The following is a 47,155-nucleotide window of genomic DNA, read 5'->3' as shown; positions in this document are numbered from 1 at the left end:
TACGCAGAGAATCGTAACGGGATACCAAATCAAGTGCCTGTCCAATGAGCATAAAAAAATCCGGAAACGAGTGAGCGTTTCCGGATTCTTACACAGCCACTGGATCGGTCAACTGATCCTTAACTGATCGGCATTACTCATGACGAGAGGTTTTGAGGACCAGTCTTACGCGTCAGCATCCAGCCTGCGGGCTGTTTCGTAGTGAGCCAGCCAGTATTCATTATCAAGGCTGGAGACGGTGACGCCTTTCTTCTTCGAAGCGTGAATGAACTCATTATTTCCCACGTAGACGCCGACATGGCGAGTCGTGCGGGACGTTTTAAAGAACACCAAATCGCCAGGAATTAACTCCCCTTTGCTGATGCGATGGCCGTTGTGCATCTGCTCGCCCGTGGTACGAGGCAGGTCCATGCTCATTGAGCCTTGAAAGATTTCCTGCATCAGCGCGGAGCAGTCGATACCGCGATGTGAATGCCCCCCGAAATGGTAGCGGGTGCCTTTCCATTGCGAATATTCAGCGAGAATTTTTGCTTTTACGGTTTCGTTCTGAGGATGAGAAACCTGGCGGGTCAGACTGCGGTCATTAAGCGACGTAAAATTCGAAGGCAGATTAAAAGCGCAAGCGTGGCCGGCAATGAGCGTGGAGGCGCACAGCACCATTGCAGGAAAAAGTTTCTTTAAGAGCATAAATGAGAAGTTCTACAAAAAAGAGCGAAAACATCCTTACGAGAAAGTGACCGGACTCCTCCCGGAAAGTGCGCAAATAATAACCATTGTTCATTTTTCAGCCAACATAAAACTCGTCTCTTTTTGGACTCTGACTCCGCGGATGGTGCCGGATAGCGTTAAGGAGTATTATTGATGCAACTTATTGGTTGAAGGTTTGGGATCATGGGAAGCCGCATTCGCAGAGAAAAATTGACGATTAACAGGATGATCGCGTTATACCAACAACGCTGCCCGCAAGCGAATCAGCAACCCGGACATTATGCCGCGTTGAATGCGTATGCTGACAAAAGGCTGGATAAATGCGTCTTTGGCGAAGAGAAGCCTGCCTGTAAGCAGTGCCCCGTGCACTGTTATCAGCCAGCGAAACGCGAAGAGATGAAGCAAATTATGCGCTGGGCAGGGCCGAGAATGCTGTGGCGACACCCGATTTTAACGGTATTGCATCTGATTGACGATCGTCGTGCCGTTCCGGAACTGCCGGAAAAGTATCGCCCTAAGAAATAAGCAAAACGCCGCGAGAGCACGGCGTTTTTAAAGAGGCCGTTCGGGCTGCAGGTGAGTGCTTATACCAGCGTCTCTTTCTCGATCCCCAGCCGTTTCATTCGTGAAAGCAACGTGGTGCGCTTTAAGCCCAGACGCTGTGCGGCACCTTTTGGCCCGGCAACAACGCCATTGGTTTCCCGCAATACACGGACGATTTGCTGATAGTCATCCTCGCCTTCGAGCGGCGGCTCAACAGGGTTTATGGTTGTTGTCACTTGAGTCAAAAAAGGGTCCTGTAGCGAAAGCTGCAACATGTTTCCCGGGCTCAGCAGCACTGCACGCTCAATGACATTTTCCAGCTCGCGCACGTTGCCCGGCCACGGCATCTGGCTCAGCACACGCAAAGTTTCCGCTGGAATGCTGTCTATTTTGCGGCCAAGGCGTCGGGCAATTTTGCTGGTGAACGCTTTTGCCAGCAGGGGAATATCTTCTGCTCTTTCACGCAGTGGCGGGAGCTCGATGGGGAAGACGTTCAGGCGGTAGAACAGGTCACTGCGAAACTCACGATCCTCCACCATCTGGCGCAGATCGCGGTTGGTGGCGGCGATCAGTCTGACATCCGTCTGGATCAGCTTATGGCTGCCCAGCCGTTCAAATTCCTGCTCCTGGAGTACGCGCAACAGTTTAGGCTGCAGTTCCAGCGGCATATCGCCCACTTCATCCAGAAACAGCGAGCTCTTATCGGCCAGTTCGAAGCGCCCGGTTCGGGGTGCACTGGCCCCCGTAAAGGCGCCTTTGGCGTGTCCAAACAGATCGCTTTCCAGCAGCCCGGAAGGCATTGCGGCACAGTTCATCTTGATCATTCGCCGCTCGCGACGGTGGCTAAGATGATGAATGGCCCGCGCAATCAGCTCTTTTCCTGTGCCGGTTTCACCCAGAATCAGCACGGTGCTGTCGCTTTGCGCGACCATCTCGACCTGTTTAAGCACGCTGAGCATGGCATCGCTGCGACCAATAATTTCGCCAAAGTCGTTATCGAGACTGTTCAGCTGTTCCGTCAGGACTTTGTTTTCATCTGTCAGCCGCTCCTTCAGCCTGCGGATTTCCTGATAGGCCAGCGCGTTATCGACGGCGATGGCGACACGCCCGGCAACCTGCCGCAATAAGCGAAGAGTGCTGGCGCTGAACACTTCTTCACTGCACTGCGCCAGTTTCAGCACGCCCAGCAGCGTCGAGCCTGACATCAGCGGCAGCAAGCACAGGCTTTTCAGTTCGTTGCCCCACATCGCGAACAGATTGCGGTCGCCCTGTGCCAGCAGGCTTAACGTGGGGTTTGGCAAAAGCAGCATCTCTCTGCTTTTGAAAACCTGCTCACTGAGCGTGCCGTTCTCATCCACTTCACTCAGGCTGTGAAGCGGGGTTTCGCCATCAAGATAGTGGCTGGTGAAGACGTTAAGCTTGCCTTCCTCATTGCCGCGCAGCACCACGCTGATGGCATCAATGCGAAAGTAGTGGTGGATCTCTTTTGCGACTTCGCTCACCAGTTCGTCGATATCCAGCCGCGAGAGGACAGCGTTGGTGATATCCACCAGAATGCGGAAGTTATCGCGTTCCTGACACAGCTGCTGGTAATCGCTGCTGGAACGTTGCCGCGTCTGGAATTGTTCCGTAACGACGGCGAGCAGCTGAGCCAGCGTTTGCAAACGCTGAAGCTCTTTACTGCTCCAGGGGCGATTTTCGCCACGCAGCACCTCGAAGCCGCCAAAAATACGCCCCTCGGTTGCCAGTGGCAGTAATCCGTAGCGGGCAAATTTCGCGTAATGAGGATGCTGACGAAGCTCGGGCCAGGTTTCACAAAATGCCGCGTAATCGCAATTCAGCGTATCCGGCCGGGAGAGCAGACGCCGCATCGGCCCTTGTTCCAGCGGAAGCTTATCGCCGCTCGCGAGCGTGCTGCTGTAGACATTCAGCGTCTGGAAGCCTTGCTGCCAAAACAGTAAGGCGACGCGGTCGGCAAGCCCTGCCTGCCTGATCAGGTGCGTGATTGTCTCGCTGACGGCGGTTAAATCTGTCTGTTGCAGCAAAGTACGGGTCAGTTCAAACAGGCCCTGCTGGCTGAGATCGCTTATCGGTGTCGTTGGCATGATGTTGTCCTGGCACGAAGTCAGTGCTTAGCAAATCCGCGGCAGCGGTTCGGCATGCGGTAAATCGAGCGTGCGCTTCACGCCGTAGAGCCCTTGCAGATGGACGCCTCTTTGCGTAGTCACTTCGCCAATGAGGGCGGCATCCCGGCCAAGAGGATGCGCTCGTAGCTGGCTAAGCACGCGTTCGGCGGCTTCAGCGGCTACGCCAATCACCAGCTTGCCTTCATTGGCGAAATTTAGCGCGTCCAGCCCCAGCAGTTCGCAAACGCCACGCACGGCGGGTTTGACGGGCAATTGGGCTTCGTTAAGCAAGATGCCGCAGCCGCAAGCGGCCGCAAACTCATGGGCGACAGCATTCACGCCGCCGCGCGTGGCATCACGCAACGCTTTTACGCCGGGGATATCTCGCAGGGGCTGAATCAGCGGGGTTAAGACTGCGCAGTCGCTTTGCAGGTCGCCATCAAGCCCAAGGTTTTCGCGCAGATTGAGGATGGCCGCGCCATGGTCGCCCAGCGTGCCGCTTACCAGCAGCACATCGCCTGGAACCAATTGTGAAGCGCCCCAGTTAATGTTTTGCGGAATTGCGCCGATGCCTGCGGTGTTGATAAACAGCTTGTCGGCCGCGCTTCTCGGCACCACTTTAGTGTCGCCGGTGACTATTGCGATATCCGCCGCTTTTGCCGTCTGCGCCATGCTTGTCACAATCTGTTCCAGCACGGCCATCTCCAGGCCTTCTTCCAGAATAAACCCGCAGGAAAGATAGCGGGGGAGGGCACCGCTGACGGCAACGTCATTGGCCGTGCCGCAAATAGCCAGCTTGCCGATATCGCCCCCCGGGAAAAACAGCGGATCGATAACATAGCTGTCTGTGGAGAAGGCCAGGCGGTCGCCGCTGGCGGTGAGCGTTGATAAATCGATACGCGCCTGGTCTTCCTGTTCCGCGAGCCAGGGGTTTGCAAAAGCCTGCATAAACAGCGAGTTGATTAGTTGCTGCATGGCCTGGCCGCCGCTACCGTGAGCGAGTTGTACGGTTTTCATTGTTGACCTTCCTGACTGCGATACTGATACCAGGCCGCGCACGCGCCTTCTGAAGACACCATCAGCGCGCCAAAGGCGCTTTGGGGATTGCAGGTTTTGCCAAACAGCGGGCATTGATGCGGCTTGCAGCGCCCGGTCAGCACTTCGCCGCAGCGAGCCAATGGATCGTCGCTGACTTCACGCTTTGGCGGCTGAAAATGCGCTTCGGCATCAAAGCGTTGATAGTTTTCTGTTAACTGCACGCCGGATTCGGCAATCACGCCAAGGCCCCGCCATTCGCTCTCGCCCTTCACCGCAAAAACTTCTGCAATGGCTTTTTGCGCCAGCGCATTGCCGGCATCGGGAACCACGCGGCGATACTGGTTTTCAACCTGTGAATGTCCTGCAATTTTCTGTTCGACCAGCATGCAAACGCCTTGCAGAAGATCCAGGGGCTCAAACCCGGCAACCACCAGCGGGCGCTGAAAATCAGCGGCGATAAAGCCATAGCTTTCGGTGCCAATCACCATGCTGACATGGCCTGGGGCGAGGAAGGCGTCGATGCTGTTATCGGGTTGCTCAAGCAAACTGCGAAGCGTGGGGATGAGCGTAATGTGCTGGCAGAAAAAGAAGAAGTTCTCAAGATCCTGCGCCCGCGCCTGTTGCAGCGTGATGGCGGTGGCGGGCATCGTGGTTTCAAAACCGAGGCCGAAGAACACCACTTTGCGCTGCGGGTATTCCGCCGCCATTCGCAGGGCATCCATCGGGGAATAAACGATGCGGATATCCGCCCCGCGCGCTTTGGCCTGCATCAGCGAACCGTTTTTACCCGGCACGCGCATCGCATCGCCAAAGGTACAGAAGATAACTTCCGGCATTGTGGCGATATCAATGCAGCTATCAATCCGGCCCATCGGCAGGACGCAAACCGGGCAGCCTGGCCCGTGAATAAACTCGATGTTGTCGGGCAGAAGCTGGTCGAGGCCGAAACGGAAAATGGCGTGAGTGTGCCCGCCGCACACTTCCATTATTCGCAACGGGCGTTCTGCGGAGCAAGGCAGCAGCGATGCCCGCTTTTTCAGATGCTCAATAAGCTGCATCACCTGTTCGGGCGCACGGTATTCATCGACGAAACGCATTATCGATCCTCGCCCCACATTAACGCTCCCACATCCGGCTCAACGTCGAACATGTTCTGGAGCGCAGCGAGGGTGTCACGGGCTTCATGCTCATCAATCACGCTCATGGCGAAACCGACGTGCACCAATACCCACTGGCCCATGCGTGACTGGCCTTGTTCATCCTGCGCACCGACCAGCGTCAGGTCGACATCTCGCTGCACGCCGCAGACGTCCACTTTGGCCTGATTGCCGTTAATGGCGCAGATTTGCCCCGGAACGCCTATGCACATCGTTGTGCCTCCAGCCAGTTCAGCCACTGATCCATCCCTTCGCCGCTGGTGGCTGAAATCAGTATGGCTTCAATATCAGGATTCACCTGCCGCGCGTAGGCAAGGCATTTCTCCACATCAAAATTGAGGTACGGCAGCAGGTCGATTTTGTTCAGCAACAGCAGTGAAGCGGCGGCAAACATTTGCGGGTATTTCAGCGGCTTGTCTTCACCTTCCGTGACCGAAAGTACCGCGACTTTGTGGCGCTCGCCCAGGTCGAAGCTTGCAGGGCACACCAGGTTGCCCACGTTCTCGATAAACAGAATGCCGTTCTCTTCCAGCGGCAGGCGCGGTGCGGCATCAGCAATCATTTGCGCATCCAGATGGCAGCCTTTACCCGTATTCACCTGAATCGCGGGAGTGCCTGTGGCGCGAATACGCTCGGCGTCGTTAACGGTTTGCTGATCGCCTTCGATAACCGCACAAGGGACTTTCCCTTTCAGCCTTAACAACGTCTCCGTCAGCAGCGTCGTTTTGCCGGAACCTGGGCTTGAAACCAGATTCAACACCAGCAACTGGCTGGCGGCAAAACGGGCGCGATTGCGTGCGGCAAGCTGGTTATTTTTCTCCAGCACGTCGATTTCCACTTCCAGCATTTTGCGCTGGCTCATGCCCGGCGCGTGCGTGCCTGCTTCGCCGTGACCGTAATGCAAATCACCGTCGGTGGATTGCTGTGGGCTAAAGTCTTGTTTGAGGCCCGTTATCGTCATTGCCGGGCGTGATGCCGGGGCGAAAGGGGCACTGCGAAAAGCGGAATGGGGATTATGCTCATCGCCTTCGATGTAACGGTTGCCATCCGCGCAGCCACAGGTTGTACACATGTCTTATTCCTCTATCACTTCGATGCGCTGAATGTGCAAACCGTCGTCCGCGACGATTTGCAGCTTGTCGCTATTGCACTGCGGGCAGCGGCGAACGTGCTGCGACACCAGCTGCACATAGACCTGACAGTCGGGGCACCAGCACTCGGCGGTCTGCTCCTCTAAGTGCAGCTCGCAGCCTTCCGCCAGCGTGCCGCGGCACACCAGTTCAAAACAAAAATTCAGCGCCGAAGGCTCAACGCAGGAAAACGCCCCCACTTTCAGCCACACGGCGCTGACGCGGCGAGCGCCGTTGACCTGCGCCTGTTGTTCAATGATCTCTACTGCCCGCTGGCAGAGGGTTATCTCGTGCATAACGACTCCGGACTGAATGCTTCCTCGCGTTAAAGCAAGATGCAGGCCACTTTTTATCTCTTTGATTTTTAGCCTTTAAGTGCAAATCGACACGTCGGTAATGACATTTCTGACGTGAATTCGCCACAAGTGACGGCGGCGAATCGGAACCGTCAAAAGCCATCGACACAAACGTCGTCATGCTGTCGATGACAGGGGTTGCGGTGAGCGCTGTTTATTTATCTGTTTGATTTTTATTGTCATTTCAATGTGGCATGTAATTTGCTGGACCAGCGCAATCTTTTTCTTCCGTTCACGAGGAATCACCATGAACCGCTTTGTGATTGCGGACCCTCAGTGGTGCATCGGGTGCAATACCTGCCTGGCAGCTTGCTCCGATGTCCACAAAACTGAGGGGCTTGTGCAACATCCGAGGCTAACGATGGCGCGAACTGATGACCACACGGCCCCGGTGCTGTGTCGTCATTGTGAAGATGCGCCCTGCAAACGCGTTTGTCCGGTCAACGCCATCGCCCTGGAAGGGGACAGCGTGCAGATCAACGAAAGCCTGTGCATTGGCTGCAAGCTGTGTGGCCTGGTTTGCCCGTTCGGCGCGATAACGCCTGCGGGCAGTACGCCGCTGGACGTGCCGACGCAGTACGAACATTACGTGCCCGCCTCACTGCTGAGCGATGTGCCGGTCAGCAATGACAGCATGAATCCTTTCCTGAGCTGGAACGCGGGGGTACGCACCGTCGCTGTGAAATGCGACCTGTGCCACTTCCTGCCCGAAGGCCCGGCCTGTGTGCGTTCGTGCCCGACACACGCGCTGCATCTGGTTGAACCTGATGCGGTGGCGGAGCAGATGAAACAGCGCCGGGCGCAAACAGCCCTGCTGATGCCAGATACGCTGACCAACTACACCCGGGAGCAACGCTAATGGACTCACTGCAATTACTGTTGTGGTCGGTGGGGCTGTACGTCCTCGGGGGCGTGGTCTCTTTGCTGCTGCAAAAAAATGAAGCGCTGGCCATCAAATTCGCTGGAATCAGCGCCGTTGCGGGCGGCCTGCTGGGGTTGTGTAGCGCGGTGCCTGTTCTGCTGAGCGGCGAAGTGCAGACCTGGCTTGCCGCCGGACCATTCCCTTTCGCGGCCTTCAGCGTGCGAATGGACAGCCTCGCGGCGTTTATGGTGATGGTTATCTCGCTGCTGGTGACCCTGTGCGCGCTCTACTCGCTCTCTTATATGCAGGAGTATTTGGGCAAAGGCGCGGCTTCGATGGGGTTCTTTATGAACCTGTTTATCGCCTCGATGGTCGGCCTGGTGGTGATGGATAACGGCTTCTGGTTCATCATTCTGTTCGAGATGATGTCACTGGCTTCCTGGTTCCTGGTGATAGCCGACCAGAGCGAAGAGTCGATCAAAGCGGGGCTGCTTTACTTCTTCATCGCCCATGCCGGATCGGTGCTGATCATGGTGGCGTTCTTCCTGATGTGGCGGGAAAGCGGCAGCCTGGAATTTGAATCCTTCCGCCAGTTACACCTTTCGCCTGCGGTGGCATCGGTCGTCTTTATCCTCGCATTTCTCGGTTTTGGTGCGAAAGCGGGGATGCTGCCGCTGCACAGCTGGCTGCCACGGGCGCACCCCGCGGCACCTTCCCACGCTTCGGCATTGATGTCGGGCGTAATGGTGAAAATCGGGATATTCGGCATCCTCAAAGTCGGGGTCGATCTCCTTGGCGCCACCGAAAGCTGGTGGGGGACTGTGGTGCTGGCCTTTGGCGCGGTCTCTTCCGTGCTGGGCGTGTTGTATGCGCTGGCAGAACACGACATCAAACGCCTGCTGGCGTGGCACACCGTCGAGAACATCGGCATCATCCTGATGGGCGTCGGCGTGGGAATGGTCGGCATTGCCACGCATCACCCGGTGCTGGCGACCATTGGCCTGCTCGGCGCGCTTTTCCATCTGCTCAACCACGCCTTGTTTAAAGGGCTGTTGTTCCTTGGCGCTGGTGCGGTGATTTTCCGAGTCCACACCCGAGATATGGAAAAAATGGGCGGCCTGGCGAAGCTGATGCCGTTGACCGGCACCGCGTTCCTGATTGGCTGCATGTCCATTTCTGCGCTGCCGCCGCTGAACGGCTTTGTCAGTGAATGGTTTACCTATCAGTCGCTGTTCACCATGAGCCACGATGGTGATTTCGCGATGCGTCTGGCGGGGCCGATTGCCATTGTGATGCTGGCAATCACCGGGGCGCTTGCGGCGATGTGCTTCGTGAAAGTCTACGGCATTAGCTTCTGCGGCGGCGCTCGCAGCGAACAGGCCGAACACGCACGCGAAGTCCCGTGGCCAATGACGGCAGCGATGATTGTGATGGCGCTGCTCTGTGTCGCGCTGGGCGTGGGGGCTTCTGTCGCCGCGCCGATCCTGACGAAAGTCGCCACTTCCTTAACGCATGCCAGCGATGTGATTGTTGCCGGCAACGCCGTCCTGCAACCGGGGAACAGCGCTCAGGCCATGCTTTCTCCTGCGATTTCCTTCCTGTTACTGATTGCTCTGCCTGTGCTGCCGCTGGCGGTGTGGTGGGTGCTGCGCGGTGAGCGCGGTGCTTTCCGTCGTCGCGGTGAGCCGTGGGCTTGTGGCTATGCGTGGGAGGAAGCGATGTCGGCTTCGGCGGGCAGTTTCACTCAGCCTTTACGCGTGATGTTCGCGCCGCTCTATCGGATGCGTAAACAGCTCGATCCTTCAGCCGCACTTGGCCGCGGTCTGACCAAAGCCACCGACGGCGCAGCAGCCGTCGAACCGTTCTGGGATGAGCGAATTATCTGGCCTGTGGTGCGTACCGTTCAGCGCGTGGGCGCGGTCGTCCAACGGATGCAGAGCGGTGATTTCCGCCTGTATTGCCTGTACGTGGTGGTGGCGCTGGTGGTGCTGCTACTGACCGTGGCCCTGTGAGGAGAGTGAAATGTTAATCCAACAAACGCCAGAGTGGGGCATGGGGCTGTTCGCGGTTTGTCAGGCCGCCATTCTGCTGGCGCTGACGCCGTTAATGACCGGGATTTCCCGTCAGATCCGCGCCCGTATGCACTCACGCCGTGGGCCGGGCATTCTTCAGGATTATCGGGATCTCGGCAAACTGTTCAAACGCCAGCCCGTCGGGCCCGATCAGTCCGGGGCGATGTTCCGCGTGATGCCGTGGGTGCTGCTCAGCAGCATGCTGCTGGTCGCGATGGCTCTGCCCGTGTTCACCCAAACGTCACCGTTCGGCGGGGCAGGCGATTTAATCACCCTGCTGTACCTGTTCGCGCTGTTTCGTTTCTTTTTCTCGCTCTCCGGGCTGGACAGCAGTTCGCCGTTTGCCGGAATTGGTGCCAGCCGCGAGCTGACGCTCGGCATTCTGGTCGAACCGATTCTGATCCTCGGCCTGATTGTGGTGGCGCTGATTGTCGGCTCCACCAACATCGGCACCATCAGCGCCACGCTGGCGGAAGGCTGGTCTTCGCCACTGGCGATTTTCATGGCGTTTCTGGCCTGCGGTTTCGCCTCGTTTATCGAGATGGGCAAAATCCCGTTTGACGTCGCCGAAGCCGAGCAGGAGTTGCAGGAAGGGCCGCTCACCGAATACTCCGGCTCCGACTTCGCGCTGGTGAAGTGGGGCATTGGCCTCAAGCAGGTGGTGGTCGCCGAACTTTTCCTCGCAGTGTTTATTCCGTTCGGCAAAGCAGCAAGCCTGACGGCATCGGCGTTGCTGCTGGCGCTGGTGGTGATGGTCATCAAGCTGCTGGTGGTGTTTGTGCTGGCGTCGCTGGTGGAAAACTCGCTGGCGCGAGGCCGTTTCCTGCTGACGCACCGCGTGACCTGGCTTGGCTTTGGCGTTTCGGCGCTGGCCTTCGTCTTCTATTTTACCGGTCTGTAAGGAGCGCCGTTAAATGATGGAAAACATAGCTCTGACGACCCTGCTGGTGCCGTTTGTCGGTGCGCTGCTGACGGCCTGTGCGCCGCAGCGGCTGGCGAAAAAAATCTGCACGTTGTTTGCCCTGCTGGCAACGCTTGGCACGGTGGTTATGGGGTGGCAGTTTCTTGCGGGCGGAAAAGTTGATGTGACTTACACGCTCGTCAGCGTGCACGGCGTGGCGCTGTTTGGCTTTACGGTCGACAGGATCAGCACGCTGATTGTGTTTGCGGTGGTGTTCCTGGGGTTATTAGTGAGCCTTTACTCCATGGGCTACCTGACCAGCGGCAACCGCGAGCATCCGCATGATGGCGGCAACCGCTACTACGCCTTTCTGCTTATCTTCATTGGTGCGATGGCGGGGCTGGTTCTTTCTTCCACGCTGCTGGGGCAACTCCTGTTCTTCGAAATTACCGGTGGCTGTTCGTGGGCGCTGATTGGCTACTACCAGACGCCAAAATCTCAGCGTTCGGCGATGAAAGCGCTGCTGATAACCCACGTGGCCTCGCTTGGGCTTTACCTCGCGGCGGCCACCTTATTCCTCAACACCGGCACTTTTGCCCTTAGCGCCTTAAGCCAGCTGCACGGCACCGCCAGCTACGTCGTTTACGGCGGCATCCTGTTTGCCGCGTGGGGGAAATCCGCGCAGTTGCCGATGCAGGCCTGGCTGCCGGATGCGATGGAAGCCCCAACCCCAGTCAGTGCTTACTTACACGCCGCGTCAATGGTCAAGGTCGGTGTCTACATCTTTGCCCGCGCCATTCTGGAAGGTGGCAACGTGCCGCACGCCATCGGCTGGGTCGGCATTGTGATGGCGACCATCACCATGATTTACGGCTTCATGATGTACCTGCCGCAGAAGGACATGAAACGTCTGCTGGCCTGGTCGACCATCACCCAACTGGCGTGGATGTTCCTTGCGTTGTCGATGGCGGCGCTGGGATCAAAACAGGCGCTGGACGGCGGCATTGCCTACCTCTTCAACCACGCGTTTGCTAAAAGTCTGTTCTTCCTCGTTGCCGGGGCCTTCAGCTACAGCTGCGGCACGCGTCTGCTGCCAAAACTGCGCGGGGTGATGAGTCAATCCCCACTGCTGGGGATCGGCTTCTGTGTTGCCGCGCTGGCGATTGCCGGTGTGCCTCCGTTCAACGGCTTCTTCAGCAAATTCCCTGTTTTTGCCGCCGGGTTCACGCTCTCGGCAGAACACTGGCAGCTGCTGCCGGTCATGGTGCTGGCGCTGGTGGAGTCCGTGGCGAGCTTCGCCTGGCTGATTTACTGGTTCGGGCGAGTGGTACCAGGGGAGCCAAGCCCGGAAGTGGCACAGATGTCGCCGCTGCCGCTGGCAATGCGTGCTGTGTTAGTCGTTCTGGTAGTGATGTCGCTGCTTTCCAGCGTCATGGCTGCGTACTGGCTTAATTAAGGGAGTCGATGATGACCGGAGCCTTACTCGTTAATAACCTCGCCGGGCTGATGATGGTGACATCACTGCTGGTGATTGGGGCGAAACACCCGCGCAGCTCCTGCTGGTTCTACGCCCTGCAGTCGCTGGTGCTGGTGCTGATTTTCTTCACGCTCTCCCGGACGCTCGATTCTGAACAACTGCTGATGTGGTCTTTCAGCGCGTTGCTCACCAAAGTGATTCTGGTGCAGCTGATCATGGGCTTTGCGCTGCGTAAGCTCGCCGATCCAAAAGCGGATGTCAGCCTGATTGGCCCGACGCAGCTGATGATTGCCGCCGCCGTGATTGTGGTGCTGTGCTGGTATGTGGTGCGCCCGGTGCAATTGCCGCTGTTGCAGGATTTAAAACCTGCGCTGTCGGTGGCGCTCGGCCATTTCCTGCTCGGGCTGCTGTGCATCGTCACCCAGCGCAACATTCTCAAACAGGTGTTTGGCTACTGCCTGATGGAGAACGGCTCGCACCTGGTGCTGGCGCTGCTGGCGCATAAAGCGCCGGAGCTGGTGGAGATTGGCATCGCCACCGACGCGATATTCGCGGTGATTGTCATGGTGCTGCTGGTGAGAAAGATCTGGCGCACGCTCGGCACGCTCGATGTGGATCAACTGACGGCGCTGAAGGGATAACACAATGAGTCATACTGCTATTTTCACCCTGTTACTGCTGACGCCGCTGCTGTTGTCGCTGCTGGCGTTTGCCTGCCAGCTGTTGGGTTCTGGTTCGCGTGCGGCGGTAACGTTTCTGCACGCTGTAGGTATTGCCGCGCTGTTGGGCGTAACGCTTTACGCCGTGAGCGTGGTCTATCAGCAAGGCGAGATGTTCTCGGACAACCTGTGGCTGCACGTTGATAGCCTGAGCGCCTTATTCCTGGCGCTGCTGGGGATTATTGGCTGCCTGACTGGCCTTTATTCGATGGGCTATATGCGCCACGAAGTGGACGAAGGGGAAATCTCCGTCGCCACGCTGTGCAACTACTACGGCTTCTTCCACCTGTTCCTGTTCACCATGATGCTGGTCGTCACCAGCAACAACCTGATTGTGATGTGGGCGGCGATAGAAGCGACGACGCTTAGCTCGGCGTTTCTGGTGGGCATTTACGGCCAGCGCTCTTCGCTCGAAGCGGCCTGGAAGTACATCATCATCTGTACGGTGGGCGTGGCGTTCGGTCTGTTCGGCACCATTCTGGTCTATGCCAACGCGGCAAGCTTTATGCCGGATGCGCATAACGCGATCTTCTGGAGCGAGGTGCTCAAACACGCCTCTCAGCTCGATCCGACCTTAATGCACCTCGCCTTTGTCTTCGTGCTGATTGGCTTTGGTACCAAAACCGGGCTGTTCCCGATGCACGCCTGGCTGCCGGATGCACACAGTGAAGCGCCAAGCCCAACGAGTGCGCTGCTTTCCGCGGTGCTGCTGAACTGCGCGCTGCTGGTCATTATTCGCTTCCACATCATTATCACCAGCGCGATTGGCACTCAGTTCCCGAACATGCTGCTGATGATTTTCGGTCTGCTGTCGGTGGCGGTTGCCGCGTTCTTCATCCTGGTGCAACAGGATGTGAAACGCCTGCTGGCCTATTCCAGCGTCGAGAACATGGGGCTTATCGCCGTGGCGCTGGGGATTGGTGGGCCGCTGGGCGTGCTGGCGGCACTGCTCCACACCCTCAACCACAGCCTGGCGAAAACGCTGCTGTTCTGCGGTTCCGGCAACGTGCTGCTGAAGTACGGCACCCGTGATTTAGGCGTGGTGCGCGGCATGCTGAAGCTGATGCCTTTTAGCGCAGTGCTGTTGGCTGGCGGGGCGCTCGCGCTTGGCGGTATGCCACCTTTCAACGTTTTTCTGAGTGAGTTTATGACCGTCACCGCTGGTCTGGCTGCCGGGCATATCTGGCTGACTATCGGCCTGCTGCTGTTGCTGACCGTGGTGCTCGGCGGGTTAGTGCGGATGGTGGCCTGCCTGCTGTTTGGCACCGCGCCTGAGGCGACCAGCAAAGGCGAACTCGGTCTGCTGACCACGCTGCCGATGGCCATTCTGCTGGTGCTGATGCTGGTGATGGGCACTCACATTCCGCAGCCGGTGAGCCGCCTGCTGGAAAACGCCGCGTCGATTGTCATGAAAACATCCCCGCAGCAAGGCTTTCAGTGGCCGTGGGCAGGAACGTCTGCCCCGGTCACTTCCCATTGTAATAGCACCCGCGAGTGCGCTGGAGAAACGAAGTGAGTTATCAACAATATATGAACGGTCTCGCGCAGGGCGACGTACGTGGGTTGGGTTATCTGGCGGCGGTGCGGGAAAAATTCCCCGGAGCCATTCTGGATGAAGAGCGCCAGACCGGCGATCAGGTGACCATTACGGTCAAAATTAACCTGCTGCCAGAGATTGTCGAGTTTCTCTATTACGGCTGCGGCGGCTGGCTGCCGGTGCTGTTCGGCAATGACGAACGTACGCTGAACGGGCACTTTGCGGTGTATTACGCCCTGTCGATGGAAGAGGGCGAGAAGTGCTGGGTGGTGGTGAAAGCGCTGGTGGATCATTCGCTCGAATTTCCTTCCGTCACGCCTCGCGTTCCTGCTGCCGTTTGGGGCGAGCGCGAAATTCGCGACATGTATGGCCTGAAGCCAATTGGTCTGCCGGATGAGCGTCGCCTGGTGCTGCCGGACGACTGGCCGGACGATATGTATCCGCTGCGCAAAGACGCCATGGATTATCGCCAGCGCCCGGCTCCGACGACGGAAACAGAAACCTATCCGTTCATTAACGACGGCGACAAAAAAGCCCGCGTGGTGCCGATTGGCCCAATGCACATCACCTCGGACGAACCGGGCCACTTCCGCCTGTTTGTCGACGGCGAGACGATTGTCGATGCGGATTACCGTCTGTTCTATGTTCACCGCGGTATGGAAAAGCTTGCTGAAACTCGTATGGGCTATAACGAAGTCACCTTCCTTTCTGACCGCGTTTGCGGCATCTGCGGGTTTGCACACAGCGTGGCGTACACCACCTCAGTCGAAAATGCGCTGGGGATTGTGGTGCCGCAGCGTGCACACACCATCCGTTCCATCCTGCTGGAAGTCGAACGCCTGCACAGCCATCTGCTGAACATTGGGCTTTCGAGCCACTTTGTCGGCTTCGACACGGGCTTTATGCAGTTTTTCCGCGTGCGTGAAAAATCGATGATGATGGCGGAAATGCTGACGGGGTCGCGCAAAACCTACGGCCTGAATCTGATTGGCGGCATTCGTCGCGACATCCTCAAAGAGCAGCGTATTAAGACCATTCAACTGGTTCGTGAGATGCGTGCTGAAGTGACTCAACTGGTCGACATGCTGCTCTCTACGCCAAACATTGGCGAGCGTACGCAGGGCGTCGGCATTCTTGACCGTCAGGTGGCGCGTGATTACAGCCCGGTTGGGCCACTGATCCGCGGCAGCGGGTTCAAACGCGATATGCGTTTTGACCATCCGTATTCCGACTACGGCAACCTGCCAAAAACACTGTTTGCCTATGACGGCGGCGATGTGTTCTCACGCGTGATGGTGCGCGTCAAAGAGACGTTTGATTCGCTGGCGATGATTGAGTATGCGCTGGACACCATGGGCAACGGCCCGCTGCTGACCGAAGGCTTCACTTATCAGCCACATAAGTTTGCACTCGGCTACGTCGAAGCCCCGCGTGGGGAAGACGTTCACTGGAGCATGCTCGGCGACAACCAGAAGCTGTTCCGCTGGCGCTGCCGTGCGGCGACTTACGCCAACTGGCCAGTGCTGCGCTACATGCTGCGCGGCAACACGGTGTCTGACGCGCCGCTGATTATCGGCAGTCTCGATCCTTGCTACTCCTGCACCGACCGCGTCACGCTGGTGGATGTGCGTAAGCGCAAGTCCACCACGGTGCCGTACAAAGAGATTGAACGTTATAGCATTGAGCGCAAGCACTCGCCGCTCAAGTAAGGACTGAACAATGCTGAAACTGTTTAAAACCATCCTTAAAGCGGGCGAGCCAACGGTTAAATACCCGTTTGCGCCACTGGAGATCAGCCCCGATTTTCGTGGCAGACCAGAGCTGAACCCGGAGCAGTGTATTGCCTGCGCCGCCTGCACGATGGCCTGCCCGGCGAATGCGCTGACCATGGAAACGCATCCTGAAAAGGACGAACGCCTTTGGCAGTTGTTTATCGGCCGCTGTATTTTCTGCGGACGCTGCGAAGAAGTGTGCCCGACCAAAGCTATTCGCCTGACCAATGACTTCGAGCTGGCGGTGACCAACAAGGCCGATCTCTACGTGAAAGCCGTGTTCCGTCTGCAACATTGCGAAGTCTGCCAGCAGCCCTTCACGCCGGAAAAATCAGCGCACTATGCTGTGGAATTGCTGCGCCAGTCCGGCGTCAGCGACGAAGCGCTGGCAAGCATGAAATCTCAGTTCACCACCTGTCCGGCGTGCAAACGCAAGCAAACCGTAGGTCGTCACGACCAACAAGGGCTCAGTTTTAACGTCGTGGAGAAAGCCGATGAGCGAGTTTAATCATCACGTCAGCCAGCCCGTCACCCTGGCGGACGATGCGGCCCGCATGAAGCAAATGCTGCTCAAAGACATCAAGCGCTCAGCCTATGTTTATCGCGTGGACTGCGGCGGGTGCAACGGCTGTGAGATTGAGATTTTCTCCGCCATTACGCCGGTATTCGATGCGGAGCGTTTCGGTATCAAGGTCGTGGCTTCACCCCGTCATGCGGATATTTTACTGTTTACCGGAGCGGTAACTCGCGCCATGCGTGTGCCTGCGCTGCGGGCCTATGAGTCAGCTCCCGATCCGAAAATCTGCATCTCGTACGGCGCGTGTGGCGTTGGCGGTGGCATCTTCCACGATCTTTATTGCGTGTGGGGCGGCAGCGACACAATTGTGCCCATTGACGTGTGGATCCCTGGTTGCCCGCCAACGCCTGCTGCGACCATTCATGGCTTTGCTGTGGCACTGGGCCTGCTCGATCAAAAACTGAAAGGCGTGGAGCACATTCAGGGCGAAAACGAAAAACCAGCTTTGATCCTGCCTGATGTGCCGCTGGCGCTGCGGGTAGCGGTTGAAAGGGAAGCTCGCAGAATGGCGGGTTATCGCCAGGGCGGAGATATCTGCCAGCGTTTCCTGACGCTTATCCAGCATAAGCAGCCGACACAAGCGGCTCATGAAGTTGAAGTCTGGCTTCGCAAAGAGAACGATCCGCGCCTGAGCGAGATAGTCCATAACCTGATGGCGGTGGTCGCCGGGGAGGTGACGGCGTGAGCGAAAAAGGCAAAGTGACGTTCTGGTCGCTGCGGCAAAAGTTTGTCGACAGCGATGACGATATGCCAGCCGAAAGCCAGCAGGTGATGTATTACTCGCTGGCGATTGGGCACCACGTCGGGATGATTGACTGCCTGAAAACGGAGCTGGAATGTCCGCTGGACGGGTACACAGAATGGCTGAAACAGCTGCCAGAAGGCGAAGGGCGGCGCAAGCTGCGCGGCCTGCTGACTTTTGGTGAAATCACGATTGATTCCACCCATACGTCGCTGCTGGCAAATGCGCTTTCGGCACTCAGTAAAACAGGGGATGAACCCTGTAAAGGCTGGAGCCTGCGGCTGATTGAGCTGCTGGCAGAAATTGAATGCGAACCGGCTATCTATCTGATCGTGAAAAGGCAGATTGCCTGATGGCGCTTCGCTTATCAGGCCTACAAAATCAAAGTGTGATAATGAATTTGTAGGCCCGTGCAAGCGAAGCGCCGCCGGGCGGTGGTTATAAATCCCGCGTATTAATCCCCAGACGCTGCATTCTCGACAGCAGCGTCGTTCTTTTTAACCCCAGTTTTTTCGCCGCCCCTTTCGGCCCGGCCACGATGCCGTTGGTTTCACGCAGTGCCTGTAAAATTCTTTCTTTTTCACTCTCGTCATTTTCCGGTACCTGCGGGCTAAACATCGGCGGCAGCTTGATGGGTGCTGGCTGTGAGCGGGGCGTACTGGCTGGCGCGGCGGGGATTTTCAGATCGCTTAACTGAAGATTTAACGTATTCCCCTGGGTCAGGATCACCGCACGCTCAATCACGTTTTGCAGCTCGCGCACGTTGCCCGGCCACGGGTAATTGCACAGTGCTTTTAAGGCCGCAGCGGGAATGGTGTCGATGGTTTTGTTCATCCGCGCGGCCAGCTTTTGGGTGAACCAGGTTGCCAGCAGTGGGATGTCTTCCGGGCGTTCACGCAGCGGCGGGATCACAATCGGGAAGACGTTCAGGCGATAGAAGAGATCGCTGCGAAACTCCCTGTCCTGCACCATCTGATGCAGATCGCGGTTGGTGGCGGCGATCATCCTGACGTTGACCGGGATCACCTGGCTGCCGCCAAGCCGTTCCACTTCGCGCTCCTGCAACACGCGCAATAATTTGGGCTGGAGCTCCAGCGGCATATCGCCAATTTCATCGAGAAACAGCGAACCGTTATCAGCCATTTCGAATCGCCCGATGTGCGTGCTGGTGGCCCCGGTAAACGCGCCTTTTTCATGACCAAAGAGATCGCTTTCCAGCAGACTCGCGGGGATGGCGGCGCAGTTCATTTTCATTAACGGTTTGGCGGAACGCTGGCTGAGCTTGTGAATGGCTCGCGCGATAAGCTCCTTACCGGTGCCTGTTTCCCCGAGCAGCAGGACGGTGCTGTCGCTCATGGCGACCATCTCCACCTGGCGAAGTAAATTTTTCATCGCCGCGCTCTGATAGATAATGTCGTTCAGGCTTTCCGCATTTTGCAGCTGTTCATTCAGCCAGATATTTTCTTGTTTTAACGAATCTTTCAGGCGGGTGATTTCATTCCACGCATTGGCGTTATCGACGGCAATACTGATGCGTGAGGCTATTTGGCTCAACAGTGAGCACACTGCGGGTGTAAAAGCGCCTGCATCAGTATGCGCAAGAATTAATATGCCTGGCGAGTGAGCATTAAAGGTTAGCGGCAGCAGTAAAACGGCTCGCATTCCGGCGGAGAACAAATCCTTTAATAACGGATCGTTCACATTCTCCGTTAATGCGACCGCCTGCGGTTGACCATTTTCCAGCACGCTTTTGATTTTTCCAGCCGCAAGCGAGTAGGTTTTTTGCTGGCAATAGTGTTGGTTATCGTCATACCAGCCGCAGGCCGTAACCGGGTACGTGCTGGCCTGCTCGCCGTCGAAGAAGGCTATCGCCACAGAGGGAATGGCAAAGAAGCGATGGATGTCCTGGGAAATTGCGCTGACCAGGCCTTCGCGGTCGAGATGGGCCAGCACCGAGTTAGTGATGTCCACCAGAATGCGATATTCGTCGCGCTCATCTTTTAATTGATGAAAGAATTCCAGCAGTTCCGGATCGATGCCGGAATTAATCATGGCGATCAAATGATTATTCCATTCACTGCTTGTAATGGGAATGGTTCTTATTTTCTTGCCACCTAACTTCTTTACATCATTCATCGTATTAGCCTGGTTGGGAGAAATTGCTGATTGCCACCAGGGCTCAGCAACCCTATTTGAGATCAGTATTTGCGGGCTGCGTGCAATATAAGATACCCCTTAAGGATCATTCGTTGATATCGATGGGTAGTTTGCGCATTCAGGCCATTTTTAAGGGGAGAAAAGGGTGACCAACGTTTTACTTTGTGTCGGCAATAGTATGATGGGTGACGACGGTGCCGGTCCGTTACTGGCTGAAATGTGTGCCGCACAGCCGAAAGGCGACTGGCAAGTGTTTGACGGCGGCAGCGCGCCAGAAAGAGAAGTGGCGGCAATTCGTGAACTTAAGCCAGAGCGGTTGTTGATTATTGATGCAACTGATATGGGGCTCGAACCCGGTGATATCCGCATTGTGGACCCGGAGGACATTGCCGAAATGTTCCTGATGACCACCCACAACATGCCGCTTAACTACCTGATTGAGCAGCTGGAAGAGGATATCGGCGAGGTCATTTTTGTCGGTATTCAGCCGGATATTGTTGGTTTTTATTACCCGATGACGGAGAAAGTGAAGGCGGCGGTTGAAGTGGTGTATCAGCGGCTGGAAGGCTGGCAAGGTGACGGTGGGTTTGAGCGACTGTAGCTGTTATTACCCTCACCCCGGCCCTCTCCCTGAAAGGGAGAGGGAGCAAACCGGCTCAGTTCAGTTCCCTCGCCCCTTTGGGGAGAGGGTTAGGGTGAGGGGACAATCAGCTCAAATCCGTCCCATTACTCGCAATCACTTTCTTATACCACCAGAAAGATTTCTTACGGGTGCGGGCCAGCGTGCCGTTGCCTGCGTCATCACGATCAACGTACACAAAGCCGTAGCGCTTGCTCATCTCCCCGGTCGATGCGGCGACCAAATCAATGCAGCCCCAGGTGGTGTAACCGATAACCGGAATACCATCGTCAATGGCTTCGCCCATCGCCTGGATATGTTCGCGCAGGTAGCTGATGCGGTAGTCGTCGTTGATGTCGCCGTTGGCTTCCACAACGTCTTTTGCGCCGAGGCCGTTTTCCACCAGGAACAGCGGTTTCTGGTAGCGGTCGTACATCATGTTCATGGTGATGCGCAGGCCGAGCGGGTCGATGCCCCAGCCCCATTCGCTGGCTTTGATGTGCGGGTTTTTCAGCGACTTCACGATGTTTGCCGCGTTGGTGTTATTGGCGTTCATGTCCGCCGAAGCGCAGCGTGAGGCGTAATAGCTGAACGAAACGAAATCGACCGTGTTTTTGAGGATGTCATCATCTCCCGGTGCCTTCTCAATCACCACGCCTTTTTCGCGGAACACGCGCGCAGAATAGGCCGGATAAGCCCCGCGCGCCTGCACGTCGATAAAGAACAGGTTCTCGCGGTCTTTCTCCAGCGCCATCCACACATCTTCCGGCTTGCAGGAGTAAGGGTAGAAATTGCCACCCGCCAGCATGCAGCCGACCTGGTTTTGCGGGTTCACCTCATGGGCGATTTTGGTCGCCAGCGCGCTGGCAATCAGCTCGTGGTGCGCGGCCTGATACTTCACCTGATCCTGATTTTCACCTTCTTCAAACACCAGCCCCGCCCCGGAGAAGGGGCTGTGCAGCATGATGTTGATTTCGTTGAAGGTGAGCCAGTACTTCACCAGCCCATCGAAGGCTTCAAAACAGGTACGCGCGTAGCGGGCAAAGAAATCCACCATTTTTCGGTTGCGCCAGGAGCCGTATTCCACCACCAGATGCATCGGCACGTCGAAGTGGCACAGCGTGACCAGCGGTTCGATATTGTACTTTTTGCACTCCAGGAACAGGTCGCGATAAAACGCGATACCTTCTTCGTTTGGCGTCAGCTCATCGCCGTTGGGATACAGACGAGCCCAGGCGATAGACGTGCGAAAGACGGTGAAGCCCATCTCCGCCATCAGGGCGATATCTTCCTTATAGCGATGATAAAAATCGATGGCCTGATGGCTTGGGTAGTACTCGTCCTCGCGCAGGCTAAAGCGTTTTTCCAGCCCCAGTTTGACCGGCATACGGTTTGCGCCGTGCGGGATCATATCGACGGTGGTTAGCCCCTTTCCGCCTTCCTGATAAGCGCCTTCAGACTGGTTCGCGGCCAGCGCGCCGCCCCATAAAAATCCTTGCGGAAACATGAATTACCTCGCTTCTATCGGTTGAACGGTCGCGGAAACGCCCTGAGCCTGGCGTACTTTTTCCGCTTCTTCGACCGGAATGTCTTCAAACCCTAACAGCAATGTCAGGACAAAGGAGAGCACCACGGCCAGCGCCATCACCCCAAACACCCACACGATGGTCATCGGATTGGCAGGATCAAAGAACTGCACGCTGGTGAACAGCCCGGGTGCAGCCATCGAATGGCTCGCCAGCCCCGCAATACCGGCGACGGCGCCACAAACAAAACCGCTGATTAAGCTTGCGATAAGCGGACGCTTCAGGCGGATCGCCACGCCGTAAAGTGCCGGTTCGGAGATGCCCGCCAGAATGGCGGAAGCCGCAGCGGCAAGCGCGGTCTGACGCAGTTCCGGGTTTTTCGTTTTCCACGCGACGGCAAGCGACGAGCCGCCGAGCGACAGGTTGGCGCCAATTTCTGACGGCATCACCATGCCTTCTTTGCCGGTGGTGGCAATGGTCTGAATGATGGTCGGTGTAAAGACGCGGTGCATCCCGGTCATCACCAGCAGCGGCCACAGTGCGCCCATGATGGCGACAGAAAGCCAGCCGAGGTAGTCGTGAACGGTGTACACCAGCGCGGAAATGGCGGTACCAATCCAGATGCCAATCGGGCCAATCAACAGGATAGCCAGCGGGGCGGCAATCAGCACAATCAGCATCGGCTTGAAGAAGTTTTTCGTGACCGCCGGTGTGATTTTGTCGACCCAGCGTTCAATGTACGACAGGCACCAGGTCATCACCAGCGCCGGGATAACGGTGTAGGTGTATTTCACCGCCGTGACCGGAATAAAGGCGAACTCAACGTGTTCCCCCTGCGCGGCTTTCGCCATCAGCTCAATAAAGCTCGGATGCACCAGCACGCCTGCAATCGCAATGGCGAGCGACATGTTGGTTTTGAATTTCACCGCAGCGGAAGCGGCCACCATCAGCGGCAGGAAGAAAAACGCGCCATCGCCGATGACGGTCAGAATGGTCAGCGTCGGCGTGCCTTTGGCGAGAACACCGGACATCTCCAGCACCATCGCTAGCAGTTTCACCATGGAGCCACCGATGATCGCCGGGATCAGCGGGGACATGGTGCCGATCAGCGCATCAAGGATGCCTGCACCCACGCGGCGCAGCGTCCATTTTTGCGGATTTTGCTCCACGGCGGGCTGAAGATTTCCCGGCAGCAGGGCCATCACCTCTTTGTATGCCTGTGAAACGGTATTGCCGATAATCACCTGGCACTGGTTATCGCTGCGCACCACGCCGAGCACGCCGCTCAGGGCTTTCAGCGTGGCAACCTCCGCAAGCGTTGGGTCATTCAGCACAAAGCGCAGACGCGTCATGCAGTGAGTGGCGGCGGCGATATTGTCGGCACCCCCGAGCGCGGACAGAACATCCTGAGCCAGCGCGGCATAGTTTTTTGACATCGGGTTAATCCATCTTGGTGTGGTTAATCTTTGTGTAGGAAACCGGTTCCACAAAATCATGAAGAGATCGCATTGATGAAACAAGAGTGAAAGGCGATCTATTTTATTTTCGTGATAGCGATCACCGAAGATCGCGATTGCTGAAAATCCTCAGATCCTGAAGTACACTGCCTGCACTTTTTTCAGACGGATGAGCAACATGACAACGATGCTGGAAGTGGCGAAGCGCGCTGGCGTGTCGAAAGCCACCGTATCCCGCGTGCTGTCGGGCAATGGTTATGTCAGCCAGGACACCAAAGACAGAGTGTTCAAGGCGATTGCGGAGAGCGGCTATCGCCCCAATCTGCTGGCGCGAAACCTGGCAACGAAAAAAAGCCAGACGCTCGGGCTGGTGGTCACCAACACGCTGTATCACGGGGTCTACTTCAGCGAACTGCTGTTTCATGCGGCACGCCTGACAGAAGATCAGGGCCGCCAGCTGATCCTCGCCGATGGCAAACACAGCGCAGAAGAGGAAAGGGCGGCGATTCAGTACCTGCTCGATCTGCGCTGCGATGCGATCATCATTTATCCGCGATTCCTGACCCCCGATGAGATGGATGACATCATCCGCAACCACGAGCAGCCGATCATGGTGCTCAATCGTCGCCTGCGGCAAAACGGCAGTCACTGCGTCTGGTCAGATCAAAAAGCCTCAAGCCAGATGGCGATGGAACAGTTGATTCAGCAGGGCCACAGGGATATCGCGTTTATCACCGGTTCTCTGGATTCGCCGACAGGGATTGAGCGTCTCGCAGGCTACAAAGAGGCGCTGAACAGCCACGGTATCGCCGTGCGGGATGAGCTGATTACCAAAGGGAAATGGACCCCGGCGACAGGGGCGGCGGGCGTGGAAACGTTGCTTGAACGCAACGTGTCTTTCAGCGCCCTGGTCGCCAGTAACGATGACATGGCGATTGGCGCGATGAAGCAACTCCATGCCAAAGGCGTACGCGTGCCTGAACAGGTCTCTGTGATAGGCTTTGATGATGTGGCGCTGGCGCCCTACACCATTCCGGCGCTCTCCAGCGTGAAAATTCCGGTCACCGCCATGATTGAAGAAACCATCAACCGCCTGATATTTATGCTGGATGGCGGCGAATTCAATCTCCAGCACGCCTTCCCCGGCGAGCTTATCATGCGTGATTCCGTCACTACCGGCCCCTTTGCCTGACCGTCTCTCCTGTCGTCGTCATAAGTGACGATGACAGGCTGACACTTCACAGACGAAATCGTTAATCTATTGATAAATAGTCATTTTAATAATGGCGCGGAAAATGCATAGCCCCAGCCTTAACGCGAAATGCTGGAGGAGTGGATGAACCGTTTCATCATCGCGGAAGCGAGCAAATGTATTGGCTGTCGCACCTGTGAAGTGGCTTGCGCCGTGGCGCATCAGGAAGATCAGGACTGCGCGGCGTTAACCCCGCAAACTTTTTTGCCCCGAATCCATGTCATCAAAGGTGTGAATATTTCCACCGCGACAGCCTGTCGCCAGTGTGAAGATGCGCCCTGTGCCAACGTTTGTCCTAACAACGCCATCGCCCGTGAAAACGGGTTTGTTCATGTGATGCAGGAACGCTGCATTGGCTGCAAAACCTGCGTGGTCGCTTGTCCTTATGGCGCGATGGAAGTCGTGGTTCGCCCGGTCATTCGCACCAGCGGGTTTGGCATGAAGGTGAAGATGGAAAAAGCGGAGGCCAACAAGTGCGACCTCTGCCATACCCGCAAAGAAGGCCCGGCCTGTATTGCTTCCTGCCCAACGTTCGCCCTGACGTGTATTGACCGCATGGCGCTTGAAAAACTGAATGAAGAAAAACGCCGCCGCACTGCGCTGGCCTGGTGATAGCACGATGAACGGAATTGCCCTTCGCGTGCGGGGCAAAGTGCAGGGCGTAGGGTTTCGGCCGTTTGTCTGGCAGGTTGCGCAGCAGTTAGCGCGCTGCGGTGACGTCAGCAACGACGGCGAGGGCGTGCTGGTGCACCTTGTCGGTGCAGATAACGGTTTTGTTGCTCATTTGCAGCGCCATTGCCCCGCACTGGCGCGTATCGATTCCATGGACATCACGCCGTATCACTGGGAGACTCTGCCCGAAGATTTCAGCATTCGCGCAAGCGGTGCAGGAGCCATGAGCACCCAAATCGTGCCGGATGCAGCGACGTGTCCGGCCTGTCTTGCTGAAATGAATGACCCGCGCAACCGGCGCTACCGTTATCCGTTTATCAACTGCACTCACTGCGGCCCGCGTTTTACCATCATTCATGCCATGCCCTACGACCGCCCCTTTACCGTGATGGCGGCGTTTCCACTTTGTCCGGCTTGCGAGAAAGAGTATTGCGATCCGCGGGATCGCCGCTTTCATGCCCAGCCCGTGGCCTGTGTCGGGTGCGGCCCGCAGCTGAGCTGGCAAGACGATACGGCAATGGTGTACGGCGAAGCGGCGCTGATGGCGGCAGTGGGGAAGATTGCGCAAGGCGGTGTAGTCGCGGTGAAAGGACTAGGCGGTTTTCATCTTGCCTGCGATGCCGGAAATGCTTCTGCCGTTGCGCTGCTGAGAGCGCGCAAGCATCGCCCGACAAAGCCGCTGGCGGTGATGGTGGCGCAGTCAGAAGGTTTTTCCTCTCAGGCACAAAAGTTGCTTACCTCTCCGGCGTCGCCGATTGTGCTGGTCGCGAAAAATGTCGTCAATGGGCTGTGTGAAGGGATTACGCCAGGGCTTGATGAGGTTGGCATTCTGCTGCCATCGAACCCCATTCAGCACTTGTTGATGCAGGCGCTGAAGCGCCCTTTGGTGATGACTTCAGGCAATCTCAACGGCAGGCCTCCGGCTATCAGTAATGAGGATGCGCTCAGGGATCTGGCGCAGATAGCAGACGGATTTCTGCTGCATAACCGCGATATCGTTCAGCGGATGGATGACTCCGTCCTGCGTGAAAGCGGCGAAATGCTGCGTCGGGCGCGGGGCTATGTGCCGGATGCCATGCCGCTTCCTGCTGGCTTCAACGACATCCCGCCCATGCTTTGCTGCGGGGCAGACATGAAAAACACCTTCTGTCTGGTGCGCGGCAAAGAGGCGGTGTTGAGCCAGCATCTTGGTGATTTAAGCGAACAAGGTGTGGAAGCGCAGTGGCAAAAGGCGCTGACGCTGATGCAGTCGATTTATGATTTTCAGCCCCAAAAAGTCGTCGTGGATGCGCATCCTGGCTATCGCTCCGGGCAGTGGGGCAGAGCGCTCGGCCTGCCGTTTGAGGAAGTGTTCCACCATCACGCCCACGCCGCAGCCTGTATGGCGGAACATGGCTGGCCGCTCGAAGGGGGAGACGTTATTGCGTTGACGCTCGACGGCATTGGAATGGGCGAAAAAGGTGAGCTGTGGGGCGGGGAGTGCCTGCGGGTGAACTACCGCCAGTTTGAACGGCTTGCGGGTTTACCTGCGGTGGCTTTGCCGGGCGGTGATTTAGCCGCTCGCCAGCCGTGGCGCAACTTACTGGCGCAGGGGATGGCGTTCGTGCCTGAGTGGCAATCACGATTGCCGCTGGATAATCACCCGGCAGCAGCGCTGGCGCGTGCCGTGGAAAGAGGCATTAACGCGCCGCTCGTTTCCTCTTGTGGACGGCTGTTTGACGCGGTTGCCAGTAGCCTTGGTTGCACTACTGAGCCGCTCAGTTATGAAGGGGAAGCGGCCTGCCAGCTTGAAGCGTTAGCCCGCCAAAGCGCAGGAGGGAAACACCCTATTGTGCTGCCGTGGCGAAACGGGGCGCTGGAGATGGCGGCCTTCTGGCAATCATGGCTCGGCTGGCCTGCGGCAAACGCTGAAAAAGCCTGGGCGTTTCATGACGCGCTGGCTTGTGGCCTGGCTGACATGCTGCGCCATTTTGCCCGGCAGGCCCAAATCCGCACGCTGGTCTTTGGCGGTGGCGTGCTGCATAACCAGCTTCTTCGTGAGCGGCTGGCGTTTTATCTGACTGGTTTTACACTTTTATTTCCGCATCGGTTGCCGGCAGGCGACGGCGGTATTTCATTTGGGCAGGCGGTCATCGCGGCTGCCCGCTGGCAGAAAGAAAGGAAGGGATGATGCTGATTAGGCTTTTACGTCAACAACCTCGTGCGGCGCTGCTGGTAGGCGCGCTGCTGCTGGCGAATGGGTTGGCCTGGTGCTGGGCCTGGCAGGTGTTTGGTCACAGCGGGGCGCTGATGGCGGCCAGCCTGCTGGCGTGGGGATACGGCCTGCGCCATGCGGTGGATGCCGACCACATTGCCGCCATCGACAGCGTCACGCGTAAAATGATGCAGCAGGGCAAACGCCCGTTCGGCGTCGGGGCCTGGTTCTCCCTCGGGCACTCTTCCATCGTGGTGCTGGCATCGGCTGCGATTGCCGCGACGGCCACCGCTTTTCAGCAAAAAATGGGCTGGTTTCATGATACCGGCAGCCTGATTGGCACGGCGGTATCGTCCCTTTTCTTACTGGCGATGGCCTTTATAAACCTGATTATTCTGCGCAGCGTGTGGCGCAGCTTCCGGGCCTTCCGTCAGGGCAAGCCGTTTACGGCGGACGTGGCGGCCAGCGGCGGGATGATGAGCTGGCTGTTTGGCAAAACTTTTCGCCTGATTGGCAAAAGCTGGCACATGTATCTGGTGGGCTTTCTCTTCGGGCTGGGCTTCGACACCGCGACAGAAATTGGCGTGCTGGGCATCACCGCTGCCAGCGCTTCCAGCGGGATGTCCATCTGGAGCATCATGATTTTCCCGGCGCTGTTTGCAAGCGGCATGGCGCTTATCGACACGCTGGATAACGTGCTGATGGTCGGCGCCTACGGGTGGGCATTCAATAAGCCGCAGCGCAAGCTCTATTACAACATGACGATCACCGGCACTTCCGTGGTGGTCGCGCTGTTTATCGGCGGGCTGGAAGCGTTAGGGCTGTTGATGGACAAGTTTGGTTTCAGCGGGGGGATATGGAAAGTCGTGGGTGCGCTGAACGAGAATCTCGGCAACGCAGGTTTTGTGGTTATCGGCCTGTTTGTCGCCTGCTGGATTGTGTCACTGGTGGTGTACCGCTGGCGAGGGTATGACGCACTTCCCTGTGCGTGAAGCGATTACAGTAATTTCAGCAATGTGAAGGCCTCTTTCATTCGGCCTTCACTCACCACAAATCCTCGTAATTTTCCGTCGCGGTCTGTTCCTTTCGCCACCATCCCTTCTGCGCTGCTGGCGAGAGTCCACTCCAGATCATCACGCTGCGTTTCCCCCGCCAACTGTAATGGCAGCAGAGGCGTTTTAATTTTCACCAGCATCGGCGGCAGTTTCAGCTCGGTGGTATCGCCCAACAGCGTTTTCGCAAGCGTCAGTGAACTCAGCAGAATGGGCTGCAGGAAGGGAAGAAGCCTGCCCATGATTTCTGCGCAGTCGCCCAGGGCGTAAATATGCGGATCGCTGGTTTGCAACTGAGCGTTGACCACAATCCCGCGGTTTACTGTGACTCCCGCACGCTGCGCAAGGGCGGTTTCAGGACGTAAACCCGTTGCGGCGACGACGGCATCAACATCGAACAGTTGCTCTGTATTGAGCGTCACCTGAATGCCCGTGCTGCGTTGGGTCAATGCCTGAACCTGACGATTAAGCCGCAGCTCCGCACCGTTTTGCGTGAGGCAATGTTGCAGACGGCTGCTGACTTCCGGCGGCATGAGCGAGGCGAGCAGGCTCGCTGAGCTGTCGACCACGGTGACGGCTTTCCCCGCGCGGAGAAAATCCATCGCCAGCTCGCAGCCAATCAGGCCGCCGCCCAGGATCAGTATTCGCTTTGCCTCACACAACGCTCTGCGCGCCGCTGCATATTCCTGCTGACTGTTCAGCGTGAGCAGCAACTCCTTTCCCACAATCGGCGGTATTGCCGTTCTGGCCCCGGTTGCCAGCACCAGTTTGTCATAGCGCCAGCTTTGATCGGCGCTCTTAACCTTTTGGGCCTGCGGATCGATCTCCGTAATCCAGGTGTTCGGGAACAGGCGCAGGTTGTACTGTTCGGCAAAGTCGCCCGCCGTTTGTAATGTCAGATCCTCTGCCTGCAGATCGCGACTGATTACATGACTGAGGTCCGGCTTGTTGTACTCGTCGATGCTGTCGGCCGCGATCAGCGTTAACGGCACCTGAGCGTCCTGTTTGCGGATATTTTTCACCAGCTGGCGAGCGGCAAATCCTGAGCCGAGGATAACGATGCCGTGCGTCATTTTGCCTCCGTTGCCAGCACGTCGAACACCTCTTTGCCAAGCGAACATTCCGGACACAGGAAGTTATCCGGCACGTCGCTCCACGGTGTACCCGGAGCAACATCCTGGTTCGGTTCGCCCGTGACGGGATCGTAAATCCACTGGCAGACGCTGCACTGCATGCAGGGGCCAAGATCGGCAGTTTCTGTTTGCGGCTGTTCTTCAGCAACGGAGGAAACGGCAGGCAGCGGTGACAGCGCCCACTGACGGGCGATTTCACGGCCATGTTCACGGCAAACGTCCAGTGCGTCGAGGTCAGGACGCCATTTGGCCTTCAGGCTTAATGACATCTCAAACCCGGCATCCTGAAGCCTTGTGGAAAGCCGATCGACCGCACCGCCGCTCCAGCCATGTGAACCAAAGGCGCTGGCGCGCTTATTGCGAAAACGCAGGCCGGTCATCTCCTCCACCAGTCCTGCAATTTTCGGCATCATCACATTGTTCATGGTCGAGGTACCCGCCAGCACGCCTTTAGAGCGGAAGACGTTGGTTAACACCTCATTCTTATCGCTACGGGAAACGTTAAAGATTTTTACGGCCACCCGGGGATCGACTTCGTTGATGCCCTGGGCAATGGCGTCGGCCATCATGCGCGTGTTGTTCGACATGGTGTCGTAGAAAATCGTGATCCGATCTTCCTGATAATCTGCCGCCCATTTCAGGTACAGCTCGACGATCTGCGTCGGGTTATCGCGCCAGACCACGCCGTGAGAGGTCGCTATCATATCGACGGGCAAATTGAAGCCGAGGATCTCGGTGATTTTTGGCGTCACCAGACGGCTGAACGGCGTGAGGATATTGGCATAGTAGCGCTGGCACTGCTCAAACAGTTCAGTCTGATCCACTTCATCGTTGAACAGGCGTTCGTCGCAATAATGCTGGCCGAACGCGTCGTTGCTGAACAGTACAGCGTCGCCTGTCAGGTAGGTCATCATGCTGTCCGGCCAGTGCAGCATGGGGGTTTCCACAAAAATGAGCTGTTTGCCATTGCCAATGTCGAGCGTATCGCCCGTTTTCACCACCCGGAAATCCCACTCAGGATGATGATGATGACCGTTAATGGAGTCGATGGCGTTGGCAGTGCAATAGATGGGCGTGTCCGGAATGCAGGACATCAGCTCGGTCAGCGCGCCCGCATGATCTTCTTCGGCGTGATTAATGATGATGCAGTCGATATCGGCAAGGTCGATTTCTGCCCGCAGGTTCTGCACGAAGTCGCGGCTGAATTTATGATCGACGGTGTCAATCAGCACGTTTTTTTCTTCGCGGATCAGATAGCTGTTGTAGCTGCTGCCGCGCAGGGTTTTGTATTCGGTGCCGTGAAAATCACGAACTTCCCAGTCGCGTTGCCCAACCCAATGAATATTATTTTTAACGTGAATAGCCATAACGTCCTCAGTCACTCTTTTGGTTCGTAAAAGTGGTCTGACTATTACAAGTTACGTGCCAGTTTTTATCTTATTGATTTATAATTATTTTAAATATTTCCTGTTGCTGATGTTTGTCATTATGACTATCCTTTATGTTGTCAAAAAGACAATGAGCAGAGTCATAATGACCATGAGGCCGGTATGAGTTTCTCCACCGAAGCGTTGGCGAAAATCGCCATCGAGTTGCAAAGCGATATCGGACACCCGGATCGCTTTTCCCGCCTGATAACGACCCTGCGCCAGCTGCTGGGGTGCGATGCGTCAGCGCTGCTGCGTTACGACGCGCATCAGTTTATTCCGCTGGCGATTGACGGGCTGGCAAAAGACGTGCTGGGGCGGCGGTTTTCGCTGGAAGGCCATCCGAGGCTGGAAGCGATTGCCCGCGCCGGGGATGTGGTGCGTTTTCCGGCAGACAGCGATTTGCCCGATCCCTATGACGGCCTGATCCCCGGGCAAGAGAGCTTAAAGGTTCACGCCTGTCTTGGATTGCCGCTTTTTGCCGGGCAAAACCTGATCGGCGCGTTGACGCTGGACGGCATGGATGAGCATCAGTTCGACAGCTACAGCGATGAGGAATTAAGGTTGATTGCAGCCCTGGTATCGGGGGCGTTAAACAACGCGCTGCTGATTGCCCGTCTGGAGAGTCAGAACGTGCTGCCGGGTCAGTCGGGGGACGTTGCCGCGACGGGAGAACAGGAGATCATTGGTCTTTCGTCCCCCATGCTGCAGCTGAAAAAAGAGATTGAGATTGTTGCAGCGTCCGATCTGAATGTGTTGATTGGCGGCGAAACGGGCACCGGGAAAGAGCTGGTGGCCAGGGCCATTCATCAGCATTCGCTTCGTGCAGCGCATCCGTTGGTGTACCTCAACTGCGCGGCGCTGCCGGAAAGCGTGGCGGAAAGTGAGCTGTTTGGGCATGTGAAAGGGGCGTTCACCGGAGCCATTAGCCACCGTAGCGGGAAATTTGAGATTGCGGATCGCGGCACGCTGTTCCTTGATGAGATTGGCGAACTGTCGTTGTCGCTTCAGGCCAAACTGCTGCGTGTTTTACAGTATGGCGATATTCAGCGAGTCGGGGATGATCGCAGCCTGAGAGTGGACGTGCGTGTGCTGGCAGCAACGAACCGGGATCTGCGTGAAGAAGTGCTGGCCGGGCGCTTTCGCGCGGATCTGTTCCATCGCCTGAGCGTGTTCCCGCTTGCCGTTCCATCCCTGCGGGAGCGCGGCGATGATGTTGTGCTGCTGGCAGGGTATTTCTGTGAGCAGTGCCGTCTGCGAATGGGGCTTTCGCAGGTGGTCCTGAACCCGGCCGCGCGCGCGCAGCTGAAAACTTACGGCTGGCCTGGCAATGTGCGGGAACTGGAACATGCGATTCATCGGGCTGTGGTGCTGGCGCGTGCAGCCCGAACGGATGATAGCGTGGTGCTCACACCGGGGCATTTTTCTCTCGAAGCGTCTTCACCACCGGTGGTGCAGAGTAACCCGGTTCATGTTGAAGCCGTCAACTTACGAGAAGCCACTGAAGCATTCCAGCGCCAGACCATTACGCAGGCGCTGGAAAGTCAGCAACACAACTGGGCCGCCGCGGCCCGGGCGCTATCACTGGACGTTGCCAACCTGCATCGGCTGGCAAAACGTCTGGGGATGAAGGATTAGAGGATGCCTGCCTGGTAGAAATCCTGCAGGTTGATTGCGCCGCAAAGGTGACCGTCTTTATCGACCACTGGCGCGGCAGCAATTTTACGTTTCATTAGCTCGTCTTTGGCATCGACGGCGCGGCTGTCGGCTTCGAGCGTGACGCCGCCCTGGGTCATCGCTTCTGACACTGCCGCTTCCAGCTTGCCGCCACCGACCAGCCAGCGACGCAAATCGCCATCGGTAAACACGCCTTTGACCTTCGCGCTGTCATCACACACGGCAACCAGACCCAGCCCGGTGCGGCTTAATTCCAGCATCGCGTCCATCACGCTTGTCGTCAGTCTGACCTGCGGGATCTGGTCGTCGGTGCGCATCAGGTGATGAACTTTGTTCAGCAGGCGCGCGCCCAGAGCGCCAGCAGGATGAGAGCGAGCAAAATCTTCTTCATTAAAGCCGCGCGCCTGCATGACGGCCATCGCCAGCGCGTCGCCCATCATCAGGGTATTGACGGTGCTCGACGTGGGGGCCAGATGCATCGGGCAGGCTTCACGCTCAACGGCGATATCCAGCACTGCGGCAGCCGCAAGACCCAGGGGCGAGCCAGGTTTGCCGGTCATCGCCAGCAGGGTTATCGATTTCTCTTTCAGGCGTGGCACGATGAAATCCAGCTCTTTCGCCGTGCCGGAATAGGAGATAAACAGCATCACATCGCGGCTTTCAATCATGCCTAAGTCACCGTGCAGCGCTTCTGCCGGGTGAACGAAGAACGCGGGCGTTCCGGTGCTGGCGAGCGTGGCGGCGATCTTTTTACCGATATGCCCGGATTTGCCAATCCCGGCGACGATCACTTTGCCTTTGCACTCCAGCAGCGCTTTTGCGGCACGGATAAAGTCGTCGCCCAGACGATCCGGCAGGCGGCTCGCTTCTTCCAGCTCGATTTGCAGGGTCTGACGACCGGCGTTCAACAGCAGGTTATTCATGACGTTCTCCGGTAATAATGACGTTGATGCCTTTGGCTTCCAGCGCCTGTTTAAAGGTCGGTTCGATGCCTGCATCGGTGATCAGGGTGTCGACGCTTTCCAGGCTGCAAACAATGTTCGGGCTTTTGCGGCCAAACTTGGACGAGTCCGCCATCAGAATGACTTCGCGGGCCGCATTACACATGGCTTTACTGACGCTGAACACTTCGTTGAAGGTGGTGACGCCCGCGTTGAGATCGATGCCGTCGGTGCCCATAAACAGCTTGTCGAAGCTGAAATGCTCAAAGGCATTTTCCGCCAGCTGCCCGTGAAAAGAGGCGGATTTTTTTCGGAACGTGCCGCCTGGCATCAGAATGGTTTGTTCGTTATCGAATTCAGAAAGGGCGTTGACGATATGCAGGCTGTTGGTCATCACGGTGATGTTGTTGAAGCGGCTCAGCATCGGCACCATCTGCAACACGGTGCTGCCTGCGTCGAGGATTATCGAGTCGCCGTCATGGATAAAGGCCACGGCGGCTTGCGCGATAAGCTGTTTCTGAGAGGTGTTGATCAGCGTTTTGTGGTCAATTGGCGGATCGGCTTCATCTTTGTTGAGCACCACGCCACCGTAGGTTCGGATCACCGCGCCGGTGTTTTCCAGCGCGACTAAATCTTTGCGGATGGTGGTGCCGGTGGTGTCAAAGTAAAGGGCTAAGTCCTCTACCGAGCATTTTCCCTGCTTTTGCAGATGCTCGATAATGGCCGCCTGGCGCTGCCGTGGTTTCATGGGCGCTGAGTTCCTTAAGTTGCGAAATGATAATTTCGCAAGCTTAGAGCGTTTACAACGAAATTATCTATGTTTCAATTTAAGCGCTAATGATAGAGCATTCTGACAGCTCTGATCATGGGGAAAGATCACATCAGGCTCGATTTGCTGCCATGGCTGCCCTTTTAGTGCGGCAATTTTTTGGGTTCGGGCGAAAACCGTTAAGCCTCGCATGATCAGCGAATCGGAAATTATCCCCTGTTGATCCACGGCGACGGCGATGACCACTCTTGGCTTAAAGCGCCCGCCAGAACGGCCCACGCCGATGGCACCAAGCTGTGCGAGCTTGTCGAAAGCCTGATTGAACTGATGAATCTGCCAGCCGCCGAGTGCCAGTTGGCAAATCCAGGCGATGGCGGCAACGGTGATAAGCGCGGTGACCATAAATTTCTCCTGTCGTTTTAACCGTTCGCATTGCCCGGCGGCGGGCCTACAAAATCTGGCCCTGCCGCCGGGAAACACAATCAGAACATCACCTGTCCACCGGTCACATTAATAGACTGCCCGGTGCAATAAGAGGCTTTGTCACTGGCATAGAACAGCAGCGTGTTGAGGACATCCTGATAGTCACAGCCGCGTTTAAGCGGCACTTTGTCGATGTAATACTGCTCCACCTCTTCCGGCTTGATGCCGAGCTTGGTGGCATATTGCGGAAGCAGAGACTGGAACATCGGCGATTTCAGCAGGTTGCCGAGCATCAGCGCGTGAACGGTTATTCCGTATTCTGCTAAATCGAGCGCCAGAGATTGCGTCAGGCCCACGCCGCCGAATTTCGCTGCGCTGTAGCCGGAGTTGTGCTTGCTGCCCACTTTGCCGGATTTCGAGTTGATCTGAATGATGCGTCCCTGAATGCCGTCGCGGATCATCAGGCGGGAAAACTCACGAGCGCAGAGGAAATACCCCACCAGATTCACCTGCAACGCGCGGTCAAAATCACCCAGCGCGACGTCGCTAATAAAGCCTGCTTTGGCAATTCCGGCACTGTAGACCAGCAAATCAATGCGGTTAAAAATCTCGTCCACGCCGTGCGCCAGTGCCATCACGCTTTGCTCGCTGGTGGCATCGGCGCCAAACCCGTAGGCCACGCCTTCACCAAACTCCTGGTTAATGGCGCTGGCAACCCGGGCTGCTTTTTCGCTTTGAATATCGACCACCGCAACGCGATAGCCTTCTGCGGCCAGCCCACGGCAAAGGAACTCCCCTAAGGTTTGTCCTCCACCAATGACAACGGCAACCTGATTCATACTTCTCTCCTTAAATTATGCAACGAATGTGAGTGTGCAGCCGGTGGCAAGCGCCTGTGGCACGGGGCCATCTACGTGGACGGTGCCCGGGTATTCCGCTTCATGCTGTCCATCGAAGCGCAGCGTAATGTGGCCCAGCTCGCGCAGATTCTGCTCAGCGACGTCGCCGACGGCGGTGACGGGATAATGTTTGTCGCCCAGCTGTAACTCGCCGCCTGGCAGCAGGGCACCGGTGAGCGTGCCGTGACAGTGAATGAAGCAATATTCTTCAATGTCGGCCGGAGCGCCTTCGCGAAAGGTGATGAGCATGCTGTCGCCCAGCGCCTCGCTGGCGCTTTGGCCAATGCGGGTGATAGTGGTCTGATAAATGACGGACATGGGTCACTCCTTATTGATAGATAAAGCCAGAGACAAACCAGGCGATCAGCACCGTTGGCGCACCGGTGAGAAAACGGCCGACCAGCACGGAAGGCACGCCAACGCGAACGGTGTCCTGTTTGGCTTCGGCTAGCGAAAGCCCAACGGGAATAAAGTCGCAGGCAGCCTGGGCGTTAATCGCAAAGAGAGCGGGCAGGGCGAGGTGAGGGGGAATATGCCCGAGCCCGATTTGTACCCCAATCAGCACGCCGATAACCTGAGCAATCACCGCGCCAGGGCCGAGGAAAGGTGAAAGCAGCGGGAAGGAACAAATGAGTGCCAGCGTCACCAGCCCGAGCGGGTGGCTGGCGAGCGGAGCCAGACCGTGTGCAATCCAGTCGCCAAGGCCTGACGCCATGATGATGCCGATCAGCGCCGAGACGAACGCCATAAAAGGCAGGATTGTCTTCAGCACGGTGTCGATGGTGTCGCGGCCGGACTGGAATAACACGGCAACCGCAGACCCCATTCCCATGCCCACTTTCGCCAGCAATCCGTCGCTTTGTTCCGTGATTTTTTTGCTGGTGTCGTACTCACGCGGCGCGGTGCTGGCACGAGAGTTTTGCGGCGTAGCGGAGCTTTCAATCAGCTGAATGTTTTCCACTTTCACGCCGGAGACATAAATATCCTCCACGATGTACTGCGCCATCGGCCCGGATTTTCCGGTCGAATGAATGTTGATGGTAGGAATGCGTCGTTTGGGATAGAGACCGCAGCGCAGCGTGCCGCCGCAGTCGATAACCGCCACGCCAATTTCAGCCTCTGCGGGCTCGCCTTCCTTAAAGCCGTCTACTGCCTGCCAGCCGGTGAGTTCCACCAGTCTGTCGACGATGGCCGGACGGGTGCCTGCGGTGATGTAGACGATTTTTTTCCCTTCGATAACCTCCAGCTCCAGTGGGCCACCCCAGCCGCTGGTGCCTTTTTCAATACGGATGCGGCTCATGCTGTTGCTCCTGAAAGGCGAACGGTTTGGTCAAGCTGGATCCCCATTTTTCGCTCGAAAATGGCGGTAGTCAGATCGGTGACCCAGCCGCGGAAGAAGTTGGTGACCAGACCGACCAGCAGATAGCTCACGGCCAGCGGGCCCAGCGGCAAGCCCAGCGTGGTTAAGCCACTGGCAATGCCGAGATACACGAACAATTCGCCCGGGTTGATGTGCGGAAACAGGCCGTTCATGGAGTGACAGCTGTATGAGGCTGCGGCGTAATAGCTGGGTTTGTAGCGCTCCGGCATAAAGCGCCCAAGGCTCAACGTCATCGGATTACAAAACACAAAAGTCCCGATGAAGGGCAAAACCAGATAACGAGAAACGGGGTTGCCCGCGCAGCGTTGAGCAAATCTTTCAATGCGGGCAGGGCCGATAAAGTTGATCAGCGCATTCATGATAACCAGCAGGCTGATCAGCAGCGGCAGGATCCCGGTCACCATCCCGGTAAACACTTCCCCGCCCTTCTGAAACAGCCCGATGAACCACTCGGCGCCATGGGTAATGGTTTCGATCATTGTTCTCTCCTGTGAGTGTTCTTGTGCAACTGGCTGCAATAATAATCACTTTGAAAGGTTTTGGTGTGTTAGTTAGATCTCAAAATGAAAGATAAAATAATCATTGTGAAAGATTGTGATGAAGTGGCGAGAGGAGAGCAGCGAGAGGTTGAGGCGTAAAAATGAAAGATTTGTTTTTAATGCAGGTAGCGCTTCCTTGCGGACTTCGGGATGCTTTACCATGATTGCCTTTGATGAAATGGCTAAATGGATGTCACATGTTGAAGCGTCGTTATCTGACCTTACTCCCACTCTGCGTGCTGGTTGCGGCCTGTAGCAGCAAACCGAAAACGGCACAAGCGCCTACGGCAACCCCCTCTTCCGGGGGCTTTTTGCTGGAGCCGCAACACAACGTCACGATGATGGGCGGCGACTTTGCGAATAACCCGGCGGCGGAGCAGTTTATTGATTCGATGGTCAGCAAACATGGCTTTGATCGTCAGCAGCTGCATGAAATTCTTTCGCAGGCGAAACGGCTGGATTACGTGCTGCGCCTGATGGACAGGCAGGCGCCGACCGCACAGGTGCCAACCGGGCCGAATGGCGCATGGTTGCGCTATCGCAAACAGTTCATCACCCCGGATAACGTGCAAAACGGCGTGGCTTTCTGGAATCAGTATCAGGATGCGCTGACTCGCGCGTGGCAGGTCTACGGCGTGCCGCCGGAAATCATCGTTGGCATTATTGGGGTGGAAACCCGCTGGGGTCGTGTGATGGGTAAAACCCGCATCCTCGACGCCCTGGCGACGCTTTCCTTCAACTATCCCCGCCGTGCGCAGTATTTCTCCGGCGAGCTGGAAACGTTCCTGCTGATGGCGCGAGACGAGCAGGACGATCCGCTGGATCTGAAAGGCTCTTTTGCGGGCGCAATGGGCTACGGTCAGTTCATGCCGTCTTCCTACAAGCAGTATGCGGTGGACTTCAACGGGGATGGGCACATCAACCTGTGGGATCCGGAAGACGCTATCGGCAGCGTGGCGAACTACTTCAAACAGCATGGCTGGGTGAAGGGCGACCAGGTTGCCGTGCCGGCAATGGGTCAGGCACCGGGTCTGGAGAACGGCTTCAAAACGAACTACAGCGTTTCGCAGCTTTCGGCGGCGGGCCTCTCTCCCACGCAATCTCTGGGCGATCACCAGCAGGCGAGTTTGCTGCGTCTGGACGTGGGTACCGGCTACGAATACTGGTACGGTTTGCCGAACTTCTACGCCATCACCCGTTACAACCACAGCACGCATTATGCGATGGCTGTCTGGCAGCTTGGTCAGGCCGTCGCTATGGCTCGCGCACAGCAGTAAAGCCTTTTTCCCCTCCTGCGGGAGGGGATATCCGAAACATTCCGATACATCCCCGCGTTACATCATCAATTTACAACGTCTCATTAACTTATTATTGTTATGTTATAACATATTTATTTGAGTCGATGACCATGTCGTTTTCCCTGTTTACGTCCTCCGGTTTGCTGCGCCTGGCCTTCGCCGTTGCGCTGCTGGCGTTGCTCTGGGCTGCCACTTATTGGGCGGTACTGTTGCCATGATTGAATTGGATCATCTTGTCGCGGGTTACGACCGCCTTGCCATCACCCCGGCGCTTTGTGGCGTTATCGAAGAGGGCTCGCTGACCGCGATTGTCGGCGTTAATGGCTGTGGGAAATCAACGCTGCTCAAAACCCTGGCCGGATTTATCCCGTCGGTAAGCGGAAGAATGCGCTGGCAGAAACAGCGTCCGGTGATTGGCTGGCTGGCACAACGGCATGCGCTGGAGTCTCAGTTTCCCGTCACGGTGAAGGATGTTGTGAGCCAGGGCGCGTGGCCGCGAGTGTCGCTGTTTCGTGGTCTGAGCGGCGAAATGCGTCGGCGTATTGCACAAGCGCTGGAGAGAGTAGGGCTGACAGCCCTCACTGAAATGCCCATTGAAGCGCTTTCAGGTGGCCAGTTTCAGCGCATGCTTTTTGCCCGTGTCCTGGTGCAGCAAGCGCCGCTCGTGATGCTGGATGAGCCATTCACCGGTATTGATGAGGCCACCAGTCAGCTGTTGATGGAGGTCATTCTCGACATGCATCGCACCGGGCAAACGGTGCTGGCGGTGTTGCATGACAACCTGCGCGTGGCCCGTCATTTCCCTGAAACGCTACTGCTTGAATCGCAACACGCGCTTTGGGGAGAAACAGCGTCAGTGCTTCCGGCCTTTGACCACGCGAGGCGAGCATGATCTGGCACACCTTTTTCCAGCCTTTTATCGAATTTGGTTTTATGCGCCGCGCACTGGTGGTGTGCCTGGCGCTGTCAGTCAGCACCACGATGCTCGGCGTATTCCTGCTGCTTCGTCGAATGAGCCTGATGGGCGATGCGCTTTCGCACGCGATATTGCCCGGCGTGGCGGTGGGGTACCTGTTGAGCGGTATGTCGCTGCTGGCGATGACGATTGGCGGGTTTATCGCCGGGATCGCCGTGGCGCTGATTGCCGGTTGGGTCAGCCGTCGCACGCCGCTGAAAGAAGATGCCAGTTTCGCTGGTTTTTACCTGGGATCGTTGGCGCTGGGGGTCACACTGGTGTCGCTCCGTGGCTCAAGCGTCGACCTGCTTCATTTGCTGTTTGGCTCCATTCTGGCTGTCGACAGCAACGCCGCACTGTTTGTGTCTGCGGTTGCCAGCCTTACGCTCATTGCAATGGCCTTGCTGTATCGCGGCTTTGTCAGTGAAGCATTCGACAGCGCCTGGCTGGAAGTTAACTCGCGCCGCTTGCCCTCGTTGCTGCACGGGGTGTTTCTGGCATTGTTGGTCATCAATCTCGTCGCCGGGTTTCAGGTCCTGGGTACGCTGATGGCCGTGGGCGTGATGATGCTCCCCGCGATCGCCGCGCGCTGCTGGGCGAGAACCTTACCTGTGATTTTGCTGCTTGCCGCAGTGAGCGGAGCCTTCTGTGCCTGGCTCGGATTGAGTTTGTCCTGGTCGGCAAACCTGCCGGCTGGCCCTGCGATTGTACTCACCGCCAGCCTGCTGTTTCTCATTTCACTGTTTTTTGGCACGCGTAGCCGGCTGGCTTTCAGTCTGCGAGCGCTTTTTTGATAAAGGGGATAATGATGAAAAGAACGGGGTTTATTTTAGCGCTGGCGCTAGGGGCGCTATCACCGGGCGTCATGGCAAAAACGCTCAATGTGGTCGCCAGTTTTTCGGTGCTCGGTGATATGGCGCAGCAAGTAGGGGGAGAACACGTGCATGTGGATACGCTTGTCGGCCCGGATGGTGATCCGCATACCTTTGAGCCTTCGCCACAAGACAGCGTGCTTTTAAGTAAAGCTGATGTGGTGGTGGTCAACGGGCTCGGTCTTGAAGGCTGGCTGGACAGGCTGGTGAAGGCTTCGGGCTTTAAAGGCGAGCTGGTTGTCGCTTCACAAGGGGTGAAGACGCATACGCTTGATGAAGACGGGAAAGTCGTTACCGATCCTCATGCCTGGAACAGTGCTGCCAACGGGGCGTTGTATGCACAAAACATTCTCGCCGGGCTGGTGAAAGCCGATCCGCAGGATGAAGCGGCCCTCAACGCCAGCGGACAGGCCTACATTGCGCAGCTCAGGCAAATTGATGGCTGGGCGAAGTCCCGGTTCAGCGCTATCCCGGAAGCTAAGCGTAAAGTCCTGACCAGCCATGACGCCTTTGGTTACTTCGGCCGTGCTTATGGCGTGAGTTTCATGGCGCCGCAAGGATTGTCTTCCGAAAGCGAAGCCAGCGCAGCGCAGGTCGGCCAACTGATTAATCAGATTAAGGCCGACGGTGTGCATACCTGGTTTATGGAAAACCAACTTGACCCACGCCTGGTGAAGCAGATTGCTTCTGCGACGGGCGCACAACCTGGCGGTGAGCTCTACCCGGAAGCGCTGTCAAAGCCGGGCGGGGTGGCTGACAGCTACGTCAAAATGCTGCGTCATAATGTCGAATCTCTTGCCAATAGCATGAAGTAATTCTGAGACACGCCCGGCTTTTGTCGGGCGCTGTCGATTTTCCTGAACCCACCTCGTAAAACCTTCACCGCGTCCCCATTTTGATGTTGAAAGTGCTACTCTGTGGCCCTCTTTTTCAGGCTTTGAGGATGACGATGAACGATCGTGAATTGATGACCCTGAGCGAACAGGTCGGGCTGGCGCTGAAGGCGCAGGGCGCAACTGTCACTACCGCAGAATCTTGCACCGGCGGCTGGATAGCCAAAGTCCTCACCGACATTTCAGGCAGTTCCGCCTGGTTTGAACGTGGCTTTGTGACCTACAGCAATGAAGCGAAATCGCAGATGATTGGCGTACGTGAAGAGACATTGCTTAACCACGGCGCCGTCAGCGAACCGGTGGTGGTGGAGATGGCGATTGGCGCTTTACGGGCCGCTCGCGCGACCTATGCGCTGTCCGTCAGCGGCATTGCTGGCCCGGATGGCGGCAGTGAAGAAAAGCCCGTCGGTACGGTCTGGTTTGGCCTGGCCTGTGCGAATGGACAAGGCTTTACCCGGCAAGAATGCTTCGCAGGAGACCGCGAGGCCGTGCGGCGTCAGGCTACGACTTATGCCTTACAACTGCTGTGGCAACAATTTCTACAAAACACTTGATACTGTATGACCATACAGTATAATTGCGACAACAAAACAGAATTTACGCGGTAACACCCGGACAGGAGTAATAATGGCTATCGACGAAAACAAACAGAAAGCGTTGGCGGCAGCACTGGGCCAGATCGAAAAACAATTCGGTAAAGGCTCCATCATGCGCCTGGGTGAAGACCGTTCCATGGATGTGGAAACCATCTCCACCGGTTCGCTCTCTCTGGATATCGCATTGGGTGCCGGCGGCCTGCCGATGGGTCGTATTGTTGAGATTTACGGGCCGGAATCTTCCGGTAAAACCACGCTGACGCTGCAAGTGGTTGCGGCGGCACAGCGCGAAGGTAAAACCTGTGCGTTTATCGATGCAGAACACGCGCTGGACCCAGTCTATGCCCGCAAACTGGGCGTCGATATCGACAACCTGCTGTGTTCCCAGCCGGACACCGGCGAACAAGCGCTGGAAATTTGTGACGCGCTGGCACGCTCTGGTGCGGTTGACGTCATCATCGTCGATTCCGTGGCGGCACTGACGCCGAAAGCGGAAATCGAAGGTGAAATCGGTGACTCTCACATGGGCCTCGCGGCACGTATGATGAGCCAGGCAATGCGTAAGCTGGCCGGTAACCTGAAGCAGTCCAATACCCTGCTTATCTTCATCAACCAGATCCGTATGAAAATTGGCGTGATGTTCGGTAACCCGGAAACCACCACCGGCGGTAACGCACTGAAATTCTACGCGTCTGTTCGTCTGGACATCCGTCGTATCGGCGCGGTGAAAGAGGGCGATAACGTCGTCGGTAGCGAAACCCGCGTGAAGGTTGTGAAGAACAAAATCGCCGCGCCGTTCAAACAGGCTGAATTCCAGATCCTCTACGGTGAAGGCATTAACTTCCTGGGCGAGCTGGTTGATCTCGGCGTGAAAGAGAAGCTGATCGAGAAAGCGGGCGCCTGGTACAGCTACAAAGGTGACAAAATTGGTCAGGGTAAAGCGAATGCTATCTCCTGGCTGAAAGAGAACCCGGCGGCCGCGAAAGAGATCGAGAAGCAAGTTCGTGAACTGCTGCTGAGCAATCAGGATGACAAACCTGCTTTTGTTCCTGACCAGGGCGACGTTGAAGAAACCAACGAAGACTTCTGATCATCATTGAATAATAAGAAGGGCTGCTGATGCGGCCCTTTTGTCATTTTACGGCTCAGGAAAAGGCGAGATATGTCTGAAAATTCACCTCGACGCTCAGCGTATTCACGGCTGCTGGACAGAGCGATTCGCATTCTTGCCATGCGCGATCACAGCGAGAAAGAACTGCGGCGTAAACTTGTCGCGCCGGTGCTGACGAAAAACGGGCCGGAACCGATTGATGCTCCACCGGAAGACGTTGAAAAAGTTGTTGCCTGGTGTCTGGAAAGCCACTATCTCGACGATGCTCGTTTTACCCGACAGTTTATTGCCAGTCGAAGCCGCAAAGGTTATGGCCCGGCGCGTATTCGTCAGGAACTGAATCAGAAAGGCATCAGCCGAAGCGATATTGATCAGGCGATGTTTGAGTGTGAAATTGACTGGTTGCAGCTTGCTCGTGAACAGGCCCAGCGTAAATACGGCGAACCTTTACCAACCGCTTTTGCTGAAAAAGTGAAAGTTCAGCGCTTTTTGCTCACCCGCGGCTATCTGATGGAGGATATACAGGGAATTTGGCGAAATTTTGCGGACTAAAGCACTCGGTATTTTACTTCCCTCCAAAGAAAACTTATCTTATTCCCACTTTATTTCTGCAAGGTTGCCTGATTGTGTAAAAACTGTTCAGATGCCGCCTGCTACAATCCGATAGCGTGATTCCAGGATAATTATGAGCAAGAGCACCGCTGAGATCCGTCAGGCGTTTCTCGACTTTTTCCATAGTAAAGGACATCAGGTAGTTGCCAGCAGCTCCCTGGTACCCAACAACGATCCAACTCTGCTGTTTACCAACGCCGGGATGAACCAGTTCAAGGACGTGTTCCTTGGTCTCGATAAACGTAATTATTCCCGCGCGACCACCTCGCAGCGCTGCGTGCGTGCCGGTGGTAAGCACAATGATCTGGAAAACGTCGGTTACACCGCGCGTCACCATACTTTCTTTGAAATGCTGGGTAACTTCAGCTTCGGCGATTACTTCAAACACGATGCGATTCAATACGCGTGGGAACTGCTGACCGGTGAAAACTGGTTCGCGCTGCCTAAAGAGCGCCTGTGGGTCACCGTGTATGAAACCGATGACGAAGCTTACGAAATCTGGGCTAACGAAGTGGGTGTTCCTCGCGAACGTATTATCCGCATCGGTGACAACAAAGGTGCCGCGTACGCTTCAGACAACTTCTGGCAGATGGGTGATACCGGTCCTTGCGGTCCTTGCACCGAAATCTTCTTCGATCACGGCGACCATATCTGGGGTGGCCCTCCAGGAAGCCCGGAAGAAGACGGCGATCGCTACATCGAAATCTGGAACATCGTGTTTATGCAGTTCAACCGTCAGGCCGACGGTACCATGGAGCCGCTGCCGAAGCCGTCTGTGGACACCGGCATGGGTCTGGAGCGAATCGCTGCCGTCCTGCAACACGTGAACTCCAACTATGAAATCGATCTGTTCCGCACCCTTATTCAGGCTGTGGCGCAAGAGACCGGTGCAACCGATCTCAGCAACAAATCGCTGCGCGTTATCGCTGACCACATTCGTTCTTGCGCATTCCTGATTGCAGATGGCGTTATTCCTTCCAACGAAAACCGTGGCTACGTGCTGCGCCGCATCATCCGTCGTGCTATTCGCCACGGAAACATGCTGGGTGCGAAAGAGAGCTTCTTCTGGAAACTGGTTGGCCCATTGGTAGAAGTCATGGGCTCTGCCGGTGAAGAACTGAAGCGTCAGCAAGCGCAGGTTGAGCAGGTTCTGAAAACTGAAGAAGAACAGTTTGCCCGCACGCTTGAGCGTGGTCTGGCGCTGCTGGACGAAGAACTGGCGAAGCTGAAAGGCGACACGCTGGATGGTGAAACGGCTTTCCGCCTGTATGACACCTATGGTTTCCCTGTTGACCTGACGGCGGACGTTTGCCGTGAGCGCAACCTCAAAGTCGATGAAGCTGGCTTTGAAGCCGCCATGGAAGAACAGCGCCGCCGTGCGCGCGAATCCAGCGGTTTTGGCGCGGACTACAATGCGATGATTCGCGTTGATAGCGCCTCTGAATTTAAAGGCTATGACCATCTGGAACTGAACGGCAAAGTCACTGCGCTGTTTGTCGATGGTAAAGCGGTAGAGAGCATTGCTGCGGGTCAGGATGCGGTTGTTGTTCTGGACCAGACTCCGTTCTACGCGGAATCCGGCGGCCAGGTTGGCGATAAAGGTGAACTGAAAGGCGCAGGTTTTGCTTTTGCTGTTCAGGACACCCAGAAATACGGCCAGGCTATTGGTCATCTCGGCAAGCTGAGCAGCGGTTCCCTGAAAGTGGGTGACGCAGTGCAGGCGGACGTTGATGAAGCGCGCCGTGCCCGTATTCTGCTGAACCATTCTGCCACACACCTGATGCATGCAGCACTTCGCCAGGTACTCGGTACGCATGTGGCGCAGAAAGGCTCTCTGGTAAACGACAAAGCGCTGCGCTTTGACTTCTCCCATTTCGAAGCCATGAAGCCGGAAGAAATTCGCGCAGTGGAAGATCTGGTCAATGCCCAGATTCGCCGCAACCTGCCGATTGAAACCAACATCATGGAACTCGAAGACGCGAAAGCAAAAGGCGCAATGGCGCTGTTCGGCGAGAAATACGACGAGCGTGTTCGCGTGCTGAGCATGGGCGATTTCTCCACTGAGCTTTGCGGCGGTACTCATGCCTCTCGCACCGGTGATATCGGCCTGTTCCGCATCACGTCTGAATCCGGTACAGCGGCAGGTGTTCGCCGTATCGAGGCGGTAACCGGTGAAGGCGCAATTGCCAGCCTGCATGCGCAGAGCGATGTGCTGAGTGATGTGGCACAGCTGCTGAAAGGCGACAGTCACAACCTGAGCGACAAAGTGCGTTCTGTGATGGAGCGTACTCGTCAGCTGGAAAAAGAGCTCCAGCAACTGAAAGAACAAGCTGCGGCGCAGGAGAGTGCAAACCTCTCCAGCAAAGCTGAAGAGATCAATGGCGTGAAACTGCTGGTGAGTGAACTGGCGGGTGTTGAGCCGAAGATGCTGCGTACTATGGTTGACGATCTGAAGAACCAGTTAGGTTCCACGATTGTGGTATTAGCCACAGTAGCAGACGATAAGGTTTCTCTGATTGCGGGCGTGTCTAAGGATGTCACAGATCGCGTGAAAGCAGGGGAGCTGGTTGGTATGGTCGCCCAGCAGGTGGGCGGTAAAGGGGGCGGTCGTCCTGATATGGCGCAAGCCGGCGGTACGGATGCAGCGGCTCTCCCGGCCGCACTGGCCAGCGTGAAAGGCTGGGTCAGCGCAAAACTGTAATAACTATAAACGCGGCAGACGCCAAAATCCCTGGATTCTGGCGTCTTGCAATAGCAAGACTGACAACGATAAAGTCAGGTTGAAATTGTGTAAATCGGCTAAACTTACGTTTAACAGAATGTAATGCCGTGACTGCTTACACGTTTACGTGTTTGTCATCGCTTACTTTTTGGCGTTATATGATGGATAATGCCGGGATACAAGAGACCCGACTCTTTTAATCTTTCAAGGAGCAAAGAATGCTGATTCTGACTCGTCGAGTTGGTGAGACCCTCATGATTG

At 56.5% G+C, this 47,155-nt stretch carries 44 protein-coding genes; 25 read left to right on the top strand and 19 right to left on the bottom strand.

The annotated features are described in order from the left end of the window. Positions 1–165: 165 nt before the first annotated feature. Entirely contained in the window at positions 166–687 is a 522-nt protein-coding gene (locus ACRCWW_RS16260) for an NlpC/P60 family protein (protein WP_438683322.1), read from the bottom strand. 201 nt (positions 688–888) lie between these two features. On the opposite strand from ACRCWW_RS16260, the gene ACRCWW_RS16255 reads away from it, so the two are divergent. After that, positions 889–1,233 carry a nitrous oxide-stimulated promoter family protein gene (locus tag ACRCWW_RS16255; protein ID WP_438683328.1) on the top strand — a complete coding sequence of 115 codons (345 nt, stop codon included), beginning with the start codon at positions 889–891 and terminating at the stop codon, positions 1,231–1,233. A gap of 59 nt (positions 1,234–1,292) precedes the next feature. Here the strand turns inward: ACRCWW_RS16255 and flhA are convergent, their stop codons facing one another. The 6 genes from flhA to hypA are packed head-to-tail and all read right to left on the bottom strand — an operon-like array spanning position 1,293 to position 6,998. Beyond that, positions 1,293–3,356: a formate hydrogenlyase transcriptional activator FlhA gene (flhA, locus tag ACRCWW_RS16250; RefSeq protein WP_438683321.1), complete on the bottom strand. Its 2,064-nt coding sequence runs from the start codon at positions 3,354–3,356 to the stop codon at positions 1,293–1,295. A gap of 27 nt (positions 3,357–3,383) precedes the next feature. After that, a complete protein-coding gene (hypE, locus tag ACRCWW_RS16245; protein WP_438683320.1) occupies positions 3,384–4,394 on the bottom strand; it encodes a hydrogenase expression/formation protein HypE in 1,011 nt (336 codons plus the stop codon). After that, positions 4,391–5,512 (bottom strand): hydrogenase formation protein HypD, encoded by a 1,122-nt coding sequence (gene hypD, locus ACRCWW_RS16240; RefSeq protein WP_438683319.1) that lies wholly within the window; start codon positions 5,510–5,512, stop codon positions 4,391–4,393. Before hypD ends, hypE begins: the two co-directional genes overlap by 4 nt. After that, entirely contained in the window at positions 5,512–5,784 is a 273-nt protein-coding gene (locus ACRCWW_RS16235; RefSeq protein ID WP_438683318.1) for a HypC/HybG/HupF family hydrogenase formation chaperone, read from the bottom strand. Before ACRCWW_RS16235 ends, hypD begins: the two co-directional genes overlap by 1 nt. Then, positions 5,775–6,644, bottom strand: a complete 870-nt coding sequence (gene hypB / locus ACRCWW_RS16230; protein ID WP_438683317.1) for a hydrogenase nickel incorporation protein HypB — start codon at positions 6,642–6,644, stop codon at positions 5,775–5,777. The genes ACRCWW_RS16235 and hypB overlap by 10 nt, the downstream gene beginning before the upstream one ends. A gap of 3 nt (positions 6,645–6,647) precedes the next feature. Then, complete coding sequence (hypA, locus tag ACRCWW_RS16225; protein ID WP_438683316.1) at positions 6,648–6,998, bottom strand: hydrogenase maturation nickel metallochaperone HypA; 351 nt, start codon at positions 6,996–6,998, stop codon at positions 6,648–6,650. A 307-nt stretch (positions 6,999–7,305) separates the two neighbouring features. Between hypA and ACRCWW_RS16220 the strand changes: the two genes are divergently transcribed. From ACRCWW_RS16220 to ACRCWW_RS16175, 10 genes are read left to right on the top strand one after another with little or no spacing between them, the layout of a single operon-like run. After that, entirely contained in the window at positions 7,306–7,917 is a 612-nt protein-coding gene (locus ACRCWW_RS16220; RefSeq protein WP_438683315.1) for a 4Fe-4S dicluster domain-containing protein, read from the top strand. Then, entirely contained in the window at positions 7,917–9,932 is a 2,016-nt protein-coding gene (gene hyfB / locus ACRCWW_RS16215) for a hydrogenase 4 subunit B (protein WP_438683314.1), read from the top strand. The genes ACRCWW_RS16220 and hyfB overlap by 1 nt, the downstream gene beginning before the upstream one ends. A gap of 10 nt (positions 9,933–9,942) precedes the next feature. Continuing rightward, the gene (locus ACRCWW_RS16210; protein WP_438683313.1) at positions 9,943–10,893 is read left to right on the top strand and encodes a respiratory chain complex I subunit 1 family protein; all 951 of its coding nucleotides are present in this window, start codon (positions 9,943–9,945) and stop codon (positions 10,891–10,893) included. A gap of 16 nt (positions 10,894–10,909) precedes the next feature. Further along, positions 10,910–12,349, top strand: a complete 1,440-nt coding sequence (locus ACRCWW_RS16205) for a hydrogenase 4 subunit D (protein ID WP_438683327.1) — start codon at positions 10,910–10,912, stop codon at positions 12,347–12,349. Between the two features lie 11 nt (positions 12,350–12,360). Next, positions 12,361–13,011, top strand: coding sequence for a hydrogenase 4 membrane subunit (gene hyfE, locus ACRCWW_RS16200; RefSeq protein WP_438683312.1), 651 nt, complete (start codon positions 12,361–12,363; stop codon positions 13,009–13,011). Between the two features lie 4 nt (positions 13,012–13,015). Next, the gene (locus tag ACRCWW_RS16195; RefSeq protein WP_438683311.1) at positions 13,016–14,605 is read left to right on the top strand and encodes a hydrogenase 4 subunit F; all 1,590 of its coding nucleotides are present in this window, start codon (positions 13,016–13,018) and stop codon (positions 14,603–14,605) included. After that, positions 14,602–16,335, top strand: coding sequence for a hydrogenase large subunit (locus ACRCWW_RS16190; protein WP_438683310.1), 1,734 nt, complete (start codon positions 14,602–14,604; stop codon positions 16,333–16,335). Before ACRCWW_RS16195 ends, ACRCWW_RS16190 begins: the two co-directional genes overlap by 4 nt. 10 nt (positions 16,336–16,345) lie before the next feature. Then, positions 16,346–16,906, top strand: a complete 561-nt coding sequence (hyfH, locus tag ACRCWW_RS16185; RefSeq protein WP_438683309.1) for a hydrogenase 4 subunit H — start codon at positions 16,346–16,348, stop codon at positions 16,904–16,906. Continuing rightward, a complete protein-coding gene (locus ACRCWW_RS16180; protein ID WP_438683308.1) occupies positions 16,893–17,660 on the top strand; it encodes an NADH-quinone oxidoreductase subunit B family protein in 768 nt (255 codons plus the stop codon). The genes hyfH and ACRCWW_RS16180 overlap by 14 nt, the downstream gene beginning before the upstream one ends. Further along, the gene (locus tag ACRCWW_RS16175; protein WP_438683307.1) at positions 17,657–18,070 is read left to right on the top strand and encodes a formate hydrogenlyase maturation HycH family protein; all 414 of its coding nucleotides are present in this window, start codon (positions 17,657–17,659) and stop codon (positions 18,068–18,070) included. Before ACRCWW_RS16180 ends, ACRCWW_RS16175 begins: the two co-directional genes overlap by 4 nt. Positions 18,071–18,155: 85 nt before the next feature. Here ACRCWW_RS16175 and ACRCWW_RS16170 read toward each other — a convergent pair whose 3' ends face one another. Continuing rightward, positions 18,156–19,769, bottom strand: a complete 1,614-nt coding sequence (locus tag ACRCWW_RS16170; RefSeq protein WP_438683326.1) for a sigma 54-interacting transcriptional regulator — start codon at positions 19,767–19,769, stop codon at positions 18,156–18,158. A gap of 250 nt (positions 19,770–20,019) precedes the next feature. Between ACRCWW_RS16170 and hycI the strand changes: the two genes are divergently transcribed. Next, a complete protein-coding gene (gene hycI, locus ACRCWW_RS16165) occupies positions 20,020–20,475 on the top strand; it encodes a hydrogenase maturation peptidase HycI (protein WP_438683306.1) in 456 nt (151 codons plus the stop codon). A gap of 106 nt (positions 20,476–20,581) precedes the next feature. On the opposite strand, the gene ACRCWW_RS16160 is transcribed toward hycI, so the two are convergent. Then, complete coding sequence (locus ACRCWW_RS16160; protein ID WP_438683305.1) at positions 20,582–22,000, bottom strand: 6-phospho-beta-glucosidase; 1,419 nt, start codon at positions 21,998–22,000, stop codon at positions 20,582–20,584. 3 nt (positions 22,001–22,003) lie between these two features. Continuing rightward, entirely contained in the window at positions 22,004–23,455 is a 1,452-nt protein-coding gene (gene ascF / locus ACRCWW_RS16155; protein WP_438683304.1) for a PTS cellobiose/arbutin/salicin transporter subunit IIBC, read from the bottom strand. A 199-nt stretch (positions 23,456–23,654) separates the two neighbouring features. On the opposite strand from ascF, the gene ACRCWW_RS16150 reads away from it, so the two are divergent. From ACRCWW_RS16150 to ACRCWW_RS16135, 4 genes are all read left to right on the top strand, one after another. Then, positions 23,655–24,668, top strand: a complete 1,014-nt coding sequence (locus ACRCWW_RS16150) for a LacI family DNA-binding transcriptional regulator (RefSeq protein ID WP_438683303.1) — start codon at positions 23,655–23,657, stop codon at positions 24,666–24,668. Between the two features lie 144 nt (positions 24,669–24,812). Next, on the top strand, positions 24,813–25,340 hold the full coding sequence (hydN, locus tag ACRCWW_RS16145) for an electron transport protein HydN (RefSeq protein WP_438683302.1): 528 nt from the start codon (positions 24,813–24,815) through the stop codon (positions 25,338–25,340). A 7-nt stretch (positions 25,341–25,347) separates the two neighbouring features. Beyond that, entirely contained in the window at positions 25,348–27,570 is a 2,223-nt protein-coding gene (gene hypF / locus ACRCWW_RS16140; RefSeq protein WP_438683325.1) for a carbamoyltransferase HypF, read from the top strand. After that, the gene (locus tag ACRCWW_RS16135; RefSeq protein ID WP_438683301.1) at positions 27,570–28,586 is read left to right on the top strand and encodes a HoxN/HupN/NixA family nickel/cobalt transporter; all 1,017 of its coding nucleotides are present in this window, start codon (positions 27,570–27,572) and stop codon (positions 28,584–28,586) included. Before hypF ends, ACRCWW_RS16135 begins: the two co-directional genes overlap by 1 nt. Positions 28,587–28,591: 5 nt before the next feature. Here the strand turns inward: ACRCWW_RS16135 and norW are convergent, their stop codons facing one another. Both norW and norV read right to left on the bottom strand, forming a co-directional pair. Continuing rightward, positions 28,592–29,719, bottom strand: coding sequence for an NADH:flavorubredoxin reductase NorW (norW, locus tag ACRCWW_RS16130; RefSeq protein ID WP_438683300.1), 1,128 nt, complete (start codon positions 29,717–29,719; stop codon positions 28,592–28,594). Further along, positions 29,716–31,146: an anaerobic nitric oxide reductase flavorubredoxin gene (gene norV / locus ACRCWW_RS16125; protein ID WP_438683299.1), complete on the bottom strand. Its 1,431-nt coding sequence runs from the start codon at positions 31,144–31,146 to the stop codon at positions 29,716–29,718. The genes norW and norV overlap by 4 nt, the downstream gene beginning before the upstream one ends. A 183-nt stretch (positions 31,147–31,329) precedes the next feature. On the opposite strand from norV, the gene norR reads away from it, so the two are divergent. Further along, the gene (gene norR / locus ACRCWW_RS16120; protein ID WP_438683298.1) at positions 31,330–32,844 is read left to right on the top strand and encodes a nitric oxide reductase transcriptional regulator NorR; all 1,515 of its coding nucleotides are present in this window, start codon (positions 31,330–31,332) and stop codon (positions 32,842–32,844) included. Here the strand turns inward: norR and gutQ are convergent. From gutQ to srlA, 7 genes are all read right to left on the bottom strand, one after another. Then, positions 32,841–33,806: an arabinose-5-phosphate isomerase GutQ gene (gene gutQ / locus ACRCWW_RS16115; RefSeq protein WP_438683297.1), complete on the bottom strand. Its 966-nt coding sequence runs from the start codon at positions 33,804–33,806 to the stop codon at positions 32,841–32,843. The genes norR and gutQ overlap by 4 nt on opposite strands. Next, positions 33,799–34,572 (bottom strand): glucitol operon DNA-binding transcriptional repressor SrlR, encoded by a 774-nt coding sequence (gene srlR, locus ACRCWW_RS16110; RefSeq protein ID WP_438683296.1) that lies wholly within the window; start codon positions 34,570–34,572, stop codon positions 33,799–33,801. The genes gutQ and srlR overlap by 8 nt, the downstream gene beginning before the upstream one ends. A 63-nt stretch (positions 34,573–34,635) precedes the next feature. Further along, a complete protein-coding gene (gutM, locus tag ACRCWW_RS16105; protein ID WP_438683295.1) occupies positions 34,636–34,995 on the bottom strand; it encodes a transcriptional regulator GutM in 360 nt (119 codons plus the stop codon). A gap of 80 nt (positions 34,996–35,075) precedes the next feature. Beyond that, a complete protein-coding gene (srlD, locus tag ACRCWW_RS16100; RefSeq protein WP_438683294.1) occupies positions 35,076–35,855 on the bottom strand; it encodes a sorbitol-6-phosphate dehydrogenase in 780 nt (259 codons plus the stop codon). 15 nt (positions 35,856–35,870) lie between these two features. Beyond that, positions 35,871–36,233, bottom strand: coding sequence for a PTS glucitol/sorbitol transporter subunit IIA (gene srlB / locus ACRCWW_RS16095; protein WP_438683293.1), 363 nt, complete (start codon positions 36,231–36,233; stop codon positions 35,871–35,873). 10 nt (positions 36,234–36,243) lie between these two features. Continuing rightward, positions 36,244–37,215, bottom strand: coding sequence for a PTS glucitol/sorbitol transporter subunit IIB (gene srlE / locus ACRCWW_RS16090; protein ID WP_438683292.1), 972 nt, complete (start codon positions 37,213–37,215; stop codon positions 36,244–36,246). Next, the gene (gene srlA / locus ACRCWW_RS16085) at positions 37,212–37,775 is read right to left on the bottom strand and encodes a PTS glucitol/sorbitol transporter subunit IIC (protein ID WP_438683291.1); all 564 of its coding nucleotides are present in this window, start codon (positions 37,773–37,775) and stop codon (positions 37,212–37,214) included. The genes srlE and srlA overlap by 4 nt, the downstream gene beginning before the upstream one ends. Before the next feature lie 257 nt (positions 37,776–38,032). Here srlA and mltB point away from each other — a divergent pair, with 257 nt between their 5' ends. The 8 genes from mltB to alaS all read left to right on the top strand — a co-directional run bounded on the left by mltB (position 38,033) and on the right by alaS (position 46,873). Then, on the top strand, positions 38,033–39,112 hold the full coding sequence (gene mltB, locus ACRCWW_RS16080; protein WP_438683290.1) for a lytic murein transglycosylase B: 1,080 nt from the start codon (positions 38,033–38,035) through the stop codon (positions 39,110–39,112). 235 nt (positions 39,113–39,347) lie between these two features. After that, positions 39,348–40,025: a metal ABC transporter ATP-binding protein gene (locus ACRCWW_RS16075; protein ID WP_438683289.1), complete on the top strand. Its 678-nt coding sequence runs from the start codon at positions 39,348–39,350 to the stop codon at positions 40,023–40,025. After that, on the top strand, positions 40,022–40,882 hold the full coding sequence (locus tag ACRCWW_RS16070; RefSeq protein WP_438683288.1) for a metal ABC transporter permease: 861 nt from the start codon (positions 40,022–40,024) through the stop codon (positions 40,880–40,882). Before ACRCWW_RS16075 ends, ACRCWW_RS16070 begins: the two co-directional genes overlap by 4 nt. A gap of 14 nt (positions 40,883–40,896) precedes the next feature. Then, positions 40,897–41,775, top strand: a complete 879-nt coding sequence (locus ACRCWW_RS16065; RefSeq protein WP_438683324.1) for a metal ABC transporter substrate-binding protein — start codon at positions 40,897–40,899, stop codon at positions 41,773–41,775. A gap of 134 nt (positions 41,776–41,909) precedes the next feature. After that, positions 41,910–42,407, top strand: a complete 498-nt coding sequence (gene pncC, locus ACRCWW_RS16060; protein WP_438683323.1) for a nicotinamide-nucleotide amidase — start codon at positions 41,910–41,912, stop codon at positions 42,405–42,407. A gap of 73 nt (positions 42,408–42,480) precedes the next feature. Next, positions 42,481–43,539, top strand: a complete 1,059-nt coding sequence (recA, locus tag ACRCWW_RS16055; RefSeq protein ID WP_438683287.1) for a recombinase RecA — start codon at positions 42,481–42,483, stop codon at positions 43,537–43,539. Between the two features lie 72 nt (positions 43,540–43,611). Then, complete coding sequence (recX, locus tag ACRCWW_RS16050) at positions 43,612–44,112, top strand: recombination regulator RecX (protein WP_438683286.1); 501 nt, start codon at positions 43,612–43,614, stop codon at positions 44,110–44,112. A gap of 133 nt (positions 44,113–44,245) precedes the next feature. Beyond that, entirely contained in the window at positions 44,246–46,873 is a 2,628-nt protein-coding gene (gene alaS, locus ACRCWW_RS16045; protein WP_438683285.1) for an alanine--tRNA ligase, read from the top strand. The last annotated feature ends 282 nt before the right edge of the window (positions 46,874–47,155 follow it).

The organism is Scandinavium sp. (assembly GCF_051650185.1).
GTDB lineage: Bacteria > Pseudomonadota > Gammaproteobacteria > Enterobacterales > Enterobacteriaceae > Scandinavium.
Note: the sequence above shows the minus strand (reverse complement) of the source record. Positions and strands in the feature narration are given on the sequence as shown.

What these genes read in the sequence shown, in the direction of transcription:
- ACRCWW_RS16260 (WP_438683322.1), bottom strand. Translation starts at nt 687, where the DNA reads ATGCTCTTAAAGAAACTTTTTCCTGCAATGGTGCTGTGCGCCTCCACG.
- flhA (WP_438683321.1), bottom strand. Translation starts at nt 3,356, where the DNA reads ATGCCAACGACACCGATAAGCGATCTCAGCCAGCAGGGCCTGTTTGAA.
- hypE (WP_438683320.1), bottom strand. Translation starts at nt 4,394, where the DNA reads ATGAAAACCGTACAACTCGCTCACGGTAGCGGCGGCCAGGCCATGCAG.
- hypD (WP_438683319.1), bottom strand. Translation starts at nt 5,512, where the DNA reads ATGCGTTTCGTCGATGAATACCGTGCGCCCGAACAGGTGATGCAGCTT.
- ACRCWW_RS16235 (WP_438683318.1), bottom strand. Translation starts at nt 5,784, where the DNA reads ATGTGCATAGGCGTTCCGGGGCAAATCTGCGCCATTAACGGCAATCAG.
- hypB (WP_438683317.1), bottom strand. Translation starts at nt 6,644, where the DNA reads ATGTGTACAACCTGTGGCTGCGCGGATGGCAACCGTTACATCGAAGGC.
- hypA (WP_438683316.1), bottom strand. Translation starts at nt 6,998, where the DNA reads ATGCACGAGATAACCCTCTGCCAGCGGGCAGTAGAGATCATTGAACAA.
- ACRCWW_RS16220 (WP_438683315.1), top strand. Translation starts at nt 7,306, where the DNA reads ATGAACCGCTTTGTGATTGCGGACCCTCAGTGGTGCATCGGGTGCAAT.
- hyfB (WP_438683314.1), top strand. Translation starts at nt 7,917, where the DNA reads ATGGACTCACTGCAATTACTGTTGTGGTCGGTGGGGCTGTACGTCCTC.
- ACRCWW_RS16210 (WP_438683313.1), top strand. Translation starts at nt 9,943, where the DNA reads ATGTTAATCCAACAAACGCCAGAGTGGGGCATGGGGCTGTTCGCGGTT.
- ACRCWW_RS16205 (WP_438683327.1), top strand. Translation starts at nt 10,910, where the DNA reads ATGGAAAACATAGCTCTGACGACCCTGCTGGTGCCGTTTGTCGGTGCG.
- hyfE (WP_438683312.1), top strand. Translation starts at nt 12,361, where the DNA reads ATGACCGGAGCCTTACTCGTTAATAACCTCGCCGGGCTGATGATGGTG.
- ACRCWW_RS16195 (WP_438683311.1), top strand. Translation starts at nt 13,016, where the DNA reads ATGAGTCATACTGCTATTTTCACCCTGTTACTGCTGACGCCGCTGCTG.
- hyfH (WP_438683309.1), top strand. Translation starts at nt 16,346, where the DNA reads ATGCTGAAACTGTTTAAAACCATCCTTAAAGCGGGCGAGCCAACGGTT.
- ACRCWW_RS16180 (WP_438683308.1), top strand. Translation starts at nt 16,893, where the DNA reads ATGAGCGAGTTTAATCATCACGTCAGCCAGCCCGTCACCCTGGCGGAC.
- ACRCWW_RS16170 (WP_438683326.1), bottom strand. Translation starts at nt 19,769, where the DNA reads ATGATTAATTCCGGCATCGATCCGGAACTGCTGGAATTCTTTCATCAA.
- ACRCWW_RS16160 (WP_438683305.1), bottom strand. Translation starts at nt 22,000, where the DNA reads ATGTTTCCGCAAGGATTTTTATGGGGCGGCGCGCTGGCCGCGAACCAG.
- ascF (WP_438683304.1), bottom strand. Translation starts at nt 23,455, where the DNA reads ATGTCAAAAAACTATGCCGCGCTGGCTCAGGATGTTCTGTCCGCGCTC.
- ACRCWW_RS16150 (WP_438683303.1), top strand. Translation starts at nt 23,655, where the DNA reads ATGACAACGATGCTGGAAGTGGCGAAGCGCGCTGGCGTGTCGAAAGCC.
- hydN (WP_438683302.1), top strand. Translation starts at nt 24,813, where the DNA reads ATGAACCGTTTCATCATCGCGGAAGCGAGCAAATGTATTGGCTGTCGC.
- hypF (WP_438683325.1), top strand. Translation starts at nt 25,348, where the DNA reads ATGAACGGAATTGCCCTTCGCGTGCGGGGCAAAGTGCAGGGCGTAGGG.
- ACRCWW_RS16135 (WP_438683301.1), top strand. Translation starts at nt 27,570, where the DNA reads ATGCTGATTAGGCTTTTACGTCAACAACCTCGTGCGGCGCTGCTGGTA.
- norW (WP_438683300.1), bottom strand. Translation starts at nt 29,719, where the DNA reads ATGACGCACGGCATCGTTATCCTCGGCTCAGGATTTGCCGCTCGCCAG.
- norV (WP_438683299.1), bottom strand. Translation starts at nt 31,146, where the DNA reads ATGGCTATTCACGTTAAAAATAATATTCATTGGGTTGGGCAACGCGAC.
- norR (WP_438683298.1), top strand. Translation starts at nt 31,330, where the DNA reads ATGAGTTTCTCCACCGAAGCGTTGGCGAAAATCGCCATCGAGTTGCAA.
- gutQ (WP_438683297.1), bottom strand. Translation starts at nt 33,806, where the DNA reads ATGAATAACCTGCTGTTGAACGCCGGTCGTCAGACCCTGCAAATCGAG.
- srlR (WP_438683296.1), bottom strand. Translation starts at nt 34,572, where the DNA reads ATGAAACCACGGCAGCGCCAGGCGGCCATTATCGAGCATCTGCAAAAG.
- gutM (WP_438683295.1), bottom strand. Translation starts at nt 34,995, where the DNA reads ATGGTCACCGCGCTTATCACCGTTGCCGCCATCGCCTGGATTTGCCAA.
- srlD (WP_438683294.1), bottom strand. Translation starts at nt 35,855, where the DNA reads ATGAATCAGGTTGCCGTTGTCATTGGTGGAGGACAAACCTTAGGGGAG.
- srlB (WP_438683293.1), bottom strand. Translation starts at nt 36,233, where the DNA reads ATGTCCGTCATTTATCAGACCACTATCACCCGCATTGGCCAAAGCGCC.
- srlE (WP_438683292.1), bottom strand. Translation starts at nt 37,215, where the DNA reads ATGAGCCGCATCCGTATTGAAAAAGGCACCAGCGGCTGGGGTGGCCCA.
- srlA (WP_438683291.1), bottom strand. Translation starts at nt 37,775, where the DNA reads ATGATCGAAACCATTACCCATGGCGCCGAGTGGTTCATCGGGCTGTTT.
- mltB (WP_438683290.1), top strand. Translation starts at nt 38,033, where the DNA reads ATGTTGAAGCGTCGTTATCTGACCTTACTCCCACTCTGCGTGCTGGTT.
- ACRCWW_RS16075 (WP_438683289.1), top strand. Translation starts at nt 39,348, where the DNA reads ATGATTGAATTGGATCATCTTGTCGCGGGTTACGACCGCCTTGCCATC.
- ACRCWW_RS16070 (WP_438683288.1), top strand. Translation starts at nt 40,022, where the DNA reads ATGATCTGGCACACCTTTTTCCAGCCTTTTATCGAATTTGGTTTTATG.
- ACRCWW_RS16065 (WP_438683324.1), top strand. Translation starts at nt 40,897, where the DNA reads ATGAAAAGAACGGGGTTTATTTTAGCGCTGGCGCTAGGGGCGCTATCA.
- pncC (WP_438683323.1), top strand. Translation starts at nt 41,910, where the DNA reads ATGAACGATCGTGAATTGATGACCCTGAGCGAACAGGTCGGGCTGGCG.
- recA (WP_438683287.1), top strand. Translation starts at nt 42,481, where the DNA reads ATGGCTATCGACGAAAACAAACAGAAAGCGTTGGCGGCAGCACTGGGC.
- recX (WP_438683286.1), top strand. Translation starts at nt 43,612, where the DNA reads ATGTCTGAAAATTCACCTCGACGCTCAGCGTATTCACGGCTGCTGGAC.
- alaS (WP_438683285.1), top strand. Translation starts at nt 44,246, where the DNA reads ATGAGCAAGAGCACCGCTGAGATCCGTCAGGCGTTTCTCGACTTTTTC.